Below are 57,671 nucleotides of genomic sequence, written 5' to 3'. Positions count from 1 at the left end.
ATTTGTTGAATCCTATGAACATTAGAAGCAAAAGTTGCAACTATTATTCTATGCTTATGATTCATAAATATATCCCTAAAAGTATTTCCTACAGTCCTTTCACTCATAGTGTAGCCTGGTCTCTCTGCATTGGTACTGTCAGCCATTAGAACTAATACTCCTTTATTTCCTAACTCAGCAAAACGATTTAAATCTATGACGTCTCCATCTATTGGCGTATAGTCTATCTTAAAATCACCAGTATGAACAATAGTACCTACTGGACTATGAATTGCTAAAGCTGCACTATCTGGTATACTATGGCCCGTTTTAATAAATTCGATATCAAGAGTTCCTAATTGTATAGTTTCTCCATGTCTTACAACATTTAATTTTACATTTTCTAATTTATGCTCTTTTAGCTTGGTTTCTACCAATCCTAAAGTCAACTTAGTTCCATAAATAGGCAAGTTTAACTTTGCTAATACATATGGAAGAGCACCGATATGGTCTTCATGTCCATGAGTCAACACTATACCTCTTATTTTCTCTCTATTTTTTAATAAATAGGTTATGTCTGGAATAACTACATCAATTCCCAGCATTTCATCTTCAGGAAAAGTCATTCCACAGTCTATCAATATAATATCGTCTTTATATTCAATAACTGTAATGTTTTTTCCTACTTCCCCTAAACCCCCTAAGGGAATAATTTTAATTTTATTTGGTTTTCGCACCGAATCACTCCTCTTTTTCGTCTTATTTTTCCCATTTTTTTCAGTTTATAATCTTTTAAAATAAATATTCGCTCAAAAAATAAATCCCTATCGGGATTTATTTTTTACACTCACTACAATATCCATAGAATTTTACATTATGATCCACTATAGTAAATTGCCCCTCACTTTCGATTTCCTCTTCTAAGGCCTCTAATAGATCAAGCTTCACCTCTGTAACTTTTCCACAATTTAAACAAATCAAATGATGATGGTGATGATTTTCCGAACCTACGCTTAGCTCATATCTGCTGCATCCATCATCAAAATTTAATTTGTAAACTATGTTGAGCTTTTCAAACAACTGTAAGGTCCTATATACAGTGGCAATACCTAAATCTGGGTATTCCTTTTTCACAATATTATATACCTCATCACAGCTTAGATGCTCTTCATGGTTATCTACTATAGTTTTTAATATAGCTCTTCTTTGAGTTGTAAGTTTATATCCTTCTTTTTGAAGTTTCCCTTTAATTATATTAATATCCATTTTTTCACCCGATTATAATACTAAGTTTACAATACTACTATTTTCCATATTTGTCAACTACTGAAGATTTTCTCTTTGCATTTCTTCATAAGCTTCTATTGCATCTTCTAACTCTTCATCATCATCTATGCCAACCAAAAGCAATTCTCCCTCTTCATCTCTTTCCATTCTCAAAATATAAGTAGGACTTTCTATGTCATTTGCTGGCATTAGTGCTGCATAATCTTCATCGTCTAATCCAAAAGTAGCTAAAATAACAAATTCTTGTTCTTTGCCCAATTCATCTAATAAAACAATTCTTTCATTCATTACAATATCCTCCCTTTCCTATCTAAATATGTTTGTAAAATAAATGTAGCAGCGACCTTATCTATTACTGTTTTTCTCTTATCTCTTCTAACCTCTCCTGATATAAGCATTTTTTCAGCTGCCTGAGTCGTCAATCTCTCGTCTTCATATATAATTTCTACTTTATATTTATTTTTAAGTTTATCTGCAAATTTAATGGTTTTTTCTCCTTGAGGCCCCAATGTTCCATTCATATTCTTAGGCAGCCCTACTACTACTTTTTTAATACCATATTCATTGATAATTTCTTCTAAGGCTTTATAATCCTTTTCCTTGGATTCTCTTTTAATAGTCGTTATTCCTTGAGCCGTCATCTGTAATAAATCAGATATGGCAACACCAATTGTCTTATCTCCTACATCTAATCCCATTATTCTTTCCATTATTCACTCCTATATTAAATTACTTTTATGCAAAACTCAGGGCAGACCTTTGCGCAATATCCACATAAAACACATTTTTCATTTGGGGTAGCCACTCCATTTATTAATTCTATTCCATGCTGTTTACACCTTCTAACGCAATTGCCGCAACCCAAACAGTAGTCTGCAACTATCAATTTTCTTTTTTTATTTACCAATTTATCTTTCAAATCTTCGGGCATACATCCCTTTTCTAATAAATTAATATTAGCATCTATTTCATCTCTTGATTGCATTCCAATGGCAATAGAATCTATAGCAGAAATAGATTTTACAAAATTAAAGGCATCTTCTACTTCTCTTATTAAATGTCCTCCTCCTAAAGGTTTCATAGCATAAATACCTTTTCCCATTTGATGTATTTCTTCAATTACCTTTAACATCTCTTCTACTGTTCCATCTTGTATACCAATACCATATTTATTAATTATAGGATGGATTATCTCTATTTCTTTTACTTCCCTTGCAGCTAATGCCCCTTCAATTCGATGAGTAGATAACCCTATGCTTCTAATTTTGCCCTGTTCCTTTGCCTTTAAAAAATATTCTATTGCTTCAAAATGACCTCGTACTGTATGAATACTTTCTTGCTCATGCAATAGAAATATATCAATATAATCCGTATTCAATTCCTTCAAAGCAAGTTCCAGGCTATTCTTTGCCATTTCTTCCGTATATGCATAAGTCTTTGTAGCTATGTTATAATCTTCTCTTTTTATACCCTTTAGGGCTGCTCTTATATACTCATAATTTTCATATATCTCCGCTGTATCAATGAAATTAATTCCTTTATCATAAGCATATTCTATAAGATATGCTCCTTCCTTAACAGTTAACCCTGCTTGAAAAGGAGTCATTGTAAGAGAACCAAAACAAAGTCTTGATACCTCAACATTTGTTCTTCCTAATTTAATTCTGTCCATTTTTTCACCTTATTCTACAAATTCTAGATATAGTCCTGCGGTTATTAAATTCATACATATAGCTGCAAGGATTAATCCAGAATCATTAAGTAAAAAACCTCCTATAGCTCCTGATAATCCTGCTATGGCAGCAGTTAAAATTTTATTGTTCTTTTTCTTAAAATAAAATATCGACGTATGTAAAATCATATGTAATAATAATATATATGTCCAAAAAGAGTTACCTATCAATTTAATATTCATAAGTAGTTTTCTAAATATTATTTTATTTAAATAACTTAGTCCATTGTTTTTAGTAAGTAATATTGTATTACCTAAATGTGTAGTGTTTCTATTGAATTTTATATCAATAAATCCCATAATAGAAATAAGTAATATAATTGATATTACCATAAAAAATACCCTTTTTAAATTCAGAACTTTATCTTTGTTAAAAATTTCCACAACATAAAAAACCGTAGCAACTATAAATGCCATGGTACCCCCAACATTAGCCCCATAATGAGGATGTCCTACCAATATAATTGATATTCCCAATAAAAATAAAGGTATTAGGCTCTTATCATTTCTTTTGGAAATTCCTATTGAAAATATAGTTATAGAGCCTAAAAACAACCCAACCATTTCATTACCTATTCCATAATATCTTGCCCCAATTGTAGGATCGTGGGATAACACTGAAAATTTACTAATACTGCCTCTTGAAGTCAAATCTAATATTATTATAACAATAGAAATACTTACAATATTAATAATTTGATTACTACTTTTCCTAGTCACCCATAACACAATCAATGATAGTAACATTAAAGTAAAAAGAATCAATATAAAACTATAGATCCTTCTTGGTTTAAATATTGAAACTAGAATAAATATATTTGGAAAAACTAGTATCATTGCAAATAATACCTTAGTAATATCTTTTGTCTTTCCTGATAACCTTATTTTTGCAATAAGAAAAATAATCGCTAAAGATAATATAATCATAGAGAAAATTCCATAATAATATAAGGTATTATATCTTACTTTAGATGTAGTATTTATCTGTTGGCTGTATTCTATTATATCCTTAAGATTTATATCATTCTTCCTAATGGACTTAATTTGGCTACCTGACATGTTATCCATAGGTGCTTTTAAAAAACTCATAATAGTAGGCCCTATATCTATATTGGCAACTATTCCTGCTCTTTCAGTAGTTGCAGAAGTTAGTATTCCTTTTCCAATACCATTTCCCCAAGTTATTATGGGAGATAATTTATTATCATCAACATTTATATCTCCACTATTGGGACTTGTAATAATCAATAAGGATTTATCGTATTTCAATATGGTGATTAATTCTCCAATAAAACTATCTATATCTAATAAGATTCTCTCTCGGATGTTCTTAGACTCATCTTCTGATAAAAAGTCACTATATCTATATATCCTATCTAAATCACCTGTATCCCCTACAATAAGATTTGCAGAACTATTTTTTATCTCGCTTAAAAGTTTTTTATAATCAGTTTTTATTGTAAAGGGATAATCATTGTCTTCTATCGTTATATTATCTATATTGCCATAATCAACCAACCCTCTGGAGTCCATGGGAATCAATGCGGCAGTCTTTAAAGGCATATTTATCAAATCGCCATTACCATAAATCGCTGTCTTTAATCCCACACTATGGAGGTTATCTCCTATAGCACCAATATAAGGCGAAAATTTATTATTTTTATTTAACTTAATCAATCTACTAAAAGATTTATTAACTATGGAGCCATTTAGTTCTCTAGGTAGAAAATCAATACTAGCATAATTACAAGATGACTTTCTTGAAGAGTTAATTGTAAGAAAGCTTTCTGCACCAGTATATCCTGATACACCCCTAGTATTCATCAATCCGATACTGCCACCTTCAATTATTTTTTTTAGATTTTCCATGAATTCTATATCTTTTAGAGTTAGTTTATTTATGACTATTAGATATACCCTTGGATTATCTTCAATTCCGTAAGATAAATTTGGTATCAGTAATATAAGTAATAGAAAAAGCGATAAAATCCTTATTACTTTCAAGTTAATTCTCCTTATTCTACTTCCTATTCTTTAAATAAGATTTAAGAAGCTCCTCTAACAGCTCATCTCTCTCTATACGACATATAGTAGATCTGGCATTGTTGTGACTAGTAATATATGTTGGATCTCCCGATAGTATATATCCAATTATCTGATTAATCGGATCATAACCCTTCTCCTCTAAAGAGGAAAACACTGAAAATATTATTTCTTCTACAGAATCAATATTTTCTTTTGGTGGTTCAAATTTCATAGTTTCATTAAATTTATTATTCACAAAAACACCCCCTAATATACTAATATTATATCATATATTTGCAATGTATAATAACAAAAGCTTATAAAAAAATTAATATAGAATTTTTCTACCTCCTATAGATTATAAGAAATAAATATTAGCTAATAGCTAATATTTATTCCCTTTATTATATTATTTTATTTGTTTTTTTATTAAATCTGGAACAACTGAGAGAGCTTCATCTGCTTTAGTGATGTCCTTTCCACCAGCTTGAGCCATATCTGGCCTTCCACCGCCTCCACCGCCAGTTCTCATAGCTACTTCTTTTATTATGTTTCCGGCATGGATACCCTTTTCAACAATATCCTTAGTCACCATCCCCACAAAAGAAAGTTTATCTTCTTTTACACTAGCAAGTACTACAACACCTGAACCTAGACGATTTCTTATTTCATCACCTAAGTTTCTTAAACTATTCATATCTAAATTATCCACCTTATAAGTAATTAAGGATACTCCTTCTATAATTACTTTAGATGATAATATTTCATCGGCAATAGAAGATGCCATCTTTGATTTGAGGCTTTCTATTTCTCTTTCTTTCTCTTTTATTTCTTCAGCTAAAGTTTTAGCTTTTTCTAACAAATTGCTTTTGTTTGTCTTCAATATATTAGATAATTGCTCTATATTTTCTTCCATATGATTCATATACTCATATACACCTTCACCGGTTATTGCCTCTATCCTTCTAACTCCAGATGCAATACTTGATTCAGAAAGTATCTTAAATAAGCCGATATTTCCTGTGTTTAAAACATGAGTTCCACCACATAATTCCCTAGAGTATTCACCCATTTTTAACACTCTAACTTCATCCTTATATTTATCTTCAAATAATCCTACTACTCCCATTTCTTGTGCATTCTTAAGAGAAGTCTCTATAGTAACTACCTCTAAAGCTTCCAGAATCTTAGAATTAACAATTTCTTCAATTTTCTTTAATTCTTCAGGCGTTACAGCTTCAAAATGAGTAAAGTCAAATCTTAATCTATTTGGCATAACAACTGATCCTGCTTGGTTAACATGCTCTCCTAATATATCTTTCAAAGCCCTATGAAGAAGATGAGTTGCAGAGTGATTTCTTCTAATAGAATTTCTTCTATTATCATCTACATCAGCTATTACTTTATCACCAGCTTTCGCCACTCCATCAACAATTCTTACTATATGAATTAAATGATCTCCTTTGGAATGCTTAGTATCTAGAACTATAGCTCTGAAATCAGGACTTTCAATAATTCCAGTATCTCCTACCTGCCCACCAGATTCTCCATAGAATGGTGATTCATTTAATATAATAATACCTTCTTCCTCAGCATTTAATTCCTTTACCTTTTGATTATTACTAAATAATCCTATTATTTCAGCTACAATATTAGTTTTTTCATATCCTCTGAAAATAGTATCTAAGCCTTTAAAAATATCTTGGTCACTCCCTGTAGACCAACCACTATCGCCTTCATCCCTAGCTTTTCTAGCCCTATTTCTTTGTTCTTCCATATTTATATTAAATTCTTCCTCATCTACCTTTAAGCTTTTTTCCTCAAGGATTTCTTTCGTTAAATCTAAAGGAAATCCATAAGTATCATATAATTTAAATGCTTTTTCTCCACTTAAAATAGTCTCATTACTTAATTTCATTTCATTTATATATTCTTCTAAAATGGATATTCCTTGATGAATAGTTTCTTGGAACTTATCCTCTTCTGCCTTTATTACCTTTTTAATCTGATCTTCTCTTGTTTTTAACTCAGAATATTCTATTTGCCATGAATTAATTACAACATCAACGACTTGGCTCAAGAATGCTTCTTCTATACCTAGAAGTTTACCATGTCTTGCTGCTCTACGAATTAGTCTTCTTAATACATATCCTCTTCCTTCATTACTAGGTAACACTCCATCAGATACTAAAAAGGTCATAGCTCTACTATGATCGGTAATTACTCTTATAGAAATATCTTTTTTAGGATCATTACCATAGGTAACTTTAGCGATTTCTTCTACTTTTCTTCTGATTTCTTTAACTGCTTCAGTATCAAATATAGTTTTAGTTCCTTCCATTACACACGTGATTCTTTCAAGTCCCATGCCTGTATCTATATTTGGGTTTGGCAGTGGATGATATACTCCATTTTCATCTTTGTCAAATTGAGTAAATACCAAGTTCCAAACTTCAATAAATCTATCACATTCACATCCTGGTTTGCAATTTGGAGATCCACATCCATATTTTTCTCCCCTATCAACATATATCTCTGAACAAGGACCTGATGGTCCAACTTCCAATTCCCAGAAGTTATCTTCCTTTCCTAACCTTACGATTCTCTCACTTGGTACTCCAACCTCTTTATTCCATATTTCAAAAGCTTCATCGTCCTCTAAATATATTGTCACCCATAAATCTTCTTTATCTATTTCCATTCTTTCCGTAAGGAATTCCCAAGCCCAAGCTGTAGCCTCTTTTTTAAAATAATCTCCAAAAGAGAAGTTTCCTAACATTTCAAAAAATGTGGCATGTCTATCCGTTTTACCTACATTATCAATATCACCTGTTCTAATACATTTCTGACATGTTGCCATTCTTTTATTAGGCGGAGTTTGCTCTCCTGTAAAATATTTCTTTAATGGTGCCATTCCCGCTCCAATTAAAAGTAATGATTTATCATTTTGAGGCACAAGTGAAAAACTAGGTGCAACTAAATGTTCCTTTTCCCTAAAAAAGTCAAAAAACTCTTTTCTTATCTCATGTAATCCAATCTTCTTCATTATATACACCTCTCCATTTAAGATTACCTTTAACTTCAAATAATTTCGAAGCTAATAAGGTTTTTATCCGTTGTATGAATTGCAAAAAATCGTCCCTAGTAGAGGGACGAGATTCTCTCTTATGATATATTTGGATTATAATTTAATATTCCCGATTTGTCAATAATTAGACTTTAAAAGTGAAGATAAACCAGAAATGCTTTCTTAATAATATGATTTTTCCAAATTTATAGCAAGTTGATATCTATAAATAAAAGTACTTGTAAAGCGGATTTTTTTATCCACTTTTTACAAGCACCTTTATCAAATAAGCCTTTATATTTCATCTAATTTAAAAGGATACTTTATTTACAGATACCAGTAAATAGATTGAAATATAAATAATTATCTCTATTTCATTTTTTGATTAATACTCACTAATTTATATATCTAAAAGTTGTATTAGCTGTACTTGGACTATATCCAGTCAATGATGTTTCTATGAGGATTCCATAATTTCCTATAAGAGAATTAGCATTTGCAGTTATTGTAAACTGTACCTCCCCGCTAGCATTAGTGGTCTTAGCAGCACTCACTTTAGAATTGTCTGGAGATGTTAAGGTAAGTTTAGTTGTAGCTCCTTGCAATGGTTGCCCATCTTTATTTGTTACCTTTACTGTAACATTTACAATCTCAGATCTATAATAAGAAGTTTTATCTGTCATTACACTTGTTCTTGTTTCCGTATTTGGTGCTGGATTTCCACTTATGGCTTGAACTGCTGCATAAGCGTCCACTATTCCATAACCATATTCTGTACTATTCCCTGCATATTGAGCAGTATTTCTCAATACACTTCTGATTTCTGATACAGAGGCATTTCTATTAACCGATCTCATAAGACCTGCTACTCCAGCCACATGAGGAGATGCCATAGAAGTTCCTGAATTAGTTTGATATTGATTTCCAGGAATTGTACTATATATATTCACCCCTGGTGCCATAAGCTCTAAGCCTGTCCCATAATTCGAGAAAGATGCTCTTCTTCTGTTTGAATCAACTGCACCTACTGCTATAACACTATCATATGCCGCAGGATATGATATACTTGAAGCATATTCATTTCCAGATGCTGCTACTACAACTACACCTCTTGATACAGCTGTTCTACAAGCATCATCAAAGCTTTGCAAATATCCGCCGCCGCCTAAAGACATATTTATTACATCTGCCTGTATGTTTGCTGCGTGCAATACACCTTGAACGATTCCGTAGGTTGATCCTCTTCCATCATCTCCTAAGACCTTTACCGGAATTAATGTTGCATTTTTCATTACGCCTGAAACACTGCCATAGCTTGCTATTGTTCCCGATACATGAGTTCCATGTCCTTGTCTATCCATAGTATCTGTTGAGGATCCACCTGAAAAGTTTCTGCCTAAATTTCTATCAACAAAGTCTCTTAGACTTTGATGATTATGATCTATTCCTGTATCTAATACAGCTATTTTTACTCCGCTATTCCCTGAAGTTATATTCCAAGCACTAGGAGCCTTAATCATTTCATAATGCCATCTTTGATTATTATGCATTTGAAGCCCTATTTCGTCTTCAAGTATATCTCCATCTATTTCTATAGCATAATCATCCAAAGTATATTCATCCGACGCATATACCATATAATTTGGCTCAATATATCTAACCTTTATGCCAGACTCTTCTAAAGTTTTTTCTAATTCTTTAATAGCGTCTTCTTGGCTTCTATATTCCTTTGAGTAACTTACTAAATACACATATCCCATATCTTTAACAATCTGTTCTCTAAAGTCCTCATCTAAGTCATTAAGTTTGATTTTATCATTATCAATGGAAGAGATAAGAGAATCTTTAATAATAAAATCCTTATCTTTGAATATTGAAACATGTTTAGCAATAATATCCCCAGTATTTTGCAGAGAATAATCACTTCCATTTTCAACTGATACTATTAACTCCCCTGATATTGTCTGTATCTCATCACTTCTTAATCTAAAAATATTTTCCTCCTCTGCTACAGCAGTTATACTCATAGATACAATTAATGTTAATACCATCAGTAAACTTAATATCTTTTTCATCACTAATCCCCCTTTGTTTTATCTTGCGTTTTCTCTATATCTGACTATTGATATATTATATACGTCAGGTCTTTGTTAACATAATATCCCTCCTATTCAAAAACAACCTTAAAACCTCTCAAAACTTTATAAATATACATATTAACTTATAAAAACTAATCTGTTCTTATAAATTTTGCAAGTTTTTGAAAATATCGGTTTTAAGGCTGTTATTTATTTTATTTATGTTTTAGTTATTAAGTGCCATTTGTTTCAAAATTCTGTAAATTCTGATTACAATAAAATTTCTAAATCACCTGAATGTATTTCTATTACGTCGTCCTTACCTTTTTGTGCAACAGTTTTATAGTTGTTTTTAAATGGAATAAAATTTAATAAAGATGATAGGATAATACAGATAATTAAAATTGGCATTAATCTTTTTTTCATAATTTTCCCTCTCTTTACATATTTTTTTATTACTTATATAATATATGTAATTAATATGAAATTCAATCCGATTTAAATCGGTATTTTTTAAGGAGGTGACTTTTTGTACTATAATTTAGAATCATTTAGTGAAGAAATAAGAAATATAAGGAAGAATCTAAACCTTACCCAGAAAGATATATCATTTCTATCAGGAGTTAATGTAGATACCTTGAGCAAAATCGAAAACGGAAAAGTAATACCAAAGCAGGAAACGTTGGATATTTTATCCATGGTATTAAAAAAAGATTTAAATACTATATTACTTAAATATAGATTTAATAACTATTCGAAGTTTCATCAGTTAAAGAATTCAATTGAAAAAATAATTGAAAATGGAAGTTTTATTGAGTTAAAAAATCAGTTAGATAATCTTGATGCAATTATCCATAAAGATGATATGAATTCTTATTTTTCTAGATTAACAAAGCAACTTTATTTCTTAGTCAAAGCTATTTTTCTTAAAATCAGTTGTGATGATTATGAAGAAGCATTATTAAGTCTAATAGAATCTATAAAAATAACTTCTCCAGATTTCTCTCTAACAGAATATAATAATTTTGTTTACAATAACACAGAAATCCGAATTCTCATGAACATAGCACTTATCTTAAATAAAAAAGAATCCATAAACAAATGTCTTGAATTATTACAGTTTTGTCATAAAAATTTAGAGCCAGATGACTGGGAACTTAATATTAGAGTAGTTTACAATCTATCATATACTTATCATAGACTATTTCTTCACGATAGTGCTTTATATTTTGCAAATTTAGGTATAAAAACATGCATAGAAAATCGAAGCCTTTATTGTTTAGCTCTTCTATATACTAGAAAAGGTATTGCAGAACACTTGCTAAATTATGATAATTATATGAATAGTCTTGAGAAAGCAAAACATTTGTATGAAATATCAGATCAAAATGAATTAAAAAGTAAATTTAAAAATGCTTGTAAAGAACATTATAACATAGATATAGACTGACTATATTCTATGAATGATAATATAAATCCATAATCTAAGTAGATTTTTCTTTGCCTATATTTAATGAGAAGGGAAAAAGACACCACTTTTCCATTGGATATAAAAATACTATTATAAGGGAATAAATTTTATCCCTTTATAATAGTACTTAAGTTTTATGATATATTTAGATTATAGTTTAACGTTCTAATCAGATCCCCTAATTCTGTGCTCTTGGCGGTTTCCTAAATTTTTTACTTACAAATCTAAACAAAATTATAAAGATAGCAACTACTGGCACTGCTAAAATCATTCCCAATACTCCAAATACCCCTCCTCCAATTATTATGGAGATAAGTATTATCAATGGATGAATTCCTGTTGTTTCTCCTATCACCTTAGGTGCAAGGATGTTATTCTCAGCCCATTGAATAAAAACAAATAATGCAGCTACCCATATTGCTTTTAAAGGACTAATTAAATAAGCAAAAAATACAGCTGGTAAAAATCCTAAAAAAGGACCTATGTAAGGTATAATATCAGCAATTCCAGTTATAAAGCCAATGACAATGGCAAAATCAATTCCCATAATAAGTAGAACTATAGAGGTCGCAATACCTACATATGCGGCCATGATTATTTTTCCCCTGACAAATTTGGATAAAGAATCATCTATTTCACGAAATAATGCTATGGAATCTTTTCTATATTTTTTAGGAATAAATCCCATCATCCTATCTTTAAAATAATTTTTATCTACTAAAAAATAAAATGTTAAAATAGGTGTTAATATTAGACTAACAAACTTTGAAAACGTATTGAGTATTCCACCAATAAAGTTTTTAAGTGCATTCATAACCATATGCTCTATTCCAACAATATTTTCCATAACAACTTGTTGGACTCCTTGAAACATCGGAGGTAAATCACCTAAAGTAGAATAATACTTGTTATAGAGCTCGTCTATTAATGATGAGGCCTTTTCTAAATATATAGGCATATCCACTACAAGTCTTTTTATCTCAGTAGTTGACTTTGGTATTACTAAAAATGCTAAAATTAGAAACATAGCCACTATTCCTAGATATAATAGAAAAACTCCTCTTAATCTATTTATATTTTTCTTTTCTAAATAATTTATTATTGGATTAAAAAGATACGCCAAAATTGCAGAAAATATAATAGTATAGAATGTCTCTGATAATATTGTATATTTTTTAAATAGGTTAAAAAGCAAAAACAAAAAAACTAATCCTATAATAATAGGCAAAAGCTTTTTATCATTAATCCTAATCTTTTTCCTGTCTGAAACAAAATTGTTTCCTATGTTAATAAGATAATATATAACTAACACCAGTAATATAATAGAAAGCGACCAAATCAATTTAATAAAAAAACTTGGTGGATTCATAGTTTATCTCCCCTTTGAATTCGTGAAAAGGCAGCAAGTGCTGCCTAGTCCCAAAAAGAATTCATCCCATCTCTTAAATTAGTTCTTACTTTTCTAGCAGTTCTCATCATTTTCTTTTTATTTAAAGGTGTCATCTTTGAGGTAATAATAATACCTAATGATGTTCCTATAACCGTTCCCCAAAATGCCCCATTTTTATACCTATTATTAAACAATATATCCATCTCCTTTTTCTAATCTATATAATATATATTGTCACTAAAAGGAGATAATAATTCTGTTAGTATTATCTAATATTAGAATTTTTTAGAAAAATAAATGGTTTTATAATTCCTCTAAATCGTGGTTATGATGGTCATCATCGTCAAAATTTACATCATCTAATCCTTCAATATGAACATTATTCTTTTTTGAATAATCTAATAGAGCTGATTTTATAGCTTGTTCTGCTAACACCGAACAATGCATCTTTACCGGCGGTAGTCCATCAAGGGCCTCTGCAACGGCCCTATTAGTCAATTGCATGGCTTCTTCAATTGTTTTCCCTTTAATCAACTCTGTAGCCATACTAGAAGATGCAATAGCAGACCCGCATCCAAATGTCTTAAATTTAACATCTTCAATAACTCCATTTTCTATTTTAAGATACATTTTCATTATATCTCCACACTTAGCATTACCAACTTCACCTACGCCATCTGCGTCTAATATTTCTCCAACATTTCTCGGATTTTGAAAATGATCCATTACCTTTTCTGAGTACATCTATTTTTCCTCCTTTATTTTTTCGTATAGTGGTGACATTCTTCTTAGTCTATCTACTATTTTAATAAGTTTTTCTACTACATAATCTAATTCTTCTTCGGTATTAAAATCTCCTAGTGATAGTCTTAAAGAACCGTGGGCAATCTCGTGCGGCAGACCGATAGCTAATAAAACATGAGAAGGATCTAATGACCCAGAAGTACAAGCTGACCCACTTGAACCAGCAATTCCTTCCATATCTAGACTAAGCAGCAAAGATTCTCCTTCAATAAATTGAAAACACATATTTACATTTCCAGGTAATCTATAGGTTGGATGTCCATTTAATCTCACATAAGGAATATTTAATTGTATCTTCTCGATTAAACTATCTCTTAATCTAATTAATTTATTATTATGCTCATCCAAGTTTTCATAAGCTAATTCAATCGCTTTTCCCATTCCAACTATACCTGGCACATTTTCAGTTCCCGCTCTTCTATTTCTTTCTTGTCCTCCACCAGATATAAGAGGATCAATTTTTACCCCTTGTCTAATATATAAAGCACCTATTCCTTTTGGACCATAAAACTTGTGAGCTGACAGAGATAAAAGGTCTATATTCAATTCCTTAACATTTATGTCAATATGTCCAATTGCTTGAACAGCATCTGTATGAAAATATATCTTATTTTCTTTTGCTATCTCTCCAATCTCTTTAATTGGCTGTATAGTTCCTATTTCATTGTTTGCAAACATGATCGATATAAGTATTGTTTTATCAGTTATTGCATTTTTAAGGTCTTCTAAATTAATTAAGCCATATTCATCTACATCTAAATAAGTAAGATCAAATCCATTTTTTTGTAAATATTCACAGGTGTGTAATATTCCATGATGTTCAATTTTAGTAGTTATTATATGATTGCCTTTATCTTTATTTCCAAATGCAATACCTTTGATAGCCCAGTTGTCAGCTTCAGAGCCTCCCCCAGTAAAAAATATTTCCCTTTTATCTGCATGGAGAACCTTCGCTACCTTCTCTCTTGCACTTTCTACAGCTCTTTTAGATATATTACCTAGAGAATAAACAGATGACGGATTTCCATATTTCTCAGTAAAATATGGCATCATTTCTTCTAATACTTCTTTTTTTACTGGAGTTGTAGCTGCATTATCCATATATATATATTTTCCCATAGACTCATCCTCCTAAGTTTACTGTTTTCTATTTAATTTATTCTCATCATCCACCATATCTTGTAATGTGATGGAGTCAATCACTTCATCAATGCTGTCTTTTATCTTAACCCAAACTAGTTTAGTTACACATTTATCTTCCTTAGAGCATTCAAATTCATCACCCATAACGCACTCAGATGGGGCCATATTCCCTTCAAGAGCTCTCAATATATTCCCTACTGTAATTTCATTTGGCTCCTTCGACAACATATACCCACCTTGAGCACCTCTTACACTATTTAATAATCCTTCTTTTTTTAGAATAGAAAATAATTGCTCTAAATAATTTTCTGATAAATTTTGTTCATCTGCAATTTGTTTTAGAGATATAGGTCCATCACCATGATATAAAGCTAGCTGAAACATTGCCTTTAAGCCATATCTTCCTCTTGTAGATAATTTCATTTTTTCACCTCTTTTAATCCCAACTGTTCCGCTTGGTTTTCATTAATAAGTATATTATACCCTAGTGTTTTTGTCAACATTCATATTTTATAAAATTAGACAAAAAAAGAAGAGCCATTCAGCTCTTCTCTACGGTGCTGGATTACACGGCGGACATTCTAAATCCCCGATTTGAGGTGGGAAAAATTCTGGGAATGGCGCACATTCTAAGAAATCTTCACATATATCTTGCGGACTAAATTCTTCACATGGAGGTGGTGGTGGACAATATCCAAATGTTGGTATTAAGAGTTGTACAGTACCTACTACCTTAATTATAATAAATACCCCAGCTGTAAAAATTAAGTTATCTCCTGTTTGTACTGGTGGTAGTAAAACTTCAGAGCTCGTTTCAATAACTATTCTAAAGTCAAACTCATCTCTGGCATCTGGAATATATAATATTATATCTTTAAATATGTCTGGTAGAAAACCTTCTGCTATTATGTTCCCATTGCAGTCTAGAATCTGGAAAGGAATCCTTATCGTAAATCTCACTCTTCTAAAATTAGGAATATCAGTATCTGTAACTATTAATGTATTAGGTACTATAAATCCAGGTCTAAACCTTATTCTTTCGAATTTTTTCTCACATATTTCTACTTCGATCTCAGGAAAACATTCTCTTTGTTGGCAACTTGCAAATACTTTGTCAACAATAATACAATCACAATCTAACTCCTGACTTATTTGATTAATATTAAATTCAGCCATGCTTTTCACTCCTTTTATTTAATAAATTCATATTCACTAACATATTATGTATAGATATAGTAATGTGCTACTAAATAATTTATGGAGGTGAATTAAATGTTTAATTTAAATATTAATATTGTTATTAATTCTAATAGAGATATATTTATATTTCAATTGGGAGATGATAGAGAAATTATCTATAGTGTTTTTGACTCAACATTAATAGCTTTAAATTCTGATAACCTATATGATAAGAATATATTAAATTACTCTGTTCTTATTGATGAAAATGATATAATACATCTAGTCGCATTAATAAATAATGGAGAATTGAACTATTATAAATATATAGAAGGAAAATGGTCAAAATCTACTATCGCAAAATTTGATATAAAATCAAATATATATAATCAAATAGAAATTTTAATGATTAAAGATAAGCTTCATATAATTTATGATTATTCTAATTTAATAAATTCCAATGTTTGGACTATTCAGCATGTAATCTATGGCACTGAAGAAAAACATAATGCAATTAGATATGTTTCAAAAAGAACTCCAGATCCTTTCATTATAGATGTAGATAAACAAGGTACTATTCATTTATTATATAGAAATAATATAAATAATCCTCAAATTTATCATGTCTTTTATAGTCATTATACTAAAACATGGAGTTCTCTGTCTAAACAGATATCTTCGGATAATAGTAATAATTGGTTGCCTTTTCTATTCATAGATTCTCAGGATAACTTACATGGATTGTGGATAGAAGAAGTAAATAATAATTATCAAGTGAAATATCTAAGAATGAATTCTAGCGGAAAAGAAAAGTATATATGGAAAGATATAAAGCTTCCATATATACCATTATCAAAATATCCGCCAATAATCTTTGAAGAAAATAATAAACTAAAATTAATATCTTTATATAATAATAGTATTGATTTGCTCTATTCTTCTGACTATGGTAACTCTTGGTTAAAAGGGGAAAATAGTGAGACTCTACGTCAGAATACAATATTGGCTAAAGTTAGGTCAAATATAAACAAAATCAATTATATTTATTGTAATATTTTTGATAATCTTAAATTTTATTTTCTAGATTCCTTCTCATATATAGAGTCTCCAAAAACTCCTGAAACTTCACCATTAGAATTAGAAAACAAAGAAATCATTTCAGAGCCTTCTGAAATAAAACCTGATATTTTAAATGAATTAGAGAATAAAATTGAATCTATATTAGAAAATTATGATTCTATACACCCTATTTTAAATCAATTGCTAACTAATCAAAAAAGCATGGAGGATAAACTAGACAATATACAAAAATCTATTAACTCAAAAAAATCTTCTTTCTTAAATAGATTTATAAATTAATCTATATGTTTGTTTTTTTATATTTATACTTACCATCCTTTTTCTCAACGAAGTATATATCAAAGGCTCCAATATTTAGCTCTTCTGCCTCTCTGGCTAAAACATCTGCATACCTTATATTTCTAAATTTTATTGAGTAATTGCATCCAGCCTTTAACGTGCAAGGAGTAGATATTAGTTGAAAATTGCTATAGCCCATGGTTTCAAGTATAGAGTATAGAAATACTGCTTTATTCTTTGTTTCAAAAACAGCTATATAATAATTTTGGTCCATAGAATTACCTCCTTCTTATACTATAAAATATTTTCCTTAGTCAATAATGGTTACACTTTTTTATAGCCCATAAGGAACTTCGCTCTTTTTTCTAACCTTATTTAATAAGGATTTTGCGTACACGGATTTCAAAAAAGCTTCCTTAATTTATACTAATATCTCAATAAAAGAACTTTTATAAAGCCCTCAAATGCAAAAACATTCGAGGGTTTCATATCTATACTATAATAATATTTAAAGATGCTCCTACGCTCCTTCATTTCATCTAATTGTAATATAGAGCTTAATAAATCTAGGAAAGTCAATCTATAGCTTGTTTATTTCCATTAATATTGTATGTTTTGATAAATTAAATGGTTACACCTATTAACCAACTTAAAATAGAAAACAAAATATGGCTTTTAACAGCTAGCTCATTTTGACTCTTAATTCACATAAAATCACTAATGATTTAACAAGTGTAATCTCCTTTCAGTAGCAAGTTAACACCTTGTCTAATATACTAAAGTATAAATCAAAATAAAGGAGGGATAAATTACTATGGCTACAGAATTATTTAAACTTGTTATGAGTGCAGTTACAACAACGACAACAGATACTAATCCAGAAGTGGTGAAGTATTTCTATAAATTAAGAGAGGATGAAAGGTCTGGAGGTACTATAACTATTCCATCTACTCAATTCATGGATGATTCTGGTAATGCTGTTACAGGAAATCTTACAACTACAGCAACAGACAATGGATATTACTTGTTATTTGTAAATGGAGTATTACAGCAATCTGGTCTATATACAGTTAGTACCGATGGTTCTCAAGTTGTAATACCTCAAGCATCTACAGTCCCTGTTGATGCACCTATTATCCTAGTAGTAAATAACTTTGCTCCAACTTCTACTTCTACAACTACAGTAACAACTTAACATCTAAATTTAAGGATGTGCCACATAGCACATCCTTTTTAAACCCATATCTCTTTATTATCCTTAAGAACATATTATTTGTTTTATACATAAACTAATTACATCTGAGCCTATATTTATTTTCGGAGTGATATCTATGTACACAAAAGATTCTTCTTTAAACCATGAAAAAAGGTTATTAAAAGCCGATGTTTATCAGTATAACACTCTGTCCGATGGTAAAAAAAGGATTTACACTAATCAAGATGAATTGATAGAATATGGAAGCAGAGGTATCCTCGATCCCAATGATGTTTCTTATTTTAATTTGTTCATTAATGGTGTATTACAACCTAGGGTTAACTATGAAATTGAAAAGGGATTACTGTTATTAAAAACTAAAGATGTTCCTCAAAAAGATGTAGCTATTATTATTTCTTTTATTACCTTTATAGAGGAAGAAACTACAAAACTTAATTCGGCTGTAGCTAAAGGTCATATACCATTAGGACATATCTCTGTAGGTCCTGTTACTGATTCTAATATTATAGTTCAGAATTCCATAAAAGATTATCTAAAACTAGAAAAAAATATTATATCTGGTCCTACATCTATTCCAACAGGACATATTGGCAATTGGAAGTTTTCCCTGACAGTCTCCAATATAGGAAGTATCCCAATTAATAATATTATTGTAACAGATAATATTATTCTAGATTCTATCTTAAACATAATAAACTTTTCTCCATTCCAAGGTGATATCATTATAAATGATTCAACTATTACTTGGAATTTAAATACTTTAAATATAGGAGAATCTGTCACTGCAAATTTTGAAGTAGAGGGTCTTTTCAAAGCCGATGGCACTCGCTTTATCAATAGAAGTTTGGCAATCGGTGATAGCCCATTAGGTGAAGTTAGCTCTGATATTGTCTGTGGAAAATCAATAGAAGTTGTTAGAAGTCTAGATATTACTAAGACCATCACATCTGGACCAACAAAAGTAAATGTTGATAAAACCAATAGCTGGAGAGTAGAAATAAAGATAAGTAATTCTAATAGTAATAATATATCTGATGTTATTATGACAGATACATTATTTATAGATAATATAAATAATGCTAAAATTATCAGTATATCCCAAGGCAATGCTAGTCTAATAGATGATAAAATTATTTGGGAAGTCGGTCTACTAAAGAAATTAGAAACTTCAGTTTTAGTAGTAGACATTATAGGTTCTTTTTCTAAAGATGGATTTAGAAATTTAGATACTGCCTCAGTTCTTGGTAATCTAGCTACTGGTGAAATATTTGCTGGTCCTGCAGATGATATAGAAATCATAGTTTTGCCTGATCAAAGTACCATAAAAGAAAGATTACTATTACAAAAATTTATTGTAGATGAACCTCTAGCAGCCTTCTCGGGTAAGTTCAGAACATGGTGCTTCTCTTTAAAAGTTACTAACTTAACTAGTGAGGTTTTAAAGAACGTAATTGTAACAGACTATATTTTATTTGACGAGATTAATTATATTAATACCCTATTTATAGTTTCTGGAGGCATTCTTGTAGCTCATAATTCTATTATCTGGAGTATTGAAGAGATTCCTCCTGGTAAAACCTTAACTGCTATGTTTAAAATCAAAGGTCTCTTTAATGCTACAGGTTTACGTTCTATAAATAGAGCTATTGCCTCAGGTTTAGATTCGAATCTGGATTCGTGTATACTATCTAGTATATCTTCTGGTCCATCAGTCAAAGTTTTTGACTTTATACATGATTTAAAAAACACCTGTATTATTACTGACAAAGTTTTTTTTCAATGTCAACAAAAATCTTGCTTTAGAAATATAATAGTAGATATAGGTAATGATACTTTCAAAAATATTATATTTAAGCAAGGCTTTATTATAGAAAATACCCTAGTGATAACTGATATAAAGGATAAGCTGAATTTCAAAAGAATTCAGTTTCTCCTAAAAATACCATTTGAAATAACTACTATGGAGGGAGATACGATTAAAGGATATTTACCTGATACACCTCAAGATATCGTTATGTTTACCCCAGATAAAAGAGATGAATTTTCTTTTGATATTCTATTAGATACTAATTCAAAGATTTTAACACAGTCTATTGAATTAAACAATCTATTAAATTTTTCTGTAGGGGTGTTTATAATTATTAAAGCAGTAGAAAAAGTTCAATTATTTATACCTAGTTTTGAATTGAATCCTGAACCTTCTCATTATGAAAACTCTAATAATATTTCAGTCCTTGACACCTTTAAACTTAGAAAACTTCCCAATTTTTTTCCAACAAAAGAAAAGCCATTTTTGCAAAAAGAATCACTAAAATCTAACACCTGTAACCTATGTTCTCCTATATTTGGTAATTTAACTATTAAAAAATATATTATAGCAGGTCCCTTAAATGTTAAACCTAAGGTCACTAATACATGGATAATAGAAATTCAAATATCAAACAATGGGCATGGCCCTGTCAATAATATTATTATGACCGATGACTTATTTTTAACTGATTTGGTTAGTTTTAATATCATTAGCCTAAGCCAAGGCACTGCCTCTCAATCAAATGGCCGGATTATCTGGAATATAGGAGATTTAAATTCTTCTACTATTGTTGTACTAGTTGCAGAAATCACTGGTTATTTTCATAGTCAGAATAGCAAAGTCATATATGCAGAAAATTATCAATATAACACAGTTTCAGATGGAGTCAAAAAGAAATTTACAAATGATGATGAGATAAAGATATACGGTGATAAAGGGATTCCTAATCCAGATTTAGTCTCATATTTTAATTTATTTATTAATGGGGTATTACAACCCAAAGTTAATTATACAATAAAACCTGGACTTTTGACTTTAACAACAGTAGATATTCCTCAAAAAGGTGCACCAATTATTCTTGAGTATTTAATAATAAAGAATTCAAGTAACCAACTTTTAAAAGCAGAAACTTATCAGTATAATACTCTTGCAAATGGAACAAAAATATACACAAACAGTGATGAACTAACTATATACGGTAACAAGGGAATACTAGCTCCTCATCAAACCTCTTTTCAAAGTCTCTTTGTGAATGGAGTAATTCAACCAGGTATCAATTATATAGTTGAAGCAGGTCTCTTAGTATTAAAAGCAGAATATATTCCCATAGAAGGGTCACCTATTTATATACAATTTATAACCATGTTTTTAGAAAATTAATTAATATAGGGTTATAGGCTAATTAGCTATAACCCTATTAAAAGTATTCTATAATCCTAATTTAATTGTCAGTTTTTCAAGCATATCCCTAGTCATTGCATCTAAATCATATTTTGGATTCCATCCCCACTCTTCTCTAGCAGCTGAATCATCTAATGAATTTGGCCAAGTATCAGCAATACCTTGTCTTATCGGATCCACATCATAATCTAGTTCAAATTCTGGTATAACTTTTTTAATTGATGCAGCTAGCATTTCTGGATCAAAGCTCATTGCAGTTACATTAAATGCATTTCTATGGATTAGTTTAGATGAATCTGCTTCCATAAGATTTACTATAGCATCTAATGCATCTGGCATATACATCATATCCATCTTGGTTCCTTTACCTATGAAGCTGGTGTATTTCTTGTTCTTTAATGCATCATAATAGATATGAACTGCATAGTCTGTAGTTCCTCCACCTGGTAATGTTTCATAGGAAATAAGACCTGGGAAACGAACTCCTCTAGTATCTACTCCAAATCTCTTGAAATAATAGTCACATAATAATTCTCCAGCTACCTTTGTGACACCATACATAGTTGTTGGTCTTTGAATAGTGTCTTGTGGTGTATTATCTGGTGGAGTTGTAGGTCCAAAAGCTGCAATAGAAGATGGTGTATATACCATGCAGTTTTCTTCCCTCGCTACTTCAAGAATATTGTATAGTCCATTCATATTAATATCCCAGCATTGCTCTGGATATTTTTCACCAACAGCTGAAAGAATCGCAGCAAGATTGATGATTGTATTTATATTATGTTTTCTAACTATTTCTGATACTTCTTTGCCTTTAGTTATATCTACTATTTCAAACGGTCCGGATTCAATTAACTTTTCATGGCCTTCTTTTACTCTTCTACCACTAGCAACTACATTGCTTGCCCCATAAATTCTTCTTAGTTCCGTAGTAAGTTCTGAACCAATTTGTCCTAATGCTCCTGTCACTAATATTTTTCTCATTAAATGCACCCCCACTATAATTAATAACTTTTAGTTCGTCATAATTATATCATATTTCGCACAATTTGAGTATCTATTTATAATTAAATATATAATATTTAATAAAAACAAATTCCTATTCCCTTAGGCCCTAAATGTGCTCCAACAACCGGGCCTAATTCATCAATTGTTATTACAGCATTAGGAAACATTTCTTCTAATTTATTTTTTAATTTCCTAGCATCTTCTACATCTAAAACATGGCATACCCCTATTTTTTCAACATTAGATGGAACCTTGTCTATTATAGCCGATAATGCCTTATTTTTCCCTCTTAATTTTTCTAAAAGCTTAAGTTCTCCATTATTTAGCTCAATTATAGGTTTAATATTTAATAGATTACCTACTGTTGCTTGAACTGCTGAGAGTCTACCACCTCTACTTAAATATTCTAAGGTCTCAGTAGTCAAATACACATGCATTTTCATCTTTTTATAATTTAAATGGTTTTCAATTTCTCTAGATGTTTTTTCTTCCTTAGCCATCTTCACAGCATCCTCAACTAGAAATCTTAGATTTGAAGCTGCCATCTGCGAATCAACAATAGTAATCATTTTATTCTCTAACATATTTTTTGCAAGCACTGCACTGTTATAAGTGCCACTTAATTTAGAGGATAAAACAATGGCTATTATCTCATCATATCCTTCTTCGAAAGCCTTATTAAAAGCATCTAAAAACTCACCTGCCGCAGGCTGGGATGTAGAAGGAAATAGTTTTGTAGTACTTAACTTATTATAAAACTCATCAAATTCTCCTGGAAATGGTTCCTTACCAGTTTCCTCTCCAAATACGTAATTTAGTGGAACTATGGCTATATTTTCTTTTTCTGCATACTCTCTAGTAATATACCCCGTACTATCGGTTATTACCTTTATTTTTGGCATTTCATTACCTCCCTTTATTTATAATAATTCTGCTATTAATTAATTAATAGCAGAATTATTATATTATTTCATACTTTTATTTATTTTACAACTATTTCTTCTTTCTTATTACCCATTTTATAAGATATATTAGAAATATTATAAAACCCTCCATTATATTATCACTACATGAGAAAGCCTAGGATTAAAAGCTCCTAGGCTCAACCCCATTATTTAATTGATTTAGCTGCATGTTCCCCACTTATACGTCCACTAGTAACTGCTAATTGAACAGCACTTCCTGACATATAAACTTGATTATACATATTTCTATTTGAACACTCTCCACCTGCATATAGGTTATTAATTATAGAGCCATCTTCCCTTAGTACTCTGTAATATTCGTCAGTTTTTACACCACCGAATGTGCCCATTGTCTTAGGATAAAATCTTAATGCATAATATGGTCCTGCATTAATAGGTACTAGCATTTCTTTCATCTTACCAAACTGATCATTTCCTGTTTCACATCCCTCATTAAAGGTCTTTATAGTATTTGTCAATGAATCAGTTGGCACTCCCATTGCATTTGCCAGTTCTTCTATGGTATTTCCTGTAGCTATTTCTTCATTTGGTAAAGCTGATTTAAATAGTTCAGTGGCCTTAATATTAGATTCCTTTGAATCTAGAATCATCCAAACACTTTTCTCACCAGCAACCTCATTAGTTACAATTGAATAATGGCTTGCTTCATTAAAAAACCTTTCTCCTTTTTCATTTACTAAAATCTTAGAGCTATCCCAATCTAATATTCTTAGCTCCGGAACACGAGATGTAATACCTAAACCTATTACCCATGGATCTTCATATAAAGCTGCTCCAATTTTCTCAGCCATCAGGATTCCATCACCTGTACTACCTACGGTAGCAGCACTTAACTCTGCAGTTCCTGCCATCTCAGGAATAAAACGATTTAATAATTCCTCATTCTTAGCAAAACCACCAGCTGCTAAAATTACCTTCTTGGCATTTACTTTGATTTTTCCATCTTTCCCTTCCGCAATAACACCTATTACATCACCATTACTGTTAGTAACTAATTCTGTTACTTTTGTTTCAGTAAGTATTTTAACACCTTTCTCAGTTATATACTTTTCAATATTTCCAGTTAAAGCGCTTCCATTACCACCATCTGGAAAATGTAGTCTTGGAACTGGATCAAAACCGAAACCTTCTATTTTTCCATATTTATGCTTAATAGTATCAACTAGCCAGTGAGTGGTCTTAATTGCTTCATCCATAAATTTATCCACTCTATTATAATCAGGATACTTACCATCTGGATTACTAGTGTTTTGACGCTCCTTCCATAAAGTCATCCACGACTCTTTAGTATCTTTTATGCCAAGCTCCTCTTGAAATCGAGAACCAGTAGCAGAAATTCCTCCGCCTGATAATGCAGTAGAACCTCCTACAGCAGCAAGTTTTTCTAAAAGAATCACATCTGCACCATTTTCATAGGCTGAAGCTGCTGCTGCAAGACCAGTACCTCCACCACCAACAACTACTATATCAGTTGTCAATTCTGTCTCAGATACAGACGCATCATTGTTACCTGCTGCAGCCTTAAGAACATCTACATCTCCACCTGCTTGTTTTACACAATCCTCAACAGCTGCTAATATAGCATTAGAAGTCATAGTAGCTCCTGCCACAGTATCTACTGACAAAGTTTGACCTTCAACTATACTACTTGGTATACGTTGGATTGGTGTATCACTTAATCCAGGGGTTTCACTATGTTCTTTAACAGTTACTGACACAATAGACTTTTCATCAAATACTACTTCCACCGTTACATCACCATTGTTACCCTTTGATGTCGCTGTATATGTACCTGGTTTAAAAGTAGTTTCACTGTTTATATTATCCTTTGGAGCATCAGTAGGTGTATCTTTTGTACAACCTACAATGCCAAGCATAAGTATTATGCACAGTAACATACTTAATGACTTTTTAAATTTCATATAAAATACCTCCTTGTTTGATTTATATTTAACTAATTAAATTTTATATTCTTGGGTTAAAGCTACGTCAATATAATATTTTCATAAAATTAATATAAGAAAGGCAATAAAACTTGGGCTAACCCAATGTTTCATTGCCTTTCTTTCTTCCTGCATATACTGTCATATATAACTCTCTATTTCTTATATCTAAATTAAAAGGATTATTCTCTATTATAGGTCCAATATCGGTTATTTCTAGTTTCTCAAAACTGGCATCCTCTAATCTTTCTAAATTCTTTTCTCTGTTATAAACTTCCTTTTTCTTAGGTAACAACGACTCAAAATCCTTTGATTTTTTATCGAAATAATGATATGTCCCAACTAAAATTCCATTTTCCTTCATTAATGAAGAGCATATAATTGGAAGTGATTTATCTTCTGTCTCAGCATAAATCTTAGTCATACCATGATCGATAATAAGATCAACACTTGAATTTCCAATAGGTAATCTGTCTACATCACAACATAAGAAAATAAAGTTACTATGACTATAATGGAATTCTATATTAGTCTTTATATTGGTCAATCTGTCTTTATCATAACAGACAAGAATATATGTAGAATCTTTAGGTAAGTTCTTTATGTATTGCATTAGGAAAGAACCTACGCAATGATCTAATTCTAATATATACTTAGGCTCTTTTGTATATCTTAATATATAATCAATTGATTTAGCCATACCATTATAATAGAAATTAATAAATTTAGGAGATGCTGCATTTAAAAATTCCTTTTTAGTCGGCATAGTTTTGCTATTTAATTTTTTCTCTTTTACTGCCTTCTCATCTACATATATTCCATTTTCAATAGAAGCTATGAATCCACATTTGCACTTGATTTTTCCTGCCATAATCATGCTCTTTTCTATAATTCCATTAAAAATTTCCATTATAGAGCCACAGTATGGACACTTTATAATTTCAATTGAAGATAGGGGCAACCCTAATTTTGATAATTTATCTTCATCTAATTGAAGCTTCATTATTTTATCACTAATAAAAGTACCCATAGTTTTATATTTTTCTATTTTCTCTTCAAAATCTTTCTTTTTATCTTCTAATAGAGACAAGTAATATTTTCTATATTCGATGGTCATATCTCCAGCAAGACGATGATAACATAATAGCTCTTGGATCTCGGATAAGGAAAAACCCATTGACTTTAGTTCAATAATATTTTCTAAGTCCCAGCTATCACTCTCATCGAATCTATAATGTCCACCTTTTTTCTCAGTTATCAAAAGTCCCATATCTAAATAATGTCTTATTGTATCATGTGTTGTATTATGTTTCTGTGCAAATTCACCTATTCTCATTTTACCATCTCCCTTCATTTAATTGTATTAGTAAAATGATTACACTTATTATTTTATCATAACTTTCAAAGTCGTTAAACAATTGTTTAGACTTTGAATAAATACGTACTTAGTCATATTATTAGGGCATTTTGCAATAATTTTAACCTATTCATCTGAAAGTTCAACTTCAATAAATAATTTCTTTAATCTGCCAATTAATACCATCATAAATATTCTTAAAATAATTGCAATGAAAGCTACAACAGACATCAATATCCTAAAATTAAATAATAATGCAAAGCTCATTAAGGAAATATTAATAATTGAACAAATTGTGTAGGTTCTTAGTTTTCCTATATTTTCATTAGCCACCTCAGAATAATCATTAGTATCTAAATATTCAATAGAGGATTCTAGTGTTTTGAAAAACAAAATTAACTCAATAACATTATACATTATGGCCCAAATTGACATAGCTATGGAACTATTTAAAGAGCCATTAGAAAAATAATCTATTACTCCACCTATAAATGATATACTCGTAGCTAATATCCCCATATTGTGCACCTTATGAAATAATTTTAGCTTAGTTTCTTCATATAGTATTCCTAATCCCCTAGAGATTACCAGCAGTCCTACAAAGGCTGGAAAAATTTTCATTGTTCCAAATTTTATGTTAAACGTTGCAATAAAGATTCCCCAAAAGATTTTATTATACCCTTCATACATTAGATCTCACCCCTTGCCTTTAAATACTTGATTATTTCCCAAGTACTAATATCGTAATTTGTATATTTAATACCATGCACTCGTCTATAGAAGAGGTCTTCATTTGAATCCTTATAATAAATCTTCGGCTCTATATTATATAGATTAAATTTTCTTAAGATATCCTTTGGATGCTTAAATACTGAATTTATTCTTAGAACATCATTATTTTTATATTGGATTTCTGAGATATCACCATAACCAATATCTCCTATTTTTATTTCTACTAAATCATCTACATCCTTTAATAAGGAAGACTTCACATTTGTTATAGTTATATCTTCTTTGACTTCCATTATCGCTGATGAGGTTCCATCAGAAGAACTAGTGCTACTGTAAGATTTCAAATGTTCATTTTTATAATTGTTATCTTCATCATAGTAATTATAAAATATTATTCTACCAAGGTTTACATCTATTACATCGCCATCATCAAAAGTAATCCTTGCATTATTTAATTCAATTTCATCAAATTCTCCTAAACTTCTTATATCCATTGTAACGTAAAGGTTTCGAATAACATATCTACCATAGACTTCTTCTCTAAAATTGCTACCCCATAGAAATATAGGAAATATATCTCTCCTACTACTATAGTTCCCTGCATATAACACAAGGTTAGGATATTCCTCAAAATAAATATCAGTAATTCTTCTCTTATCTGAAATATTGGTTATGTATTTTAAAACAAACTCATCTTCTCTATATGAATTACTAGAAACCTCAAGCATTGTTTCTATATAATTCTTAAAAAATACTGGTTTATCTAATTTCATAAACATAGCAAGTCCTAGAGAAATTATTATAGATAAGCTGATAATGATTATTCCCATTTTTAAGATTTTTCTATTTAACTCCATAGAATCACCCTCCTCCATATATCTTATCATATATCATATATTATGATGCTAAATTTCCTCTTATAGATTTTTCTGCAGCATTTATCTCTGGTTTTGTCATTCTTTCTGTTATATTTCTGTACTCGATAAAAAGCTGTTTCAAATTGTTCTTCAGTCATAAACGATACCCCTTCTTATTTAATTGTATCTTGTTTCCAATTAAAAAACATTAATATATTAAGTGATTATACTAATGTCTTTTTATAAGTATGATTATTATATTTACTTTTTATTTTCCTCTACTTCCCATTTGTTTTGGTGAAACTTCCATTAGATTCCACCTATTTTTTCAATCTATCTATAGTTCTAAATATTGATATGTCCTATCTTGGCTTAGGTTAGCTTATAATACTACAAACATATTTCTTCTGATCCCTTATATCTCCGTCAATTAACATTGTTATTTTTTCAAGATTAACAGGCTGTAAGATAACACTTGCTATTTTGCCAATAGATACTGGGTTATTAATATCTATCTTTTGAACAACTGTTACATCTGAAAGCACTGCATATGGTATAGTTCCTGCTTTATCTCCAACTCCACTCCTAGCATAAACTGCTAATTGATATAACATATCTCTAGGTAAATTTCTATCCCATAAATCCCTATATTTAGCATCTAGCAACTTTACCACATTACCATTTTTCATAAGAGCAAAATCTAGTCTTGGTGTTGATGAACGTCTTCCCCTTGGGTTGTGTGCTAGAGTATAATCCAATAGTATTTAATTCTTTCCTTATTATCCTATTTTATAGCATACTAATAAAGTAAGTTAGTTGACTGGCACTGATATCTTAATTCAAGAATTCACAATTGTTTATCAAATGACTTTAATTTTTTCTAAAATCATCAATAAATCTAGAATTACCATCATCATCTATATACTTCCAAAACTTCCATCCATTAGTGGATGTATCTGTTTTACCACTTAAATCTTCCTTAGCCTTATCTGCAGCCAGAGATACTGAATAATTATTTCCCGCATAAAAGATATTCTGTGTATCAATATTAAAGGTTGCTTCAACCTTATTTCTATAGTAATTTGCATGAATCTTTATAGTACCAGTATTTTTTATAATAGGCTGTTTATAAAAGTCATCAAATATTGCTTTTTCTTTAGACATTACATACTTATCAATTAAATCCATAATTAGATTTGCTCTAACTTCTAAAAAATCAGTATAAAAATCATCATATAAGCCACTTAGTATATCTTCTGGTATCAAATGATATTTTAAGCTCTTATCAAGTGCAGGATTGTTCAGTTTTAGCTCTTTTAAATAAATTGAAGGAGCTTTTTTACCAATCTTGATATTTGTTATCTTAGGAATTAATGTTCTATTTGCTACACTATCTATTAAGGAAATAGCATTTTCATCATCCTTAAAAGAAGTTTTTAAATACTCAACTGGGAATATATGGTGATCTTCAATTTTATCATAAATCGTCAATTTATTACTATTCGGCCAATCAATAAGCCCACCAGCATCAAAATTAATCATATTTAAGATACCCTTATAAACTACACTACCCTTTTTATTAAATGTTAGAATATCGTCAGCCATCATTTGAATCTTTAATCTAGTAAAATAAGATCTATCGCTTATTTTTTTATTTCTTGCAATATTGCTTAAAGCTATGGAATCTTGGATAATTACTTCATTTGAACCTGAAGAATATCTTTGAGACAAAATTGAAGCCCAATACCAATATTTAATAAAATCCAGTTGTTTCTCATTCATTTGAGAAAAGTCATTGCTTTTTAATTCACGTAAAAACATAATCAAAGGTATTATCATATTTTCATATGGCATCCAAGATTGAGATAAGATAAAATTACCTTTATACAGAAAATCTAAAGCTTTTTTATAATAATTGCAAACTTCATTCCAATATTCTACGAAATGCACATAATTTAAACTACCTAATATATATGACCTATTAACCTCCTTCCCATTACTCACAATATATGCTATAGCTCTTACTATGATTTCCCGATTAAATACATAGCCTGTATCAGCAAAGGCAACCTGTAACTCTTCAACCTTCTCTCTTAAATTAAATCCTTTATATAGTTTGGCTGCAAGTATATCAATAAAGTTCAACTGAATACCTTTACTATTACTTCTCTCAAAGAATAATGAAAATTTATCAGTATTCATATTTAAAAGGTAATAAGAAAGTAGTTTCTCACTGGATAATAGTGAATCAATTTTCTTACATACTATTAAATACCTTCTGAAATTAGATATCAATTCATCATCATCCATCCCAGCAGTAAATGTTAAATTATCAAAGTAAGTCTTTCTAATATCATCCTCAAAAAGATTATCTATTGCTATTTTGTATGCATGAGATATGTTAATAGATAATCTTTCATCATCCTCTTGTCCTCTAAATTCGTATATTAGTTCCTCAAGACTTCTATCTTTAAAATCAGTACTTTGAACATCATCATCTAATTCTTCATCATTTCTTATAATTAACCACACTTCATCAATACCTTTTAATGCTCTATACAAAGATGTAATTCTTTGTTGCCCATCAAGTACAAGTCTAAAATTATTTATTTGAGTTTCACTTTTAATTTCTTCTTTACTATATGATTTAATCTTTAATTTAGCTCTGCTTCCAATACCCTTCCTTGGTCTTTTATCAATTTCTCTAACCGTAATTTCAAAAGAAGGTTTTCCATAAATAATTGCACCAATGAAAATATCTCTTACTAAAGAATCAAATAAATCATATGTTTTCCCTATATCCCAGACAAAATCTCTTTGGAACTCTGGCAAAACGATATTTCCTTTATCTACATCATTTATCAAAGACTTTATTGATTCTGCTCTTTGCGGATCGATCATGTTTCCCCCCCTGTTCTTATCTACCTCATCAAATAATCCTGATCATCCTCAGCCACCATATCATAATCCATTCCGTCCATATACACATTCCCACACATCTTCTCAGCCTGCCTCATAACAACCTTAAGGGCATTTTTTGCTTCTTCTGGTGGGTAATCGTATTTTGCAAGAAGTCTTTTTATTATTCTTCTCATACCAGCTTGAGCACTTCTTCTTATGCTCCAATCGATGGTAATATTATTTCTAATAGCTCGAGTCAATTCTTGAGCAATTTTCTTTAAAATCTCATCATCCATGGATTTTCTTACTGCATCATCAGCTGTTAGAGCATAATAAAATGCTATTTCATCTTCACTAAGGCCTAGTTCCTTTTCTTCTTCATTTGCTTTCTTTATCTCGTGAGCCATTCTAATTAGTTCCTCTATAACCTCAGCATTGGTAATAGCTTGGTTACGATATTTATTTAAAGCTTTTTTTAGTTTCTCTGAAAACTTTTCAGATTTAACTAAATTAGTTCTTTCCATGGATTTTATATTACCTTCTAAGAGTTTCTTAAGCATTTCTACTGCTAGATTTTTTTGTTTCATCCCTCTAACTTCTTCTAAGAACTCCTCAGATAAGATAGAAACCTCTGGTCTTTTAAGTCCCATAACATCAAATACATCTATTACATCTTCAGAAATAATAGAACGCTCTAGCATTTGAGCTAACCTAGCTTCGATTTCTTTTTTTGACTTTCTTTGAGTACTTTTTTCTTGAAGCTTAGATAAACTAGCCTTCACAGCTTTGAAATAGCTTACTTCCAAGGCCTTTTCCTTTCCTTCATCTGTGGCAGCACATAAGGAATGAGCCTTTGCCAGTTCTATAGCAATATTTTTAAACTCTTTCTGCTCTTTTTCTGGTTTTCCAAGGATAAAATCCATACCGCCAGTAATAGCTCTGATTCTGTCCGCTTGTGATGTACCCATATATTTTGAATAATCGTAGCCATGCATCATATCTTGAAGTATTTCAAGTTTCTCAAGCATTATAGATATGGCTACAGAAGTATCAATACCTGTGTTTTTCTTATCTGAATCCGTATATTGTTTTAATGCTCTTTTTAGACTCTCGAGAATTCCAAGATAATCAACTATAACTCCACCTGATTTATCTTTAAATACCCTATTGACCCTTGCAATTGCTTGCATTAGATTGTGACCTTTCATAGGTTTGTCTACATACATGGTATGCATAGAAGGTACGTCAAAACCTGTAAGCCACATATCTCTAACTATTACAATTTTTAATTCATCATCATTATCCTTCATTCTTTTAGCTAATGTATCTCTTCTTTGTTTCCCACCTACATGCTTTTGTAATTTTTCATTGTCAGCTGCAGAGCCAGTCATTACAACCTTAATTTTCCCCTTATCTAAATCATCACTATGCCAATCTGGTCTTAATTTTACAATCTCATCATATAAATCAACACATATTCTTCTACTCATACAAACAATCATAGCTTTACCATCTATGGTCTTAGAATTTTCTTCATAATGCCCCACTATATCTTCAGCTAATTTCTTTATTCTATTAGGTGAGCCAACTACCGCCTCAAGCCTTGACCATTTAGCTTTGTTCTTTTCTCTTTCAAAATCCTCTTGTCCCTCAGTTACTTCTTCAAATTCATCATCTATTTTTGTTAATTCCTCATCATCAGTTTCCAGTTTTATAATCCTATTTTCATAATAAATCTTTACAGTTGCTTCATCTTCTACAGCTCTTGTCATGTCATATGTATCTATACAATGTCCAAATACAGCTGTTGTAGAACGATCCTCTAAATCTATAGGAGTTCCAGTAAAACCTATAAATGAAGCATTAGGCAGAGCATCTCTTAAGTATTTAGCATAGCCATATTTTACTTCTCCTGTTTTAATATCAGTTTTAGCTTCTAATCCATATTGGGACCTATGGGCCTCATCTGCAATGATGATAACATTTTTTCTATCCGTTAAAACAGGCATATCTCCATCTTCTGGTGTAAACTTTTGAATAGTAGTAAATATAATTCCACCAGATTCTCTATCATTTAATAAATCATAAAGTCCGTTTATTTCCTTTGAGTTGTTTCCTAATTGTTGAGATTTTTGAGCTTCAGTAAGTTTCCTTACATCTGCTTGCTTTGGTGTTTGTCTCAATATATCCTCTGATTTTGCAAAGGTTTCAAATAGTTGGTCGTCTAAATCATTTCTATCAGTAATGACAACAATAGTCGGATTGTTTAGTTCTTTCACTAATCTTGCAGTATAAAACACCATGGAAAAACTTTTTCCTGAGCCTTGAGTATGCCATATAACTCCTATTTTTCTATCTCCGTCTTCACTAGTAGCTTCTTTAGTTTTTTCAATGGCTTTCTTTACAGCAAAATATTGATGATAAGCTGCCATTATCTTGATAATAGTCTTCTTATCCCCTATTTTATTTCCATAAAAATCTTTCTCTTCTTCCTTAGATTCTTGGAATAAGATATAGTTTTCAATAATATCCAGTAACCTTTCCTTAGCAAGCATACCCTTAAATAAAACTTCGTACTGAGGACTAGAAAATGGTTCTATAGTTTCACCATCAATACTTCTCCAATTCATAAATCTTGCTTCATTTGAAGTAATAGTCCCTGCCTTAGCATTGATACCATCAGATAAGATACAGAAGGCATTATAGTTAAATAGTGATGGAATATCCTTTTTATATGTCTGAATCTGATTAAATGCCTCTTCAATACCTACATTTTCATCACTGGCTGATTTTAATTCAACTACAACTAATGGAATACCGTTGATAAATATAATCAGATCTGGTCTTCTCTCTTCATTTTCAACGATAGTAAATTGATTGGCTACTAAAAATTCATTGTTATCTATATTATGAAAATCAATGATATAAACTCGTTTAGTTCTAATATGTCCATTCTCTTGATAAGATACTTCCATACCTTCAACTAAAAGCTTATGAAAATATCTATTATTTTCTTCTAGCATCGGACTATTGAAGGTAATTATTTGTCTATAAGCCTCCTCCAATGCTTCTTCTGGTAAGTCTCTATTTATTCTAAATAATGCATCCTTTACCCTTTGCTCTAATATAACTTCACGATAATCCTTTCTTTCAGGATATTCTCCATCAAAAGATATATCTGGAGCAAATTTATAATCATAACCTAATTCTTGTAAAATCTCTATGGCAGCTTGTTCTAATGATTCTTCAGTGAAATTCAATATGATTTCCCCCTTTCGGACTTTTACTATTTAAACAATTTCTTGAATAATTTAAAAATATCAAAGGTGGTTCTATTATAAACCTTGTTATATACATATTTCTTAGGATTTCTAATCCATCCATATCCCCTAGCATCTTAAGTCCTCCACGGTGGACCATTTGCCTTTTTATACTTGTTCTTGCTGATATACGTTTTTTAAAGCTTAGTTTTCTTGGTCCAAATTTCATAGGATCTCATCCTCCTCTAATGGGACACGAATTTCTCCTGACATTAGTTTTGGGAGAAGGGTGTCTCGGAGGCCGGATAGAACTTGGTTCTCTGATTCTCTAACCTCTATTTTTATAAAAGCATTACTAATTATATTTTTAAATTTATCTAAAATACTTTTTTCTGGAATTATAGAAGGAATTTTATTCATTTCACCTCCAGAAATTTCTTTAAATGTTGATCCTGATGCTCTGTTTTTAATAACTTCGATATTCTCTCTTAGCCAACAGTAAATAAATTCACTACTAAAACCTTTAGAGATTCTAGGCACTATTGATTTAAAACCTTGATTTGTTGTTATTTCATTCTTAGATATAGCTATGTATCCTATAGGTGCTCTTGAACTAAATAAAACAGTTCCCTTAGGCATTTTTCTTACGCTTGTACTTTTATAAGCCTCTTCAGTAATATCAAGTGCTCCTCTACTAATAAACAAATTCTTATTCTCTGATAAATCTTTTGGTGTAACCCATGGTATCCCTTTTTCTACAAAATACTCCTCTTTTTTCTTTGAAGGTGTTGCTCCACCAACCACATCTCCTAGTTCTTGTATAGTTCCAACTTCCCACCCCTTAGGAATCATTCCAAGTTCACTTTCAACCATTTCACCACCACTAGATTTATAAGGCTCTTCATTTTCATTTGGAAATTCAAAATCTATAAACCAATGCTTAAAAATAGTTTGAGCCATCTCCTCTAGTTTTTTATTAATTTGTTTATTAACTTCAATTTTTTCATCTAGAGTTGAGAGGACATAGGCTATGGCTTTTTGTTCTTTGAGAGTTGGTAATTTAAATAATGTATTTTCAATTACATCTTTTTGGGCTCTCTGTCTTCCTGATGTTCCTGTCATAGACTTTATAGCTGTTTCTCTAATCATAGGAGATATAGCTAAATAATAAATGAAATCATTTACGGTATGTTTAGGTTTCTGTCTCAATACTATAAACTCAGTTGACCCGAAGCCTATTTCATTACCGTCTAAAATAGTTACTTGTGCAGTTTTTCCGTTCTCTAAACATGGTGTAATTCTAGCTAATAACGTATCTCCATTTCTAAATTTAGTTCCACTTTTATATTCCGTTACCTCAAATCCTTCAATTTTCCTTTGAAAGGAATTCAACATTTCCATTCCTATTTTTTTAGAAATAGTACCCTTTTTAATAGTTTCTGTTGGATTAAAGTCTATAACATCCCCTAATCTAACTTCTTCCCACTCCCTACTCACAACTCCCACCTACTTCCACCAAAACATCAAGATTCTTCGCTAAGCTCAGAATGACAAGATCTTTTCCAATTGTGAATTGTGAACTGTGAACTGTGCATTGCTTAAACCTCATACCCAATCCCCCCTAGATTCTTCCTTATTTCTTCCTCTAGGCGTCTTGACTTAGCAAATAGCTCAGATAGTTCAGATGTCAAATTCTCCATCTTCTCCTCAAAAGGTACTCCATCATCTTCTACTTCTTCGATACCTACATATCTTCCAGGAGTCAATACATATTCATGCTCCCTTATCTCATCAATTGTAGCACTATAACAAAATCCCTTTATATCTTCATATCCACCATAAATTGCAGTTTCTTCAGCAACCATAGGCAATAAGGATTCTTCACTGCGTTCAAAATGACAGGTGCTAGATCCTTCAATAACTTCAGGATGACTATCCTTGTTTTTCAATTGTGAATTGTGAACTGTGAATTGTGAATTGCTTACATTTCTCCATCCATGATAAGTATCAGCAATCTTCCTTATGTCCTCTTCCTTCAACTCTCTATGTCTTCTATCAATCATTTCACCAAGATTTCTGGCATCTATAAATAGTACTTCTCTTTCTCTACTTCTATATTTAGAATTGTTTTTCTTGTTTCTATTTAATATCCAAAGACTCACTGGTATTCCTGTTGAATAGAACAATTTATCAGGTAACGCTACGATAGCATCTACCAAATCTGATTCAAGTAAATTCTTTCTAATTTCCCCTTCATTTGAAGTATTAGAACTAAGGGAACCATTGGCTAGTACTATTCCAGCTACTCCGTTTTGTGCCAGATGATAAATCATATGTTGAAGCCATGCATAGTTGGCATTTCCTTCTGGTGGTGTTCCATATTTCCATCTTACATCATCTATTAATCTTGCTCCTCCCCAATCACTGATATTAAATGGTGGATTCGCTAAAATATAGTCTGCCTTCAATGTTTTATGCAAATCATTATGGAAGGTATCATCATGATGTGGTCCTAGATTAGCATCTAATCCTCTTATGGCAAGGTTCATTTTACAGAGTTTCCACGTAGTAGAGTTAAGCTCTTGTCCATAGATTGATAAGTTCTCAACTTTTCCCTGATGTTCTTCAACAAATTTCTCAGATTGAACAAACATACCACCACTTCCACAGCATGGGTCATAAATTCTTCCTTCATAAGGCTCAATCATTTCTACTAGAGTCTTAACTACAGATGTAGGAGTGTAGAATTCTCCTCCACTTTTACCTTCTACACTAGCAAACTGACCTAAGAAATATTCATAGACTCTTCCCAATAAATCTTTTTCTCCATTTTTATGAAGTTTTATAGTTGATATAAGGTCTATTAATTCTCCTAATCTTCTTTTATCTAGCTCAGGTCTTGCATATCTTTTATCTAGTACACCTTTTAATGTTGGATTTTCTTTTTCTATTAAAATCATTGCATCATCTATATATTGTCCTATTTTAGGGTCCTTTGCATTGTCTTTGATATAATCCCATCTTGCTTCCTTCGGAACCCAAAATATATTTTCATATGTATATTCATCTCTATCCTCTTCAAAGCCTTCTCCTTCTTCTACAAGCTCATTATATTTAGTTTCAAACTTATCTGAGATATATTTTAAGAATATAAGCCCTAATACTACATGCTTATACTCACTAGCATCCATACTACCCCTAAGTTTATCTGCTGTTTTCCACAGTGTTTCTTCAAATCCAATATTTCCTGTTGACATTAAATCTCCTCCTAATTCTAATAATTATAATCATCAAATACTTCAAATATATCTTCTTCAAATTCATCCTGCTCTGGTCCAGTGGCTACCCAATCTGGTAACACTTCATAATAATGTGCTAAGGCTTCTATAGTCTTATGAAGAATAACCTCATGCTGAACTTTTTCCAACAACTCTACAATTAATTTATAGGTATCCATATAGGGATTATTATCTACTATATCTAGTGCCTCTTTAAATCTAGATACTAGCTTTGCCTTTTCAATATCTCTTTCTATTGTATTGATTTCTTCTTTATCATAAACTGGAACTTCTACAATATCGTTGACTTTTCCTATCATAAATTGTTGCTCATGTTTTTTTATAACTGGTTTTAGATCACTTTTTAACTTTTCTTTTTGAATTTCTAATTGATCTATTTCATCTAATTCCCTAGTAAAATACTCTCCTTTTAATCCAAATAGTTCTTCCAGTATAGGTAGATATTTTTTAGGAATATTTTGTTTTCCTTTAATCCACATATTTATATTTTGTTTTCTTATACCAAGTTTTTCTGCCAGTTCTATATGCTGCATATTATACAGACTTAAAATATATTCTAATCCTATCAAACATCCACCTCCATTTTTGTTTTATTGTCTCTGTCAATATAATTATATTATACTTCTATTAATTGTCTTAGTCAATATTATAAAGAAAACATTTTTAACTATGGTATTATCTATTGCATTCGACACAAATTCCTAATTTCCTTCTTTTTTTATTATTTATATCAATATTCCCCCAAAATTCTCTACTACATCAGCTAAAGATACCTTTTTGATAAATTCAAGAATTATTCCATAAATACTTTTCTTGTATACAAATATTACCCCACCAATCCCTAAAATAATTTCTATAGTATTATCTTTTTCTATTGTTATACCTATTTCATTTACCTTGCACACTTTAAAAACAGTACCACCTGAACCTGTATCTAAAAGTACATTGTCTAAAGACATACTTTTCCTTTATAAATAAGAGTAACTTTCCAAAATAGTAGTCCTTATTTAAAATCTAAATTAATCATACTTTATTAAATAAAAAATGCTCTTTTCTAGCTAGCCTTACTTAGGATATTGTTAAAAAAGAGCACAATATTTTCAAGTTAAAGATTATTATTTCTACTTTTTCTTACCTTTTCTTTTATCAATACTTCTAATGGTCTTCTTTTTACCTGAATCTTTATTCCATCTAAAATCCTGTTTTTTATTGATTTGCTCATTAGTGTTATTCCTGTTAGTCTTATCCTTTACATTATCTTTTACAATTTTTCTTTTCTTTAGATTCATTCTTATTTTGTTTTCTATTGCAATTAAGTCCTGCTGATCCCTAGGCGTAACAAATGTAAAAGCCTTTCCAGTTTCACCAGCTCTACCTGTACGTCCTATGCGGTGAATATAGGATTCTGCATCTTCTGGTATATCATAGTTAAAAATATGAGTTATACCTTCAATGTCTAAACCACGGGCGGCAACATCTGTAGCAACAAGAAGTTGCAGTTTCATATCTCTAAAGGAATTAATTACCTTTTCACGCTTAGCTTGACTGATATCTCCGTGTATTTCATCTGAATTATATCCACGATTTCGTAAATCACTGTTAAGAGCCTTTACACGTCGCTTTGTTCTACAAAAGATTATTGCCATAAAGGGTCTTTCTTCATCTATAACACTACAAAGTGCGTCTTGCTTTCCCCTATCTGTAGTTTCTATTACTACCTGCTTTATTTCATCTAGTGTTACCTTTTCACTCTGTATCTGTATTTGGACAGGTTCCTTCATGTACCTAACAGCTAAGCTACGAAGTTGCTTTGGCATTGTAGCGGAGAACAACATGGTTTGACGTGTTTTTGAAGTTTTATATATTATTTCCTCTACATCTTTTAAAAATCCCATATTTAGCATTTCATCGGCTTCATCTAAGACAATCATTTTCACTTGACCTAAATCAATACTTTTTCTTCTCATATGATCTAATAACCTACCTGGTGTTCCAATAACTATATTAACACCCTTATTCAATTTCCTTAATTGTCTCTCAACATCTTGACCGCCATAGACTGCTAATATACTTATATTCTTAGCTTGTGTCAGCTTCTTAGCCTCATTAGTTATTTGAATTGCTAATTCTCTTGTAGGAGCTATAATTAAAGCCTGTATACATGGTTTTGTGATATCAATTGTTTCCATAATTGGTAGCATAAAAGCAAAAGTTTTACCAGTTCCGGTATGTGCTTGTGCTATTACATCTTTTCCCTTTAACAACTGGGGAATAGCTTGTTCTTGAATAGGTGTCGGCCTAGTAATTCCATCCCTTTCTAGCACTTTCTCCAGTTCCTTACTTATTCCAAGTATCTTAAAATTATTTGTCATTATATTATTACCATCCTTTTTATATTGTCATTGATATTTCCAAGTAAGTTTATCCTACTAAAATCTCTATCTTTCAATAGTAAACCCTAACTAATAGCTTTGTAAAGCTAAACTTAATTTATAGATTGTAAAATGATCCATTAATATAATTATTCTTTCTACTATAATTTATTGTAAAAAACAAACACCCTAAAATTTCATTCTAAGGTGCTTTAAAGAAAATATTAGCTAGCTTCTTACGTAAAATATTCAATCCTAGAATTGCTAAAGTTTTTTTGAATAATATCAGAAATATAATCTTTAATCTCACTGCTTTGTTCTTTTGGATAAACATATTTAAACTTTCCATAAGGCCCCCATTTCAATTGCCTAGTTTCTTCATTAAGATCAAGTTCAGTCTTAGGAAATCTTGTAAGTATGAGTTCTTTAGCAGTAGCTGTAAATCTATGTTGTATCAATTCAAAGGTGATCTCTTCTTTATAATCTCCTAATTGAGATTTTAACTCATTAAATAATTCCCTATAATCATCTTTCCAATTATTATATATCATAATGGGAGCAATAATAAAACCTATAGGATATCCTGAATTTGCAATTTTACATGCTGCTCTCATCCTTTCTTCAAAGCTGGCAGTATTATGCTCAAATTTATTTATTATATATTTAGTATTGATACTAAATCTAAATTTAGTATGCTCATTATGATTTATATCTAAAAAAGAATCTACATTATCAAATTTAGTAATTACTCGAAGTCTTCCCTTTTCACTATTCCCAAAAAATTCTATACATCTTTTAAGATTCCCAGTTAAGTGTTCAAGAGCAACAGGATCAGTAATACTTCCGCACTCAAAAGTAGTTATATTAGGTAAATTCTTATCTATATGTTCTTGGATAACATTGATTATCTCATATATATTTACAAATACTTTCATAAAGGGTTTCTCCCCTTGTGTAGTTTGTAGATAACAATATTCACAATGTCCTGGACATGAACTCGATAGAGAAAATTGATAATCTGCTGAGGGACTACAAGGTCTTAATTTTTTTTCTTTATTTACAGTTAAATAAATTGTTTTCTTTGCTTTAGCATAATTTTCAGAAGGTGACTTACCCTCTATTGAAACTTTTTTGCTCTCAATTATAGGAATATTTAATTTTTCTAATTGCTCTTTAGCAAATTTCCCAACATCATACTCTAAGCTTTTAGGATCAATATAAGCTCTGTCTGGTATAAATAATTTCACTTTATTCACCTCAATAAATATTGTCTCCTTATATCTAATATGTATAAAAGGTAAAAATGGGAAATCTATAATGGAATTGCCATATTTATTATATTGGCTTTAAAGTTAATCTCCCAAACATTTCCTAATATTTATATTATTTTTGCAGATACTAATTGTGAAAATATATATAAGGAGAGATGAGTTCATGACTGTAATGACTAAATTAGAAACTGCTTTAGCAGGCGCTAAAGGATTAGCAGCAGACTTAAAAACATTTTCTTTAGATACTGATGATCAAACTGCAAAACAAATGTTTAATAGTTTAGCTTCAAATGCTGAAAATATGGCTCAAATGTTAGAAAACAGAGTAAATTATCTAAAAAATCAAGAGCCTCAATACGACCAACAACAATAATAAAAACTATTCTAAAAAAACTTCTATAAGAAATATATAGAAGTTTTTTACTTTTATTATTATCAATTATATAAATATTCTATTATGGATAACCTATATTGAGAAAGGATGATATTATGGATATAAAAAAGATTTTCTTCGAAGGAGAAAAATTAAGAGTATTAGAATTATTTATTAGAACTTCAATATTGTATTTCACATTATTTGCATCAACTAAGTTAATGAAGTTTTGCCAGTTTAGCATAGTTACTCCGTATAATTTTTTAATGGCAGCCGTAACTAGCAATATTGCCGCATCACGTATAGTTAATCCAAAATCCAGACCAATTGATGCAATTTTAATAATAGTATTATATTCATTAATACATTTAAGCATTTCTTATCTATATTTAAAAGCCCCCTCTATAGTCACACAAAAACCAATAATCTTAATTAAAAATGGTAAGATCATAAAAGAGAATCTTTTTAAATCAAACTTAACAATAGATAATTTATTCTCAATATTAAGAGAAAAAGATGTCTATGATATTGAAAGCGTAGAATATTTACTTGCTGAAGCTATAGGAAGTTTTAGTATAGCTATAAATAACAATAATCTTCCACCAAAAAAATTAGATATAGGTATAGAAACTTCAAAGGACATTTTATCAGAAGTTATTATATATAAAGGGAGAGTTGATGAAAAAGTTCTTAGTAAAAATAAATTAGGCTATAAGTGGATGGAAGATCAACTTAAATTGATGAATATAGATAATATAGATAATATTTATCTTGGGATTTTGACTCCAGCTAAAAAATTATATGTGAATTTATAAATTAGGAGGATATTTTATATGAATGTTTTTGGAGTTATAAAGAATATTTCCTTATCAGAGTATTTAATCAGAACTTTGGCTGTGGGCATAATATCATTTTTAGTAGGACGATTTATAATGAAAAGAGCCATAAATCAGTTTACTGCTTATGATTTTACAGTAGTCTGGATACTGGGAGCTATTATAGCAGCTCCTTTGATAGACGGAGAAATTTCTTTTACATATATAATAATTCCGTTATTGACTTTATTCTTTTGGCACTATATAGTAAGTCTCTTATCTTTTAAAAATAGAAATTTAGGATTGTTTTTTAACGGCAAACCTATGATTTTAATTGAGGATGGCAAAATTATTAGAAAAAACTTTAAAAAACAATTTATAAATATTGACTTGTTTTTGAGTCAATTAAGACTTAAGAATATTTTTGATATTTCAGAAGTAAAATATGCGATTTTAGAACCCGATGGACATTTAAGTGTTATAAAAAAAGAGCCAAATAGATATATTACTCCTGCAGATCTTAATCTAACTGCTAAACCTATAAGTTTACCTGTAGTAGTCATCAATGATGGAAAATTATTTGAGGAAAACTTAAAAAATTTGAAATTAAATAAGGAATGGCTTATGAATAACCTTAGCATGTATGATATAGATGATGTCTCTAAGGTCTATCTAGCTACTATAGATAATTCTAAAAAATTATATATAGCTAAAAAAGATATATAATTAGTAAATTGGCATCAATATTAAAAATTATATTTATCATTTATGAGCATATTTTTTATGATTGTCATTTCAAATACAAAACCCCACCTAAAAGATGGGGTTTATGCAAACATTACTTAACAACTATATTATATATCTTTCCTGCAACAAATATCTCTTTAACTATTTGTTTTCCTTCTAGGAACCTACTAATGTTATCATCAGCTTTTGCTTTTTCTCTAGCTACATCTTGAGAATCATCAATACTGATTTCTATTGTACCTCTTACTTTACCATTAACTTGGACTGGAAGTGCAATTACTTTATCCTTTGTTTTTTCTTCATCATATACTGGCCATGTTGTATCATGTAGATAACCTTCTAGTTCTAAAATCTCCCACAATTCTTCAGTAATATGAGGAGCTACTGGATTTAGTAGTATTATAAATGTTTTTAAATCTTCTTTTGTTATACTGCCATGATCGTTAAATTCATTTAACAAACTCATTAAAGCTGCTACTCCAGTATTGAATTTTAGTGTTTCAAAGTCTTCAGATACTTTCTTAATGGTCTTATGAATACTTGATTCTAGTTCCTTAGTATATCCTTCATCATCAGCTAAAATATCTTGGAGTTTCCATACTCTTTCAAGGAATCTTCTACATCCTTTAACCCCATTTTCTGACCAAGGTACACTCTTTTCAAAGTCTCCAATAAACATTTCGTAGGTTCTTAGTGTATCTGCACCATAATCTCTTACTATGTCATCAGGATTTACTACATTTCCACGGGACTTTGACATTTTCTCATTGTTATCTCCTAATATCATACCATGAGAGGTTCTCTTTGCATAAGGTTCTGGTCCAGGCACTACTCCAATATCATATAGAAATTTATGCCAGAATCTTGAATATAACAGATGAAGTGTAGTATGCTCCATTCCACCATTATACCAATCTACTGGTAGCCAATATTCTAATGCTTCTTGAGAAGCAAATTCTTCTTCATTTAGGGGATCAATATATCTTAGGAAATACCAAGAGGAACCTGCCCATTGCGGCATTGTATCAGTTTCTCTATGAGCTTTTCCTCCACATTTTGGACATGTAGTTTCTACCCAATCTTTAATATTAGCCAATGGTGACTCACCAGTATCTGTCGGCTCATAGTTCTCTACATCTGGTAGCATAACTGGTAATTGATTTTCTGGCACTGAAACCCAACCACATTCATCACAATATACTAGAGGTATTGGCTCTCCCCAATATCTTTGTCTAGAAAATACCCAGTCCCTAAGTTTAAAGTTTACTTTTCCAGTACCAAGTTCTTTTTCTTCTAACCACTTAATCATATATTTTTTTGCTTCTTTTACTTCCATTCCATTGATAAAATCAGAATTTATAACAATTCCTTCTTCTGTATCTGTATAAGCTTCTTTTTCTATATCTCCACCCTTTATTACTTCTACTATAGGAAGATTAAACTTCTTAGCAAACTCCCAGTCACGGGTGTCATGTCCTGGTACTGCCATAATTGCTCCCGTACCATAGCTCATAAGCACATAGTCAGAAATCCAAATAGGAATCTCATTACCTGTGGCAGGATTTATAGCTCTTAAACCTTTTATTTCCACACCTGTTTTATCTTTCGATAACTCAGTCCTTTCAAAATCTGATTTCTTACTTATTTCATGCTGATATTCTTTAATTTCTTCTAAATTTTCTATTTCATCTTTATATTTTTCTATTAAAGGGTGCTCTGCAGCTATAACCATATAAGTTGATCCAAATAGTGTATCAGGTCTAGTAGTAAACACTCTTAGTTTATCTTCTTTTCCTGAAATTTGAAAATCTACTTCTGCCCCCTCAGACTTGCCAATCCAATTTGTCTGTTGGGTTTTTACTCTTTCAATATAGTCAACATTATCTAAATCCTTAATTAATCTATCAGCATATTCAGTTATCTTTAGCATCCACTGATTTTTTACTCTTCTTACTACTTCACCACCACATCTCTCACAATTGCCTTGAATAACCTCTTCATTTGCCAATCCAATTTTACAAGAAGGACACCAGTTAATGGGCATTTCCTGCTTATATGCCAAACCTTTTTCAAATAGCTTTAAAAATATCCATTGAGTCCATTTATAATAATGTGAATCAGTAGTATTTATTTCTCTTGACCAATCAAAGGAAAATCCTATTGATTGTAATTGAGCTTTAAATCTTGCAACATTTTGCTCTGTAACTATAGCTGGATGAATTTTATTTTTTATAGCAAAGTTCTCTGTCGGTAATCCAAATGCGTCCCAACCCATTGGAAATAGAACATTATATCCTTCAAGTCTTCTTTTTCTAGAAACAATATCTAATGCAGTATAAGGTCTTGGATGACCTACATGCAGTCCATTTGCTGATGGATAAGGGAATTCTACTAATGCATAAAACTTTGGCTTATCGGATTTATTCGATGCCTTAAAAGGCTCTCTTTCTTCCCAAACTTTATGCCATTTTTTTTCAATTTCATTTGGTTTATACTCTCTCATATTATTTCCTCCTCTTTCATACGATTCACAATGCACAGTTCACAATTCACAATTGTGGAACAAGAAGAACTGTTCCCATTACTCACTACGTTAAATGGGTTAGGTCATAAAAAAACCTTTCGTCTCTTATAGAGACGAAAGGTAAATTCCGCGGTACCACTCTTATTGATAATAAATATCCACTCAAAATATAACGGCATTTAACCGATTAGGATTACTTTATTCACCCTAATAACTCAAGGACGAGTTCAGTCTTCATCAATACTGTCTTTCACCTACCGACAGCTCTCTATAATTGCACCCAGACTTACTACTTCCTATCATAGTGTTTATTAATTTAAAACCTATTATAACCAATAAATCATTTAAAATCAAGATATTTTTATAATTTATAGTTTTACCTATTATATTTTATTTAATCCTATTTAATAATTCTACTATTTTCTTTTACTTAGACATATAATCCCTCAATGTCAAAATAAATAAATATATTAAATTAATAATCCTTTAGTCCTACAAGCGTAGTCTGAGGAAAATTAGGGTCTTATTGTATTATCAAGTTATTTTTATGTTTTCAAATATATTTTAGAGAGAATTAAATTGTTAATATATAATTCTGTCATTAACTTGACACGAAGATTTTTTCTTAAATACAGGAGGATTGTTGGTTACATAAATTTGACATTTAATCCTTATCAGCAAATTTTCAATCAACAATTCCCATATTTATAAAACTTAAAAGCTTATTCTTATATTTCCTATAATCTATTTATAACAAATTCTCTGATTCAAGCCTTAGTTTATAAAAGAATTGTAACCATTCGGGCTGATTATCAACTTCTGATATTATATTTATTAGGGTACGCTTCCCTATTCTTCTGTCCATAATTGCAAACATTCGTACCATAGGATTAGGAGAATTAATACTTTCTTTTATATCTAAATTTTTATATTCTCTAATAGCATCCGTAATATGATAAATTTCAAAAAAACCATCATTATTCATCATTTCATTTACCATATCTTCAACCTCTTCATTTTCTTCATTATACAAAGTTTCTTTTCCTGTCCATTTTCTAGATGGGACTCCCATCTCCTCTTTTAATACCCTCTCCTTATAAACATAACCCTTTACATAATAATTAAAGGGATTTCCTCTTAAAACCTCCTTCCCATCAACTCTTATGGTAATTCTTCCATAATCATCATGTGCTCTACGATAATGAGTTATAAAATATTGTACTCTTCCCTTTAATGATTCACATATATAATCATTCTCTAATTCTCGTCTTAATCCACTCCATGAATTACCCATTCAATAGCCCTCCTATATCAATTCTCTTAATATTCTACATCTAATCATCTCTATAATATTGCCTCCCCTAGAACAACTTCAATATCGAATTTTTCTGCTCAAAGTGTAATTATCTTCCAATTATAAAGTACATGATACTTACAGTAAAATAATCTCTTTCGCAATAATATATCCACACATCCCTAAGGATGCTGCTAAATAAAACACCCTATACTCCTTCTCTTTTAAGTAATCCTCTAATTCCTTAACATTACTTACTTCAATAGCCGGAAAGCCATATTTTAAAGCTTCTGAAAGCTTATTAGCTTCCTCTAATAAAAAACATTCTATTGTGACTTGAGAAATTTCTAAAATAATATTATTCAAAAGAACATTTTCAAAGGCATGGGCAAGTAATCCTTGAAATCTAATAATTACTTCTTCGTCATAACCCTTTGTATTTATTTGTAAAATCTGTCTTTCAAAATCAATCATATAAGAAATAATCCTATTATCATGTACTAACCTATATTCTTTAATAACATTATTTTTCACTTTTTCTCCCCCTTCTCCTATGCCATTCATTCCAAAATGCCATATATCCATTTCTTTCAAACTCATCTTCTGGAATGTTTTTCGGTAAAGATATTTTATAATAGTTTTCAAACGCAAAACTTCCTCTTTGTATTGGAGATAATAAACAAATACAGTATTTTCCTTTTCAGTAATAAGCTTGATCATCCCATCCTCATGTAAAATAGTCCAATCAATTCCAGTATCACATCCGATGATTTCCACCTCATCTAAAGTTTCATTAGGAATCATAAAATTGCCACAACAAGGCAGTATCTGTCCTCCTTTTGTTAGTAAATGATCTTCCCATAAAGTCTTCAACATTCTAAGAGCTGCTGCACTAACAGTACATGAAGAAGATAATTCTTCTCCTCCTATAGTAACTGTTATATCTCCATGAAGACATAAATCATTAGGATCATCCTTAGTTTCATCTATCCAATAAAGAGTATTTACTTTTATTTTGAAATTTTGATAATCAAGGGTAAAAACACTATCATGAAATTCCCCCCACACATCAGTAAGATATTCTTCTTTTAAAGCCAAAATATAAATTCCTCTATCATCGTATAGATGAAAAATGCATCCACTATTAATATCTATAATAAAAATAGAAGAACAAAAATCCATTTCTCCGCCTATATCTGATAAAATTATCTCTCTAAATAATTTCTGTATATTTATTTCTTTCACACGATATAAATGTCTTATACAGGTATAGATTTCATTATCCTGATGTATTGGTAAATCATTCTTATATATGAGGTACTGCCATTTTAACTTATATGTATCATATTTAGATATATGAGTTAGAGTACTTTCTAAAAACTCCTTCTCTCTTTCATTCTCTTGTCCAAATAAATTATCATAAATCACGAGAAGATTATCACTGAAATTTATAAATCTATATATTTCTGTTGCTTTTTGAAGACATTCTTCTATACATGTTTCATTTAAACTCCCATCTTCCAGATACTGATACTTTTCACTTAACTCATCAATATGAAGCATATATTTGTGAGTTAGCCTATTTAAAGTCTTGTCTTCTACTCCATATTGTTCTAAAATATTTTTTAAAATATCATTTAGTCTTTCTTGTGTTTTCAATGTCTATTCACCTACCTTTTATTGCTTCTCAATTTTTAACAACAAGGCAAACACCTGTATTTTCTAAAATGAATAAAATATCGTTTCTACTCATCATAGATAAATTTATTTCCTTTTTTATAGGCTCAAAATAATATTCTGTAAAATAATCTATTTCATCATTAACTGTTAATAAATGCTCTAATGGTATATTGCTTAATTTGGGCATTATGGTATAATGCTTTGAATAATCACCCCCAAGATAAATACTCCATATCTCTATCTCAGTATGAGGCTTCATATATTTAAATAGATAATTCTTAAAATTTTCTATACAGGAATCTTCTTCCGTCAACCCAACATCATGACAATACTTTTTAGTAATTAAATTAGATACTTCCACATTATCCTTTGAACAATAGCAATTTATTACTGAAAAACCTTGTAAAAAGCCCATTGTAGTTTCAGAAACAAAAACTTCTTTGAACTGTCTCATATCCACCTCTGGCAGTGGAAAGTCATAAGCTAATAAATGTATTACACTCAAATCATATCACCTCATTTTCCATTTATTACTCATAATTAAAATTTGTTTAACATGATTTTACCTAAAAACATAAAAACCATATTTATGATAAAGCTTCAAACTACTAGATTATCAATGCTTTCTATGCTTGTCATTATTATATCATATTCTCTTCAAGAGAGTTCTAAAGGAAATTATGATTTTTCTTATCTGGGAGATAATTTTCCAAAATAGTTAGTGATAAAATAATAAAAAGAGGATTATATAATACATAATAGATGGACGTAAATCCAGTTTAAAATATATTAAATAAGAGTAAATTTATGAATTAAAGTATATTTATCTATATCTTATATTGATTTCCTAAAGTATTAAAAAACAAGACCCTAGGAATTTAACTCTTTCCTAGGGTCTTGTTTTTTAAAATTCTGCAGATTTTACTGTTCTAGGGAATGGTATAACATCTCTTATATTTGACATACCTGTTATATACATAACAGCTCTTTCAAATCCAAGACCATATCCTGCATGTTTAGTTCCACCAAATTTTCTTAACTCTAGATACCACCAATAATCTGCTGGGTCCATACCATTATCTATTATTTTTTGTTCTAATACTTCAAGTCTTTCTTCTCTCTGAGATCCACCTATTATCTCTCCTACTCCTGGTACTAAAAGATCCATTGCAGCTACTGTTTTTCCATCTTCATTTAACCTCATATAAAATGCTTTTATTTCCTTTGGATAATCTACTACAAATACTGGTTTTTTAAATACTTGCTCTGATATATATCTTTCGTGTTCAGTTTGTAAATCCATACCCCACTCCACTGGATATTGGAATTCTTCTCCTGATTTTTCTAGCAACTCAATAGCCTCAGTATAAGTTATTCTACCGAAATCTGAATTAGCTACATTTTCAAGTCTTTCAATTAAACCTTTATCTACAAAGCTATTGAAGAACTCCATTTCTTCTTTTGCATTTTCCATTACATATTTGATTATATATTTCATCATATCTTCTGCTAATTGCATATTGTCATTTATATCTGCAAAGGCGATCTCTGGCTCTATCATCCAAAACTCTGCCGCATGTCTTGCAGTATTTGAGTTTTCAGCTCTAAATGTAGGTCCAAATGTATAAACATCTTTATATGCAAGTGCAAAAGCCTCTGCCTCTAATTGCCCGGATACTGTTAAACTAGTTTCCTTACCAAAGAAATCCTTAGAAAAATCAATTTTTTTATCTTCAGTCACAGGCATATTCTGGAAATCTAAGGTTGATACTCTAAACATTTCACCAGCACCTTCGGCATCAGATGCTGTAACAATTGGAGTATGAACATATACAAATCCTCTTTCTTGGAAGAATTTGTGTATTGCATATGCAAGTATTGATCTTACTCTAAATACAGCATTAAAAGTATTGGATCTAGGTCTTAAATGTGCAATTGTTCTCATATATTCAAAAGTATGTCTTTTCTTTTGTAATGGATAATCAGCAGCCGAATATCCTTCAATTTCAATGCTACTTGCCTTTAGCTCAAACAGTTGTTTTGCCTCTGGCGTTGGTACTAATTTACCTTTCACCATTATTGATGAACTAAGAGGCAATTTTTCTATTTCCTTAAAATTTTCTAATCCTTCCTCAAAAACTATTTGAATATTTTTAAAAAATGTTCCATCATTTAATTCAATAAATCCAAAAGTTTTTGATGTTCTTGAAGTTCTTATCCATCCTTCAAGTTGAATTTCTTGATTTAAATACTTACCCGTATCATTGTAAATACTCTTAATTGTAGTTTTCATTTTTCTTCTCCTTTCTTTTATCAAAAAATAAAAAAACCTTCATCCAAAAGGACGAAAGTTTAACTTCCGTGGTACCACCCTAATTGCTAATAGCCACTTTAACACACATCTTAATGTGTTTCACATATAACGGTGTGAATCCGTCTAAGTCTACTCTCTTAATGATTTCGATTAGAAACTCAAGGATGTTCTTCAATATAAGTCTCGTACCTATGTCTCACTATCATAGGCTCCCTTTGACTACCTCTTATATCTACTCTTCCTATCAAAGTTTTTTTATAAAGAATAGAAAAGCTCTGCTTTGATATATTTTACTTAATGAACTTACTATGGCCTAAATGAGTTTAAAGAAAGTTACCTTTAACTCTTTGGTATATGCTTTTCCTACTTTTATATAATTATAGTTATTTTACTTGGAGTTGTCAATAAATTTAGCTAATCTTTATTTTATTTCTTTATTATATCCATTTTACTAAATTTATACCATAAGAGGATTCCCTATCAAACTGTATTTTTGAAAAATATTATTTATCTCAACTTTTGTTCTTCTTCCATATAATCCAACTCTTCTTTGAATACTTCTCTTGCATTTTCTATTTTTATAGGGTCCTGAGTTTTAAGTGCAGATTCAAATTTTGTAATTATATAATCTAACTGCTTTCTAGCATCTCCTACACTTTCTTCATACATTCGTTCACTTCTGAATAAAAGAAGTTTATTTTTTTCCTGCTCTCTAGGAGGAATCTTCAAATAACTTATTTCCTCCATTCGTTTCTCTATCATTTCATCAGTCATATCATTATTTTTATTTTTAATAATTTGTTTGACTTTATTTCCTGTAGAATTTACTTTAACTTCTACTTCCAATATAGAATTAATGTCATATGTGTATGTTACATCTATACTTTCTTCACCTGCCAAAGCTAATGGCACTTCCACAAATAACTCTCCCAGAGATATATTATTCTTTGCAAATCTACTCTCTCCCTGGAGTATATTTATTCTTATTTTACTTTGATTATCATATACTGTATATAGAGTTTGAGTTCTGCTTGCAGGAATCACAGTATTTCTATCTATTATTGGACAAAAATAACCTGCTTCTATTCTATTGTTTTCCCTTTCCATAACAACTTCTGTTCCTAAAGTATACGGACAAACATCTGTTAAAATTACTTCTTTTATATATTGGTTTCTTTCTTTCAAAGCAGCTTGAATTGCTGCACCTAGAGATACTGCTTCATCGGGGTTAATTGATGTATTTGGAAACCTTCCAAAAAGCTTATTTACAAACTTTCTTATAATAGGAAGCTTTGTGGAACCTCCTACAAGTATTACATCATCGATTTGAGATAATCTCAGATTTGTATCACTTAAGCTTCTTTTTATGGGGTTTCTGATTTTCTCTAAAAGATGCTTACAAGCCTCTTCATAATCATCAATATTTATTTGAAATTCAATTCTTTCATCATTTATAATGCAGTTCATAAAAGATATTTTGCTATCTGAAAATCCTCTTTTACATTTCTCTGCCTGATCTAATATATGTGATAAAGTTTTTAAATCCAGAGACTTTATATCTATTTTATTTTCTTTAATAAATAGTTCAACTAGAATTTGAGTAAAATCCTCTCCGCCTAAATAATTATCCCCTGCAACTGCTCTGACTTCAAGTATATTATTAAAAAGTTCTAAAATAGAGACATCAAATGTACCTCCGCCTAAATCAAATACTAAAATTTTAACATCTGATTTTTTTTGATACAATCCATAAGCTATAGCTGCGGCTGTAGGCTCACTTATAATACGTTCTACTTTAAATCCAGCCATTTCTCCTGCTTTTTTAGTTGCTTTTCTCTGTTCATCATTAAAATATGCAGGAACACTTATTACAGCTTCTTCTATTTTTTCACCAAGAAAATGTTCTGCATCTTCTTTTAAATATTTTAATATAAATGATGATAATTCTTCAGCATTAAATTCATTTTGCCCTAGTTTAAACACTTTTTGACTTCCCATATCTCTTTTAAAAACCTGTGCTGTACTGTCATAGTAAATTGCACTTCTTTCTAGTGCAGTTTCACCTACATATATATTAGAGTTTTCATCTATACTAATAACAGATGGTGTTAGACTTTTCCCTAAACGATTTGGAATTATTTTTGCACCATCTTCTGTAAAATATGACACTGAACTGTTTGTTGTTCCTAAATCTATTCCTATTATCATTTGACTCTCCCCTTATTTTTTAGATGCCAATCTTTTAACTGCAATATACGCATAAAGGTATTCCGGCTCATATTCCAATACTATATTGTAATTCTTCAATGCTTCTTCTATATCTCCCTTGGCTTCTGCTAACATACCCATCAAAGCAAATTTTTCATAACATTTTCCATATGGACAGCCTTTGCATTTTTTGTATTTATCCATTTCAGCAATATAATATTCAGCTTTTTCAATATCACCCATATTTATATATATTCTTGTTATATTGTGTATTCTAGCAGGAGTATATCCAGTATCTGTAAAATATTCTTTTTCATCACCTATATCTTTAATACAATACTCAATTGATTTTCTGAAATAATTTTGTTTTTTAAATCCTAAAAATTTATATGTCATTGCCATATGAAAATATATCTCATACAGATTCTCATAATCTGTTTCATCCACTTCTTTTAATGTTTTTTTATAATAATGCAGAGCTTTTATGTATTTGTTTTGGTATAAATAGAATTTACCTAAATCAAGGTAAGCCTCTGTATTATTTTTACCTTTACAAATTGCATCTTCATAATAAGATTTTGCCTTGGATAAATCACCTTTAAGTTTATATAAATCTCCCTTTGTACGCTTGATTTCATTTATATCTACATTTTCTACATTCGCCATATGTTCGCTACATATTTTAATTCCTTCATCATATTTACCCATTATTGCATATAACTCTCTTAAACTCTCATAAAAAACATCCTTATTGGGGAACCTTTCCAATCCCTTTTTTAAATATTCCTCGGCTTTATCATATTGTTCCAATACTCTATAAGTCTTTGCTATATTATTAAAAGGCAAAAGTGTTTCTTCATAGTCCAGGCATTCCATAGATTTGAGGTAATACTCCAGAGCCTTATCGTACTCTCCTAAATTGTGATAATTAAATCCCAAATTATTGTATGGAAACGGATTTGCAGGTTCTAGATCAATTGATTTCAAATAGTTGTCTATACCTTCTTCAGTTCTTCCAAGTCTTGAAAGGGTAAGTCCCTTTAAAAGGTAGTTGTATCCAGTTTCTTCTACCTCAATTAACTTTTCCCTATATTTTAAAGCTTCATTGTAATAATTTCTTTCTTCGTCTCCCATTGAGTATTGTGCTTTTTCCTCTAACATACTGGCAATTGCAGAATAGGCCTCTGTACGTTCGGGATTAATATCTAGAAGTTTAGCGTAATATGCTATTGCTTCATCAAAATTATGTCCCCCCTCATGGCAGCTGCTAAACGGTAAATAATTTTTTCATCATTAGGATATTCCTTATTAAGCTCTGTAAATATATTTATCGCTTCATCATATTCTTCTAGTTCGTGATGTATATATCCTTTGTAAAATACAAATTCAATTTTTTGAGTTAATTTAACAGCTTCATTCATAGCATTAAGTGCATCTTGAAATTCGTACATAGCCACACATACATCTGCTTCTGCATATAAAATATCCAAATAAAAATCTTCTTTATAGTCATTTTTTACATGTCCATCCTTTAAATCCAACACTAATTTATGTGCCTGTTCTTTTACTTCAGCTATGGTTTCAAGGGTTTTTCTTAAAACTCTCACTTTATACAACTTTATTTCTTCATTATTTATACCATTATCTTCAGCCCTTTTTATAATATCTAAACAATCTTCGTATTTGCCAAACAAATAGAATGTTTTTATTGCTAGAAGATATGGTATATAATATCCTGGCTCTATGTTTACAGCATTATAATAATCATCAATTACATCTTGATACCTTTCTATATTGTAATAAGCTTCCTGTCTGCATAAGTATGCCGGATAATAATGCGATGCCCTTTTAATTATTTCATCGCATATATCTATACATTCTTCATTATTTTCATATCTTAAAAATGTCTGTGCTTTATAATTCATATATAATACTTTGTTGTTTTCTTCTTTTTCATTTTGAATTGCCTTTTCTAAATAATTTAAAATTTCTTTCAAATTTTCTTCACTTTTTTCCTTTAAATTCGAAAGAGTTATTGCAACTGCATAATATGAATATCCAAAGTTTCTCAATCTCTTTGCAGTCTCTTCACTTCCATCATCTTCTATTTTTTCTAAATCAGCTACCCATGCCAGCAAAAGGGATATGCCTTCTCATAATTGTTATTAGATAAATATGTTCTTCCCATCAAATTGTTATATAATGCTTTTTTATCTTCAGGTATATCTGCACCTTCTAAAATATTTATAGTATCGTCGAATTTATGATTTTGATACAAGCACCATCCCAATTCTATTAATGTTTCAAAGTCATTAGGTTCTTCATCTAGCTGTTCTTTATAGCTTTCTATTAAATATTCATTTGCTTTCATCATTTCATTTAAAGCATTCTGATCGCCATAAAAAACATATTGCATATCAATAAACAATTCTTTTGCTTTAAGATATTCCTTTTCTGCTAAGAAACATTTACCTAGTCCCAATTTCGCACTGTAGTGATTTGGAGTTTTTTCAAGGAGTTTTTCATAGTATTCTTTTGCTCTGGAGATTTCACCTATCTGGAAAGAAACTTCTCCTACATATAAGATAATATAGTCACAATTGGGATATTTGTTTCCCAATTCTATTATAATTTCTTCTGCATGTTTATCCTTTCCTGATTTTAAATGATGTCTAACAACTTCTACCTCTTCATAAGGATGATAAATTGCATTACTTCTCATTATTTCAATTTCTTTTTCTATACCCTCTAACTCATTATAATCCAGCATATCTTTTACTTTAAAATATCGCTTTATATAGTCGTCATATTCTCCCAGTTCAGGACCTTCAAATAAATAAAAGTCCAAAAAATCCTCATAAATAATAGAATTGCATACGAAATCTATAAAATTTTTAGGGAATTTTTCGTAAAGTTTTTCTCTATCCTCTGTAATATCAAATCGTTCATTTATTAATGCCCACACTTTATGGGGCAAATAATAATTATCCATAAAAAAAGCAAGTAACTTTTCTTGAACAGTCTCCACGGTATCTAAACCTATACAAATATCATCACTTAAAAGCTCCCTCCATTTATCAAGGGATATTCTGTCTGGAAAATTAAAGTATGCTTCTTCTACTTTTTTCATCCACTTTCCTATATCATCTAAGTCATCAAATTCTGTAAATGTTTTTTCTTTCTTGAATTCTTGTATATGTATAATTGCATCTTCATATGCTTTTCTAAGTTCTTTAAATCCTTCTGGATCATCTTCTGGATTCACGTTAACAAGTTTTTCTCTGTATGCAGATTTAACTAGCTCTTCATCCTCAGTTTTTTCTACTCCCAATATATTCCAAAATTTTTCCATTTTTTCTCTCCTACCTTTATATAATTCTATATTTCTGCTAGATAAAATTCTTCATACTAATATATATCGGAATTTTTAATAGAAAATAAAGATGTAAAATAGTTTATCTCCTCACTTGTTCCAATTAATTCTTGTTTCTTTTTCATATCCATTTTCTGCAGGTTCATAATATTTCTTACCTAAAAATTTACCTATAAATCCTAAACAGCCAGAAGGACACTGTGTTAACAGTGCCCTTCTCCATTTCCCTCAACCTTAAGTGAGGCTTCACTTTTTCAGCTACAATTTATCTTTATCTAATTATTTTTTAATAGATTCATAATAGTTTTATATACTAATACTGGTGCTACTTCAAAAGAATATTTTTTCTCTATTCTTTCCGTGAATTTATGAGCATCTTTACCAAAAGCTCCTATGTCTAATACTGGTAAGTCTAA

General features: G+C 30.3%; 50 protein-coding genes and 2 other annotated features (1 of these 52 running past the window's edge). Of the genes, 7 read left to right on the top strand and 43 right to left on the bottom strand.

What is annotated here, in order from left to right; genetic code table 11:
* The 10 genes from CIW83_RS07400 to CIW83_RS22150 form a co-directional block, all read right to left on the bottom strand.
* A protein-coding gene (locus CIW83_RS07400; RefSeq protein ID WP_094900212.1) for a ribonuclease J crosses the window boundary here: on the bottom strand, window positions 1–716 show its beginning. The gene continues 946 nt to the left of window position 1, outside the view; only the first 716 of its 1,662 coding nucleotides appear in the window; its start codon is at window positions 714–716; its stop codon lies beyond the left edge, outside the window.
* A 97-nt stretch (window positions 717–813) separates the two neighbouring features.
* A complete protein-coding gene (locus tag CIW83_RS07395) occupies window positions 814–1,245 on the bottom strand; it encodes a Fur family transcriptional regulator (protein ID WP_094900211.1) in 432 nt (143 codons plus the stop codon).
* Between the two features lie 57 nt (window positions 1,246–1,302).
* Complete coding sequence (locus tag CIW83_RS07390) at window positions 1,303–1,554, bottom strand: DUF1292 domain-containing protein (protein ID WP_094900210.1); 252 nt, start codon at window positions 1,552–1,554, stop codon at window positions 1,303–1,305.
* Window positions 1,554–1,976, bottom strand: a complete 423-nt coding sequence (gene ruvX / locus CIW83_RS07385) for a Holliday junction resolvase RuvX (protein WP_094900209.1) — start codon at window positions 1,974–1,976, stop codon at window positions 1,554–1,556. Before ruvX ends, CIW83_RS07390 begins: the two co-directional genes overlap by 1 nt.
* A gap of 14 nt (window positions 1,977–1,990) precedes the next feature.
* A complete protein-coding gene (locus tag CIW83_RS07380; RefSeq protein WP_094900208.1) occupies window positions 1,991–2,938 on the bottom strand; it encodes an aldo/keto reductase in 948 nt (315 codons plus the stop codon).
* A gap of 9 nt (window positions 2,939–2,947) precedes the next feature.
* On the bottom strand, window positions 2,948–5,002 hold the full coding sequence (locus tag CIW83_RS07375; RefSeq protein ID WP_094900207.1) for a hypothetical protein: 2,055 nt from the start codon (window positions 5,000–5,002) through the stop codon (window positions 2,948–2,950).
* Window positions 5,003–5,018: 16 nt separating this feature from the next.
* The gene (locus tag CIW83_RS07370; protein ID WP_094900206.1) at window positions 5,019–5,279 is read right to left on the bottom strand and encodes an IreB family regulatory phosphoprotein; all 261 of its coding nucleotides are present in this window, start codon (window positions 5,277–5,279) and stop codon (window positions 5,019–5,021) included.
* A gap of 153 nt (window positions 5,280–5,432) precedes the next feature.
* Window positions 5,433–8,069 (bottom strand): alanine--tRNA ligase, encoded by a 2,637-nt coding sequence (gene alaS / locus CIW83_RS07365; RefSeq protein ID WP_094900205.1) that lies wholly within the window; start codon window positions 8,067–8,069, stop codon window positions 5,433–5,435.
* Between the two features lie 416 nt (window positions 8,070–8,485).
* Window positions 8,486–10,165 carry a S8 family serine peptidase gene (locus CIW83_RS07360; RefSeq protein WP_094900204.1) on the bottom strand — a complete coding sequence of 560 codons (1,680 nt, stop codon included), beginning with the start codon at window positions 10,163–10,165 and terminating at the stop codon, window positions 8,486–8,488.
* A 273-nt stretch (window positions 10,166–10,438) separates the two neighbouring features.
* Window positions 10,439–10,594, bottom strand: coding sequence for a hypothetical protein (locus CIW83_RS22150; protein ID WP_158220043.1), 156 nt, complete (start codon window positions 10,592–10,594; stop codon window positions 10,439–10,441).
* Between the two features lie 103 nt (window positions 10,595–10,697).
* Here CIW83_RS22150 and CIW83_RS07355 point away from each other — a divergent pair, with 103 nt between their 5' ends.
* On the top strand, window positions 10,698–11,618 hold the full coding sequence (locus CIW83_RS07355) for a helix-turn-helix domain-containing protein (RefSeq protein WP_094900203.1): 921 nt from the start codon (window positions 10,698–10,700) through the stop codon (window positions 11,616–11,618).
* Between the two features lie 199 nt (window positions 11,619–11,817).
* Here CIW83_RS07355 and CIW83_RS07350 read toward each other — a convergent pair whose 3' ends face one another.
* The 6 genes from CIW83_RS07350 to CIW83_RS07330 all read right to left on the bottom strand — a co-directional run bounded on the left by CIW83_RS07350 (window position 11,818) and on the right by CIW83_RS07330 (window position 16,152).
* The gene (locus CIW83_RS07350) at window positions 11,818–13,008 is read right to left on the bottom strand and encodes an AI-2E family transporter (RefSeq protein WP_094900202.1); all 1,191 of its coding nucleotides are present in this window, start codon (window positions 13,006–13,008) and stop codon (window positions 11,818–11,820) included.
* Window positions 13,009–13,052: 44 nt separating this feature from the next.
* Window positions 13,053–13,223: a hypothetical protein gene (locus CIW83_RS22145; RefSeq protein WP_158220042.1), complete on the bottom strand. Its 171-nt coding sequence runs from the start codon at window positions 13,221–13,223 to the stop codon at window positions 13,053–13,055.
* A gap of 109 nt (window positions 13,224–13,332) precedes the next feature.
* Entirely contained in the window at window positions 13,333–13,773 is a 441-nt protein-coding gene (gene nifU / locus CIW83_RS07345; protein ID WP_094900201.1) for a Fe-S cluster assembly scaffold protein NifU, read from the bottom strand.
* The gene (nifS, locus tag CIW83_RS07340; RefSeq protein WP_094900200.1) at window positions 13,774–14,952 is read right to left on the bottom strand and encodes a cysteine desulfurase NifS; all 1,179 of its coding nucleotides are present in this window, start codon (window positions 14,950–14,952) and stop codon (window positions 13,774–13,776) included.
* An 18-nt stretch (window positions 14,953–14,970) separates the two neighbouring features.
* Window positions 14,971–15,399, bottom strand: a complete 429-nt coding sequence (locus tag CIW83_RS07335; RefSeq protein ID WP_094900199.1) for an Rrf2 family transcriptional regulator — start codon at window positions 15,397–15,399, stop codon at window positions 14,971–14,973.
* A 129-nt stretch (window positions 15,400–15,528) separates the two neighbouring features.
* On the bottom strand, window positions 15,529–16,152 hold the full coding sequence (locus CIW83_RS07330) for a hypothetical protein (protein WP_094900198.1): 624 nt from the start codon (window positions 16,150–16,152) through the stop codon (window positions 15,529–15,531).
* A 96-nt stretch (window positions 16,153–16,248) separates the two neighbouring features.
* Between CIW83_RS07330 and CIW83_RS07325 the strand changes: the two genes are divergently transcribed.
* A complete protein-coding gene (locus tag CIW83_RS07325; RefSeq protein ID WP_094900197.1) occupies window positions 16,249–17,514 on the top strand; it encodes a hypothetical protein in 1,266 nt (421 codons plus the stop codon).
* Between the two features lies 1 nt (window position 17,515).
* Here CIW83_RS07325 and CIW83_RS07320 read toward each other — a convergent pair whose 3' ends face one another.
* Window positions 17,516–17,788 (bottom strand): DUF3343 domain-containing protein, encoded by a 273-nt coding sequence (locus tag CIW83_RS07320; protein ID WP_094900196.1) that lies wholly within the window; start codon window positions 17,786–17,788, stop codon window positions 17,516–17,518.
* Window positions 17,789–18,328: 540 nt separating this feature from the next.
* Here CIW83_RS07320 and CIW83_RS07315 point away from each other — a divergent pair.
* Both CIW83_RS07315 and CIW83_RS07310 read left to right on the top strand, forming a co-directional pair.
* The gene (locus CIW83_RS07315) at window positions 18,329–18,709 is read left to right on the top strand and encodes a DUF4183 domain-containing protein (protein WP_094900195.1); all 381 of its coding nucleotides are present in this window, start codon (window positions 18,329–18,331) and stop codon (window positions 18,707–18,709) included.
* 136 nt (window positions 18,710–18,845) lie between these two features.
* Window positions 18,846–21,920, top strand: coding sequence for a DUF4183 domain-containing protein (locus tag CIW83_RS07310; protein WP_094900194.1), 3,075 nt, complete (start codon window positions 18,846–18,848; stop codon window positions 21,918–21,920).
* Window positions 21,921–21,968: 48 nt separating this feature from the next.
* Here the strand turns inward: CIW83_RS07310 and CIW83_RS07305 are convergent, their stop codons facing one another.
* The 17 genes from CIW83_RS07305 to splB all read right to left on the bottom strand — a co-directional run bounded on the left by CIW83_RS07305 (window position 21,969) and on the right by splB (window position 41,903).
* Complete coding sequence (locus CIW83_RS07305; protein WP_094900193.1) at window positions 21,969–22,925, bottom strand: L-threonine 3-dehydrogenase; 957 nt, start codon at window positions 22,923–22,925, stop codon at window positions 21,969–21,971.
* Between the two features lie 98 nt (window positions 22,926–23,023).
* Entirely contained in the window at window positions 23,024–23,851 is an 828-nt protein-coding gene (locus CIW83_RS07300; RefSeq protein ID WP_094900192.1) for a DegV family protein, read from the bottom strand.
* Between the two features lie 209 nt (window positions 23,852–24,060).
* A complete protein-coding gene (locus tag CIW83_RS07295; protein ID WP_094900191.1) occupies window positions 24,061–25,857 on the bottom strand; it encodes an FAD-dependent oxidoreductase in 1,797 nt (598 codons plus the stop codon).
* A gap of 118 nt (window positions 25,858–25,975) precedes the next feature.
* Complete coding sequence (locus CIW83_RS07290) at window positions 25,976–27,214, bottom strand: MerR family transcriptional regulator (protein WP_158220041.1); 1,239 nt, start codon at window positions 27,212–27,214, stop codon at window positions 25,976–25,978.
* Between the two features lie 147 nt (window positions 27,215–27,361).
* Entirely contained in the window at window positions 27,362–27,925 is a 564-nt protein-coding gene (locus CIW83_RS07285) for a hypothetical protein (RefSeq protein ID WP_094900189.1), read from the bottom strand.
* Window positions 27,925–28,824 carry a hypothetical protein gene (locus tag CIW83_RS07280; RefSeq protein WP_143598531.1) on the bottom strand — a complete coding sequence of 300 codons (900 nt, stop codon included), beginning with the start codon at window positions 28,822–28,824 and terminating at the stop codon, window positions 27,925–27,927. The genes CIW83_RS07285 and CIW83_RS07280 overlap by 1 nt, the downstream gene beginning before the upstream one ends.
* Window positions 28,825–28,850: 26 nt before the next feature.
* Window positions 28,851–28,982, bottom strand: coding sequence for a hypothetical protein (locus tag CIW83_RS24275; protein WP_255374302.1), 132 nt, complete (start codon window positions 28,980–28,982; stop codon window positions 28,851–28,853).
* Window positions 28,983–29,201: 219 nt separating this feature from the next.
* Complete coding sequence (locus tag CIW83_RS07275; RefSeq protein ID WP_094900187.1) at window positions 29,202–29,582, bottom strand: hypothetical protein; 381 nt, start codon at window positions 29,580–29,582, stop codon at window positions 29,202–29,204.
* 112 nt (window positions 29,583–29,694) lie between these two features.
* Window positions 29,695–31,725 (bottom strand): DUF262 domain-containing protein, encoded by a 2,031-nt coding sequence (locus CIW83_RS07270; RefSeq protein ID WP_094900186.1) that lies wholly within the window; start codon window positions 31,723–31,725, stop codon window positions 29,695–29,697.
* 20 nt (window positions 31,726–31,745) lie between these two features.
* On the bottom strand, window positions 31,746–34,985 hold the full coding sequence (locus tag CIW83_RS07265) for a type I restriction endonuclease subunit R (RefSeq protein WP_201259719.1): 3,240 nt from the start codon (window positions 34,983–34,985) through the stop codon (window positions 31,746–31,748).
* Window positions 34,972–35,214 carry a hypothetical protein gene (locus CIW83_RS07260; RefSeq protein WP_235601254.1) on the bottom strand — a complete coding sequence of 81 codons (243 nt, stop codon included), beginning with the start codon at window positions 35,212–35,214 and terminating at the stop codon, window positions 34,972–34,974. The genes CIW83_RS07265 and CIW83_RS07260 overlap by 14 nt, the downstream gene beginning before the upstream one ends.
* Complete coding sequence (locus CIW83_RS07255; protein ID WP_201259718.1) at window positions 35,211–36,491, bottom strand: restriction endonuclease subunit S; 1,281 nt, start codon at window positions 36,489–36,491, stop codon at window positions 35,211–35,213. The genes CIW83_RS07260 and CIW83_RS07255 overlap by 4 nt, the downstream gene beginning before the upstream one ends.
* Window positions 36,492–36,583: 92 nt before the next feature.
* On the bottom strand, window positions 36,584–38,242 hold the full coding sequence (locus tag CIW83_RS07250; protein ID WP_094900184.1) for a class I SAM-dependent DNA methyltransferase: 1,659 nt from the start codon (window positions 38,240–38,242) through the stop codon (window positions 36,584–36,586).
* A gap of 17 nt (window positions 38,243–38,259) precedes the next feature.
* Complete coding sequence (locus CIW83_RS07245) at window positions 38,260–38,853, bottom strand: helix-turn-helix domain-containing protein (RefSeq protein ID WP_094900183.1); 594 nt, start codon at window positions 38,851–38,853, stop codon at window positions 38,260–38,262.
* Between the two features lie 156 nt (window positions 38,854–39,009).
* Window positions 39,010–39,243: a hypothetical protein gene (locus CIW83_RS07240; RefSeq protein WP_094900182.1), complete on the bottom strand. Its 234-nt coding sequence runs from the start codon at window positions 39,241–39,243 to the stop codon at window positions 39,010–39,012.
* A 162-nt stretch (window positions 39,244–39,405) separates the two neighbouring features.
* Window positions 39,406–40,656, bottom strand: coding sequence for a DEAD/DEAH box helicase (locus tag CIW83_RS07235; RefSeq protein ID WP_094900181.1), 1,251 nt, complete (start codon window positions 40,654–40,656; stop codon window positions 39,406–39,408).
* Between the two features lie 236 nt (window positions 40,657–40,892).
* Window positions 40,893–41,903 (bottom strand): spore photoproduct lyase, encoded by a 1,011-nt coding sequence (splB, locus tag CIW83_RS07230; protein WP_094900180.1) that lies wholly within the window; start codon window positions 41,901–41,903, stop codon window positions 40,893–40,895.
* Between the two features lie 187 nt (window positions 41,904–42,090).
* Between splB and CIW83_RS07225 the strand changes: the two genes are divergently transcribed.
* The 3 genes from CIW83_RS07225 to CIW83_RS07215 all read left to right on the top strand — a co-directional run bounded on the left by CIW83_RS07225 (window position 42,091) and on the right by CIW83_RS07215 (window position 43,841).
* Complete coding sequence (locus CIW83_RS07225; protein WP_094900179.1) at window positions 42,091–42,300, top strand: DUF1657 domain-containing protein; 210 nt, start codon at window positions 42,091–42,093, stop codon at window positions 42,298–42,300.
* 116 nt (window positions 42,301–42,416) lie between these two features.
* Window positions 42,417–43,115, top strand: a complete 699-nt coding sequence (locus CIW83_RS07220; protein WP_094900178.1) for a DUF421 domain-containing protein — start codon at window positions 42,417–42,419, stop codon at window positions 43,113–43,115.
* An 18-nt stretch (window positions 43,116–43,133) separates the two neighbouring features.
* A complete protein-coding gene (locus tag CIW83_RS07215; RefSeq protein ID WP_094900177.1) occupies window positions 43,134–43,841 on the top strand; it encodes a DUF421 domain-containing protein in 708 nt (235 codons plus the stop codon).
* Window positions 43,842–43,953: 112 nt separating this feature from the next.
* On the opposite strand, the gene leuS is transcribed toward CIW83_RS07215, so the two are convergent.
* From leuS to CIW83_RS07170, 9 genes are all read right to left on the bottom strand, one after another.
* Complete coding sequence (gene leuS / locus CIW83_RS07210; protein WP_094900176.1) at window positions 43,954–46,365, bottom strand: leucine--tRNA ligase; 2,412 nt, start codon at window positions 46,363–46,365, stop codon at window positions 43,954–43,956.
* Between the two features lie 127 nt (window positions 46,366–46,492).
* Window positions 46,493–46,698, bottom strand: a binding site (T-box leader).
* 436 nt (window positions 46,699–47,134) lie between these two features.
* A complete protein-coding gene (locus CIW83_RS07205) occupies window positions 47,135–47,680 on the bottom strand; it encodes a hypothetical protein (RefSeq protein ID WP_094900175.1) in 546 nt (181 codons plus the stop codon).
* Window positions 47,681–47,818: 138 nt separating this feature from the next.
* Window positions 47,819–49,339 (bottom strand): DUF3885 domain-containing protein, encoded by a 1,521-nt coding sequence (locus tag CIW83_RS07200; protein ID WP_094900174.1) that lies wholly within the window; start codon window positions 49,337–49,339, stop codon window positions 47,819–47,821.
* Window positions 49,340–49,367: 28 nt separating this feature from the next.
* Window positions 49,368–49,865, bottom strand: coding sequence for a hypothetical protein (locus CIW83_RS07195; protein WP_094900173.1), 498 nt, complete (start codon window positions 49,863–49,865; stop codon window positions 49,368–49,370).
* 399 nt (window positions 49,866–50,264) lie between these two features.
* Window positions 50,265–51,653: an asparagine--tRNA ligase gene (asnS, locus tag CIW83_RS07190; protein WP_094900172.1), complete on the bottom strand. Its 1,389-nt coding sequence runs from the start codon at window positions 51,651–51,653 to the stop codon at window positions 50,265–50,267.
* Between the two features lie 44 nt (window positions 51,654–51,697).
* Window positions 51,698–51,931: a binding site (T-box leader), on the bottom strand.
* Between the two features lie 250 nt (window positions 51,932–52,181).
* On the bottom strand, window positions 52,182–53,882 hold the full coding sequence (locus CIW83_RS07185) for an Hsp70 family protein (protein ID WP_094900171.1): 1,701 nt from the start codon (window positions 53,880–53,882) through the stop codon (window positions 52,182–52,184).
* A 12-nt stretch (window positions 53,883–53,894) separates the two neighbouring features.
* A complete protein-coding gene (locus CIW83_RS07180; RefSeq protein WP_094900170.1) occupies window positions 53,895–55,043 on the bottom strand; it encodes a lipopolysaccharide assembly protein LapB in 1,149 nt (382 codons plus the stop codon).
* Between the two features lie 65 nt (window positions 55,044–55,108).
* Window positions 55,109–56,020: a hypothetical protein gene (locus tag CIW83_RS07175; RefSeq protein WP_094900169.1), complete on the bottom strand. Its 912-nt coding sequence runs from the start codon at window positions 56,018–56,020 to the stop codon at window positions 55,109–55,111.
* A complete protein-coding gene (locus CIW83_RS07170; protein WP_094900168.1) occupies window positions 56,005–57,234 on the bottom strand; it encodes a lipopolysaccharide assembly protein LapB in 1,230 nt (409 codons plus the stop codon). The genes CIW83_RS07175 and CIW83_RS07170 overlap by 16 nt, the downstream gene beginning before the upstream one ends.
* Window positions 57,235–57,671 lie beyond the last annotated feature (437 nt).

Origin of the sequence: Tissierella sp. P1 (assembly GCF_002266425.1) — a bacterium.
Taxonomy (GTDB): domain Bacteria; phylum Bacillota; class Clostridia; order Tissierellales; family Tissierellaceae; genus Tissierella; species Tissierella carlieri.
The sequence above is the reverse complement of the archived record's forward strand: the minus strand, read 5'-3'. Positions and strand labels throughout refer to the sequence as shown.

Excerpts from the sequence above, each read along its gene's own strand:
- CIW83_RS07220 (WP_094900178.1), top strand. The coding sequence starts at position 42,417 with ATGGATATAAAAAAGATTTTCTTCGAAGGAGAAAAATTAAGAGTATTA.
- CIW83_RS07325 (WP_094900197.1), top strand. The coding sequence starts at position 16,249 with ATGTTTAATTTAAATATTAATATTGTTATTAATTCTAATAGAGATATA.
- CIW83_RS24275 (WP_255374302.1), bottom strand. The coding sequence starts at position 28,982 with ATGACTGAAGAACAATTTGAAACAGCTTTTTATCGAGTACAGAAATAT.
- CIW83_RS07320 (WP_094900196.1), bottom strand. The coding sequence starts at position 17,788 with ATGGACCAAAATTATTATATAGCTGTTTTTGAAACAAAGAATAAAGCA.
- CIW83_RS07215 (WP_094900177.1), top strand. The coding sequence starts at position 43,134 with ATGAATGTTTTTGGAGTTATAAAGAATATTTCCTTATCAGAGTATTTA.
- CIW83_RS07310 (WP_094900194.1), top strand. The coding sequence starts at position 18,846 with ATGTACACAAAAGATTCTTCTTTAAACCATGAAAAAAGGTTATTAAAA.
- CIW83_RS07240 (WP_094900182.1), bottom strand. The coding sequence starts at position 39,243 with ATGTCTTTAGACAATGTACTTTTAGATACAGGTTCAGGTGGTACTGTT.
- CIW83_RS07225 (WP_094900179.1), top strand. The coding sequence starts at position 42,091 with ATGACTGTAATGACTAAATTAGAAACTGCTTTAGCAGGCGCTAAAGGA.
- CIW83_RS07280 (WP_143598531.1), bottom strand. The coding sequence starts at position 28,824 with ATGGAGTTAAATAGAAAAATCTTAAAAATGGGAATAATCATTATCAGC.
- CIW83_RS07290 (WP_158220041.1), bottom strand. The coding sequence starts at position 27,214 with ATGAGAATAGGTGAATTTGCACAGAAACATAATACAACACATGATACA.
- CIW83_RS07335 (WP_094900199.1), bottom strand. The coding sequence starts at position 15,399 with ATGAAATTATCTACAAGAGGAAGATATGGCTTAAAGGCAATGTTTCAG.
- CIW83_RS07235 (WP_094900181.1), bottom strand. The coding sequence starts at position 40,656 with ATGACAAATAATTTTAAGATACTTGGAATAAGTAAGGAACTGGAGAAA.
- CIW83_RS07270 (WP_094900186.1), bottom strand. The coding sequence starts at position 31,725 with ATGATCGATCCGCAAAGAGCAGAATCAATAAAGTCTTTGATAAATGAT.
- CIW83_RS07390 (WP_094900210.1), bottom strand. The coding sequence starts at position 1,554 with ATGAATGAAAGAATTGTTTTATTAGATGAATTGGGCAAAGAACAAGAA.
- nifS (WP_094900200.1), bottom strand. The coding sequence starts at position 14,952 with ATGGGAAAATATATATATATGGATAATGCAGCTACAACTCCAGTAAAA.
- CIW83_RS07260 (WP_235601254.1), bottom strand. The coding sequence starts at position 35,214 with ATGAAATTTGGACCAAGAAAACTAAGCTTTAAAAAACGTATATCAGCA.
- CIW83_RS07205 (WP_094900175.1), bottom strand. The coding sequence starts at position 47,680 with ATGGGTAATTCATGGAGTGGATTAAGACGAGAATTAGAGAATGATTAT.
- ruvX (WP_094900209.1), bottom strand. The coding sequence starts at position 1,976 with ATGGAAAGAATAATGGGATTAGATGTAGGAGATAAGACAATTGGTGTT.
- CIW83_RS07285 (WP_094900189.1), bottom strand. The coding sequence starts at position 27,925 with ATGTATGAAGGGTATAATAAAATCTTTTGGGGAATCTTTATTGCAACG.
- CIW83_RS22150 (WP_158220043.1), bottom strand. The coding sequence starts at position 10,594 with ATGAAAAAAAGATTAATGCCAATTTTAATTATCTGTATTATCCTATCA.
- CIW83_RS07395 (WP_094900211.1), bottom strand. The coding sequence starts at position 1,245 with ATGGATATTAATATAATTAAAGGGAAACTTCAAAAAGAAGGATATAAA.
- CIW83_RS07295 (WP_094900191.1), bottom strand. The coding sequence starts at position 25,857 with ATGAAATTTAAAAAGTCATTAAGTATGTTACTGTGCATAATACTTATG.
- CIW83_RS07330 (WP_094900198.1), bottom strand. The coding sequence starts at position 16,152 with ATGGCTGAATTTAATATTAATCAAATAAGTCAGGAGTTAGATTGTGAT.
- CIW83_RS07360 (WP_094900204.1), bottom strand. The coding sequence starts at position 10,165 with ATGAAAAAGATATTAAGTTTACTGATGGTATTAACATTAATTGTATCT.
- CIW83_RS07250 (WP_094900184.1), bottom strand. The coding sequence starts at position 38,242 with ATGTCAACAGGAAATATTGGATTTGAAGAAACACTGTGGAAAACAGCA.
- alaS (WP_094900205.1), bottom strand. The coding sequence starts at position 8,069 with ATGAAGAAGATTGGATTACATGAGATAAGAAAAGAGTTTTTTGACTTT.
- nifU (WP_094900201.1), bottom strand. The coding sequence starts at position 13,773 with ATGTACTCAGAAAAGGTAATGGATCATTTTCAAAATCCGAGAAATGTT.
- CIW83_RS07315 (WP_094900195.1), top strand. The coding sequence starts at position 18,329 with ATGGCTACAGAATTATTTAAACTTGTTATGAGTGCAGTTACAACAACG.
- CIW83_RS07350 (WP_094900202.1), bottom strand. The coding sequence starts at position 13,008 with ATGAATCCACCAAGTTTTTTTATTAAATTGATTTGGTCGCTTTCTATT.
- CIW83_RS07170 (WP_094900168.1), bottom strand. The coding sequence starts at position 57,234 with ATGGAAAAATTTTGGAATATATTGGGAGTAGAAAAAACTGAGGATGAA.
- CIW83_RS07305 (WP_094900193.1), bottom strand. The coding sequence starts at position 22,925 with ATGAGAAAAATATTAGTGACAGGAGCATTAGGACAAATTGGTTCAGAA.
- CIW83_RS07180 (WP_094900170.1), bottom strand. The coding sequence starts at position 55,043 with ATGTTAGAGGAAAAAGCACAATACTCAATGGGAGACGAAGAAAGAAAT.
- CIW83_RS07185 (WP_094900171.1), bottom strand. The coding sequence starts at position 53,882 with ATGATAATAGGAATAGATTTAGGAACAACAAACAGTTCAGTGTCATAT.
- leuS (WP_094900176.1), bottom strand. The coding sequence starts at position 46,365 with ATGAGAGAGTATAAACCAAATGAAATTGAAAAAAAATGGCATAAAGTT.
- CIW83_RS07380 (WP_094900208.1), bottom strand. The coding sequence starts at position 2,938 with ATGGACAGAATTAAATTAGGAAGAACAAATGTTGAGGTATCAAGACTT.
- CIW83_RS07300 (WP_094900192.1), bottom strand. The coding sequence starts at position 23,851 with ATGCCAAAAATAAAGGTAATAACCGATAGTACGGGGTATATTACTAGA.
- asnS (WP_094900172.1), bottom strand. The coding sequence starts at position 51,653 with ATGAAAACTACAATTAAGAGTATTTACAATGATACGGGTAAGTATTTA.